The sequence below is a fragment of the Mycobacterium sp. 852002-10029_SCH5224772 genome (genome assembly GCF_001667315.1).
Taxonomy (GTDB): Bacteria; Actinomycetota; Actinomycetes; order Mycobacteriales; family Mycobacteriaceae; genus Mycobacterium.
In genome coordinates this window covers 56,968-113,571 of sequence record NZ_LZHT01000009.1, presented here as the reverse complement: position 1 = coordinate 113,571, position 56,604 = coordinate 56,968, and the positions used below count along the sequence as shown (strand labels likewise).

The following is a 56,604-nucleotide window of genomic DNA, read 5'->3' as shown; positions in this document are numbered from 1 at the left end:
ACTGCAGAAGCGCCAGATCGCTCTCATCGCTGTCGACGACGTCGGTCGGTGCGGCGCTCGATAACTCGGCCATTGTCACCACCGTGACGCCATGCTCGCGCAACACGTCCACGGCGACCGTGAATGGCTCCGACACGACCACGACGGTCGCCTCGATCATGGCGATGACCGCCAACGTGTCGTGCACCCAAGCCTGCAGATCGGTGCGCGGCGTCGGCTGATGCAGCATCGTCAAACACGCGCCGCGCAGCCACACCCCCTGCGCGATGGGCGCGACTTCCACCGGCGCGCCGGCCAGCACGCCGACCCGATCACCCGGGCCGACCCGCAACGCGGCCAATCCACCAGCTACCCGACGGGCCCTCTGATGAACCTCACCCCAGGTTGACCGGATTGGCGAACCGGGGTCTCCGGTCACCAGGCCATGCGTGCTCGATTCCGCGGCGCTGAGCATCGAATCAACGAATCTGCTCACGTCAGCTCCCATGTGTCAGACCAGGCCATGGGCCCGTTTTGGCCATCTCGGGACGTATGAGGTGACCCGGCCATGTTACGACCGGCCACGTGCGCGCCCCGGGAAGGCGCGCCGCCCGCCCGGGTGACGGCGGGGGCGCCGCTGGCCGATCCGCCCGCGACAAAAGCGCAACTGCGGATAGGCTGGTGTCAACAACGGGAGGATGGGCGCCATGTCCACACAGAATTGGTGCGACGCACCCCAGATTCACCCGTCGCAGATCCGGGTCGGCGACGTCATCGGCACGCGGCGGCCCACCGAATTGCGCCTTACCGTCAAGATGATCAGCGGTCCGCAGAGCGGTCCGCGGCAGTGGACATTCTTCAGCCGCGACGACAACGGCCAGCAGCGCACCAGCACGTTCGGCGAGGACGACGTAGTTCGCAGATACGCCTAAAGCGGCATGACCACGCAAGAGAACTCGGCCAACCGCCAAGGGCGGCAACGGATTTAGGCGCCCGGCGCGATCGCTATCGATTTCGTGTCGAGGTAGCTGTCGAGTCCTTCGGGCCCCAGTTCGCGGCCGTACCCGCTGGCCTTGACGCCGCCGAAGGGCGCGAAGGGATCCATGGTGTAACCCTGGTTGACGCCGACGGTGCCGGTGTGGATGCGGGTGGCCAGCGCCAGCGCGCGGTCGGTGTCGTTGCTCCACACCGACCCGGCCAGGCCGTAGTCGGAATCGTTGGCGATCGCCAGCGCCTGCTCGTCATCGCGGTAGGGGATGACGGTGATCACTGGCCCAAAAATCTCTTCCCGCGCGATGCGCATGGTGTTGTCGGCCGCCGCGAACAGCGTGGGCCGGACATACCAGCCGCGGTCGAGCCCGTCGGGCATGTCGGTGCCGCCGACGACGACGCGCGCCCCTTCGTCCTGACCGATCCGGATGTAGTCGCGAACGCGCTGCTGTTGGCGCCGGGACACCAACGGGCCGAGCTGGGTGTCGGGATCGCTGGGATCGCCGACGCGAAGGCCGATCATTTCGGCCGCGAGCGCGTCGACGTATTCGTCGTGGCGCCCTTGGGGCACCAGCACGCGGGTCAGCGCATTGCAGATCTGGCCGCTGTTGGACAGGCTCGCCGATCGCACCCCGGCGGCCACCTTGGCCGGCGACGCGTCGTCGAGCACCAGCGCGGCGGACTTGCCGCCGAGTTCCAGGCTGACCTTGGTGAGGTTGGCCGCGCAGGATGTGGCCACGGCGCGCCCGGCCGCGGTGGAACCGGTGAATGACACTTTGTCCACGCCACGGTGGGCGACAAGGTAGGCGCCCAGCGCACCGTCGCCCGGGAGCACGTTGACCACGCCGGGCGGCAGGCCGGCCTCGGTGATCATCTCACCTAAAAGCAGTGCGTCCAACGGGCTTTCGGGTGCGGGCTTGAGCACCACCGTGCAGCCGGCCAACAGCGCGGGCACGAGTTTGGTGACGATGAGGAACTGGGGCATGTTCCAGGGCACGATCGCCGCGACGACGCCGACGGGTTCCTTGCGGACGTGCACGTCGCTCCCGAAGAACCCGGGCCTGGTCTCCTGCCACGCGTGCCTTTCGGCCAGATCGCAGAACGCGCGCATCATGAATGCCGGCAGGCCCACCTGGGCGCGCTGGGCGAAGCTGATCGGGGCGCCGATCTCGGCCGTGATGGTGGTGGCCATCTCGGCGCGGCGTCGGTCGTAGATGTCGGCCAGGCGGCGGACCGCGGCGATCCGTTCTGCCGGCTCGCTGCGACCCCAGCGTTCGAAGGCTGCCCGCGCCGCGGCCACCGCCGCGTCGACGTCGTCGGATCCCGCCGCAGCGACCTCGGCGATGGGTTCCTCGGTGTGCGGCGAGATGACGTGCAGGACGCCGGCCCGCGGCCGTACCCCCTCGCTTCCGGCGGTTTGCACTGCGGGGTTGTGGTCCATCTGCGCCTCCCGAGGCCAGTATCAACTACTTGCTATTGATGGGTCGAGGATATACCGTCGGCCCTGACGGAGCTCTCAGGGATCGGTGAAACCGGTGCGCAGGTGGTTGTTTCGCGCAGGCAATGCTGCAGTGAGCGGCTGGACGCCGAAGGTTTTCCGAGATTGGACTGCTTAAGGAGCGATCATGGCCCGATTTCCCAAACCGCCGGAGGGCAGCTGGACTCAGCATTACCCCGAATTGGGCACCGAGCCGGTGTCCTACGAGGACTCGACCAGTCCCGAGATCTATGAGTTGGAACGCGACGCCATCTTCAAGCGGGCCTGGCTCAATGTCGGTCGCGTTGAACAGCTTCCACGCAAAGGTAGTTACCTCACCCGGGAGCTGAAGGTCGTCAACACCTCAATCATCCTGGTCCGCACGACATCTGGCGACATCAAGGCGTACCACAACGTGTGCCGGCATCGGGGCAACAAGTTGGTGTGGAACGACATGCCGCAGGAAGAAACGAGCGGAGTGTGCCGGCAGTTCACCTGCAAATACCACGGCTGGCGCTACGACCTGGACGGCAACCTCACCTTCGTGCAGCAGGAGGAGGAGTTCTTCGACCTCGACAAGAGCCGCTACGGGCTGGTGCCGGTGCACTGCGACGTGTGGGAAGGTTTCATCTTCGTCAACTTCGCCAAGAAGCCCGAACAGTCGCTGCGAGAGTTCCTCGGCCCCATGATCACCGGGCTGGAAGGCTTTCCCTTCGACAAGATGGTCTCGCGCTGGTGCTACCGCTCGGAAGTCAAGGCGAACTGGAAGCTCTACCTGGACGCGTTCCAGGAGTTCTATCACGCGCCCGTGTTGCACGCGAACCAGTCACCGACCGCGTACTCAAAGGCCGCGGCGGAGGCGGGTTTTGAAGCCCCGCACTACCGGCTGGACGGGCCACACCGGCTGGTCAGCACGTCGGGGGTACGGGCCTGGGAGATGGCAGACGAGATGCGCAAACCGATGGAGGACATCTGCCAGAGCGGACTGTTCGGGCCGTGGGACAAGCCCGACCTGGGCCCGATGCCCGCCGGGCTCAACCCCGCGAAATGCGATCCGTGGGGGCTGGATTCGTTCCAGCTGTTCCCCAACTTCGTCATCCTGTTCTGGGGCCAGGGCTGGTATCTGACCTACCACTACTGGCCGACGTCGTACAACAGCCACGTCTTCGAGGGCACGCTGTACTTCCCGGCGCCGCGCTCACCCCGCGAGCGGGTGGCCCAGGAACTGGCGGCGGTGTCGTTCAAGGAATACGGGCTGCAGGACGCCAACACGCTGGAGGCGACCCAGAGCATGATCGAATCCAAGGTGATCGACGAGTTCTTGCTCTGCGACCAGGAGATCCTGATCCGGCACCTCCACAAACAGACCGCGGCCTGGATCGACGACTATCGCCGGACAACCAAGCTGTCTGAGGCGGGGGTGTGAACGCGATGCCCACGATGCTGCCTGCCGAGTTCGCCGACCTCGAACCGTTCACCGACTGGTGCCTGCCCAGCGAGCCCGAGCGCTACGCCAAGAGGCTGGCCAGTTCCATGGTCGACATGAAGGCCTTCTACGACGCGATCACGCCGCGGGCCGAAGAAGCGCTGTCGTTCTGCGACAAGTTCTCTCTCGACGACCTGCCCGACGACGTTCAAAACCTGATGCTTCTCCTCTATTCCATGATCATGGTGTCGTTCCCGGTGGAGTGCTGGAAACAGCCCCGCGTCCCCGACTCGGGCGCTTCGACCCTGGACTGCGTGTCCGAGCCGGTTCCGTGACCGAAGTGACCGTCCTGCGGGCGGCGCGGTGGGCCGACGTCGTGACCGGCCAAATCCACGCGCCGGCGGTGATCGTGGTCGACGGCGAACGCATCACCGCGATCAATCCCGAAGGGCCACTACCGGATTCGGCAACCATCGTCGACCTCGGCGACGTGACGCTGCTGCCGGGTCTGATGGACATGGAACTCAATCTGCTCATCGGCGGGCCCGGCGGCCCAGAGGGTCTGCCGTCGCCCATGCACGGCGTGCAGGACGATCCCGCCTACCGCACGTTGCGCGGCGCGGTCAACGCGCGCACCACGCTGGACGCCGGGTTCACCACGGTGCGCAACCTCGGGCTGATGGTCAAGACCGGGGGGTATCTGCTCGACGTGGCGCTGCAGCGCGCCATCGATCAGGGTTGGCACATCGGGCCGCGCATCTATCCCGCCGGCCATGCCGTCACCCCATACGGCGGGCACCTGGACCCAACGGTCTTCCAGCGGTTGGCCCCCGGGGTGATGCCGCTGTCGGTGGCCGAAGGCATCGCCAATGGTGTGCCCGACGTGATCGCCTGCGTGCGCTACCAAATCCGGCACGGCGCCAAGCTGATCAAGGTGTCCGCCTCAGGCGGAGTGATGTCGCACAGCACCGCGCCCGGCGCGCAGCAGTACTCCGATGCCGAGTTCGCCGCGATCGCCGACGAAGCCCACCGGGCCGGCGTCCGCGTGGCCGCACACGCCGTCGGTGACACCGCGATACAGGCCTGCATCCGCGCCGGGATCGACTGCATCGAACACGGCTTCTTGGCCAGCGACGAGACTATTCAGATGATGGTCGACCACGGCACCTTCTTGGTCTCGACCACGTACTTGACCGACGCGATGGCCATCGACCGCATCGCACCGGAGCTCCGCAAGAAGGCGCTCGAGGTGTTCCCACGCGCAAAGTCCATGCTGCCCAAGGCGATTGACGCGGGTGTGCGGATCGCGTGCGGTACCGACGCGCCAGCCATCCCGCACGGCCGAAACGCCGAGGAACTGGGCGCGCTGGTGGAACGGGGAATGACGCCCGCGCAGGCAATCCGGGCGGCCACGGTGGTGGCCGCCGAGCTGATCGACGCCGACGACGAGTTGGGCAGGCTGGCGCCCGGCTATCTCGCGGACGTCATCGCTGTGCCGGGTAACCCCTTCGACGACATCGCCGCGACGCTTGACGTCCGCTTTGTCATGAAGAACGGGCAGATCTACAAAAGCCCCGCGGCCTGACGGAGGCGGTATGGAACTCACCGATAACATCCTGTGGCTGCTCAAGCAGGCCTTCTACTATTCGCTGACCACCATCAACGAGGCGATGCGGGAGTACGGCGTGAGCACCGCCCAGATCGGTGTGCTGCGCCAGCTGACCAACGAACCCGGGTTGTCCGGCGCCGAATTGGCCCGGCGCCTGCTGATCAGCCCGCAAGGCGTTCAGCTCGCCCTCACCGCCCTGGAACGCCGCGGCCTCGTGGAAAGAAAACAAGACCCGCAGCACGCGCGCATCCTGCGGGCCTACCTGACCGGCGACGGCCGCAAGGTCGCTGAAACGGTTGTCAGTGACGCGATCGCGGCGCACCAGGAGGTGTTCGGGGTGCTGACCGAGCAAGAGCAACGGACCCTGCGTGAACTGCTGGGACGGGTTGTGGAAAAGGGCACCGGCCACGAGTTGTTCGACGACCACGTCGACGGCTGACACCGCCTTCGCCGCGGCAGGTCAATATCTAGTACTTGAGACTAATCGCAAGTAGTTGATACTCTGGCGGAGATGGGAGAAAACCGCGTGGCAACGGACGCCGGTCCGGCAACGGTGACCGGCAAGGGTGCGGGCGCTGTCGGCATGGCCGATTTGCCGGATGGCTTTGTGCCGCTTCGGATCAAGCGCGTGGTCTCCGAGACCCGTGACGCAGTGTCGATCGTTCTCGATATTCCTGAGGGCTGCGCGGAACAGTTCAACTACCAGGCGGGACAGTTTCTGACGTTGCTGGTCAGCGTCGACGGACGCGAGCACCGACGCTGCTATTCGATGTCGTCTTCGCCCGCGGTCGGCGAAGACCTGCGCATCACGATCAAACGCGACCGCGACGGCGCCGTGTCGAACTGGCTCAACGACACCGCCGCACCCGGCGACGAGCTGTACGCCCTGCCGCCGCAGGGCCGTTTCGTCCTGAACGACACCGACCGGCATCTGGTCGCGTTCGCCGGCGGAAGCGGCATCACACCGGTGTTCTCGCTGTTACGTACCGCGCTGACGTCCGGCACGCGCAGCGCGCGACTGTTCTACGCCAACCGAAACCGTGACGCGGTGATCTTCGATGAGTCCCTGGAGGCGCTGGAACGGCAGCACGCCGACCGTTTCGTCCTGCACCACCATCTCGACGACCAAAGCGGCTTCGCCACCCAGGCGGACGTCGCCGCGTTCGTCCAGGACGCCGACGGCGCCGACTTTTACGTCTGCGGGCCCAATGAGTTCATGGACACCGTACGAACCGCCCTGTGCGCGGCGGGCGTGCCGGCCGACCGCCTGCACATTGAGCACTTCGACGTGACCGACGTGGCGGCCGCGGCGCCACCCGATACCGAGGTGGTCACCGATGAGGTCACCATCGTGCTGGGCGGGTCGACGACGACCGCGCGGTACGATCCGGGCAACACGTTGCTGCAGACGGCCCGCATGGCGGGCCTGCGGGCGCCGTCGTCGTGTGAATTCGGCTCGTGTGGAACGTGTATGGCGCGCCTGACGCAGGGTAGCGCCCGGATGATCAACAACGATGCGCTCGATCAGGATGAGGTCGACGAAGGCTGGGTGCTGACGTGTCAGGCGATGCCCACCAGTCCCACGGTGCGGGTGGTCTACGAGTGAGCGAAAAGGCGGTCGACGGTGGAGCGGCTTCGATGACCAGGGTGGCGGTGGTGACCGGTGGCGCCTCGGGCATGGGCGAGGCGACCTGCCACGAATTGGGCCGCCGCGGCCTGAAAGTGGCCGTCCTCGATGCCAATGAGCATGCGGCGCAACGGGTCACCGACGACTTGCGCGCCGAGGGTGTGACCGCACTCGGGGTGGGCGCCGACGTCACCGATCGGTCCGCCCTGGAGCAGGCCTTCGCGAAGGTGCGCAGTGAGCTGGGCCCGGTGACGGTTTTGGTGACCAGCGCGGGCATGTTCGACTTTTCGCCGTTCTTGGACATCACCGCCGAAACCTGGTCGCGGATCATCGACGTCAATCTCACCGGCACCTTTCATTGCTGCCAGGTAGCGCTGCCGGACATGGTGGCGGCGAACTGGGGGAGGATCGTGATGATCTCGTCGTCGAGCGCCCAGCGTGGCTCGCCGTTCGCCGCCCACTATGCGGCGTCCAAAGGTGGGGTGATCACCTTGACCAAGTCGTTGGCCCGGGAGTACGCGCAGCACGGGATCACGGTGAACAACATTCCGCCGTCGGGCATCGAGACCCCGATGCAGCACCAGGGCCAGGCCGCCGGGTACCTGCCCTCCAACGAGCAGATCGCCAGCAATATCCCGTTGGGCTACCTGGGTACCGGGGCCGATATCGCCGCGGCGGTGGGGTTTTTGTGTTCGGAAGAAGCAAGGTACATCACCGGTCAGGTCTTAGGTGTCAACGGCGGAGCGGTGATGTGATAGTGAGGATTCGATGACAAGAGCAGGCCGGCCCCCCGAGGGCTCCTGGACCGAGCACTACCCCGAGTTGGGAACCGGTCCAGTCTCTTTCAGAGATTCGACGTCTCCGGAGTTCTACGAACTCGAGCGTAAGGCGATCTTCAAGCGGGCCTGGCTCAACGTCGCCCGGGTCGAGGAACTGCCCCGTGTCGGCAGCTACCTGACCAAAGAGATCGAAGTCGTCGGGACTTCGGTGATCCTGGTCAAAGGCAAAGACGAGCAGATCCGCGCCTTTTACAACGTGTGTCGGCACCGCGGAAACAAGTTGGTGTGGAACGACTTTCCCGGTGAGGAGACCCGCGGGACGTGCCGGCAGTTCACCTGCAAGTACCACGGCTGGCGCTACGACCTGCAGGGCGCACTCAAATTCGTTCAGCAGGAATCGGAGTTCTTCGACCTCGATCGGGCTGAGTACGGGCTGCGGCCGGTGCACTGCGACGTGTGGAACGGCTTCATTTTCATCAACTTCGACACCGAGCCGCGCCAGAGTCTGCGCGAGTTCCTCGGTCCGATGATCACCGGACTCGACGACTATCCATTCGGGAAGCTGACCGAACGCTACGACTGGGTGGCCCACAACAACAGCAACTGGAAGATCTTCGCCGACGCCTTCCAGGAGTACTACCACGTACCCTCGCTGCACTCACAACAAGTGCCGGCGGAGGTGCGCGAGCCCAACGCCGGATTCACTTGTGGGCACTTCCAACTCGACGGCCCGCACCGGTTGGTCTCGACCGCCGGGCGGCGCCGCTGGCTGCTGCCGCCCGAATACATGTACCCGATCGAGCGCGCCACCCGCAGCGGCCTGGTGGGGCCGTGGCGGACCCCCGACATCGGCGAGCTGCCGGCCGGGCTCAACCCGGGTGGGATCGAGCCCTGGGGGATCAGCAACTTCCAGATCTTCCCGAACATCGAGATTTTGATCTATGGCGGGTGGTATCTGCTGTACCGGTACTGGCCCACCTCGCACAACACGCACCGGTTCGAGGCATACACCTACTTCCACCCGGCGAGCACCGTGCGGGAGCGCATCGAGCACGAAGTCGCCGCGGTGGTGCTCAAAGAGTTTGCGCTGCAAGACGCCGGGATGCTCGGCGGGACACAGGCGGCACTGGAATACGGCATCGTCGACGAGTTTCCCCTCAATGACCAAGAGATCCTGGTGCGCCACCTGCACAAGGTCGCGGTCGACTGGGTCGAAGCCTATCGCCGCGAACAGCATCCGGTGGGGGTGTGAGCATGCCGAGCCTGTTGCCCAGCGCGTTCGCCGAGCTGGAGGACTACGCCCAAACCTGGTGCCTGGCCACTGAAACCGAACGCTGGAATGCCCGGGTCGGCGCGTCGATGCCGGAGCTGCGCGACTTCTATGACGCGTTCTTCCCCCGCCTCGAAGAGGCGATCGACTACTGCGACAAGTTCCCGCTCGACAACCTGCCCGACGACGCACTCAACCTGTTGCACATGATCTATTCGCTGATCATGGTCGCCATGGCGGTGGAGATCATGCATCAACCGGCCCCGGTCGACGCCGCCGACGCGGTCATGACCCGGACCGGCTGGCCGGTGCCCTGATTCATCCCTTCTTCGAGAGGAGCGACCATGAGTGTGCTCACCATCACCAAACTCACCGAGTTCGTCGGCGCCGAAGTCGCGGGCCTGGAGCCTGCCGCGCTCGCGAGTGACGACTCGGTCGGTGCGGCGGTGTTGGATGCGTTGGAAGACAACGGAGTTCTGGTCTTCCGGGGCCTGCAGCTCGACCCGGCGGCCCAGGTCGGCTTCTGCCGGCGCCTCGGCGAGATCGATCACTCCTCCGACGGCCACCACCCGGTGCCCGGCATCTACCCGATCACCCTGGACAAGTCCAAGAACGCCTCGGCCGCCTATCTGAAGGCCACCTTCGACTGGCACATCGATGGCTGCACACCGCTGGGCGACGAATGTCCTCAGAAGGCCACGGTGCTCTCGGCGGTGCAGGTCGCCGAGTGGGGCGGTGAAACCGAGTTTGCCAACTCGTACGCCGCTTACGACGCCCTGACCGATGAAGAGAAGGACCGGTTCGGCGCCCTGCGTGTGGTGCACTCGCTGGAAGCCTCCCAGCGCCGCGTGTATCCGGATCCCTCGCCGGAACAGGTGCAGCGCTGGCGATCTCGGCGTACCCATGAGCATCCGCTGGTGTGGACGCACCGCAGCGGCCGCAAATCACTCGTGCTGGGCGCCTCCGCGGATTACGTCGTGGGCATGGATCTCGACGAGGGCCGGGCCCTTCTGGACGAGCTCCTGGCGCGCGCGACGGTGCCCGACAAGGTCTACAGCCACAGCTGGTCGGTCGGGGACACCGTCATCTGGGACAACCGCGGGGTGCTGCACCGTGCCGCCCCGTACGACCCGGACTCCCCACGGGAGATGCTGCGCACCACCGTGCTCGGCGACGAGCCGATCGAATGACAGCCGACCAGCATCCGCTCCGTCTGACACCATTGCCCGCCGACGAGTGGGACGAGCGCGCCCGGCACGCGCTGGCGTCCCTGATCCCGGCCGAGCGGGCGAACCCCGTTGGCGCGGGCAATGTTTTGTCGACCCTGGTCCGCCACCCCGATCTGACCGCGGCCTACCTGCCGTTCAATGCGTATTTGCTGACCCGGTCGACCTTGTCGCCCCGGATCCGGGAAGTCGCGCTGCTGCGCGCGGTGCACCGATGCGATTGCGGCTACCTGTGGTCGCACCACATCCCGATCGCGCTGCGAGCCGGCCTGACCGAATCCGACATCGACGACGTTCGATCAGGCCGCAGCGCCGACCGGACCGACCAGGCCGTCATCCAGGCCGTCGACGACCTCACCGGCACCAGCACCATCGGCCGTTCGACCTGGGATGAACTTCGCCGGCTCTTCACCGAACAGCAGTGCATGGACCTGACTTTCACCATCGGCGGCTACCTGCTGCTGGCCTTGGTCGTCAACACTTTCGGTGTCCAAGACGAGGGACGGTAGGCCAGGGGCGTCACCGGCGATTCGGCGTCCCCGGGTCACCGACCTCTGAGGTGACTGACTAGAGCGCCGGCACCTGCGCTATCGGGCACTGGCATGGTTGTGAGCGTATTCGGGCTAGTGGCCGGCGACCAACGTCAGCTCTGTCGCGACCGCGGCGCCACACGCCGCCGCCACGATCGAAAGTACGATCCAGTCAGCAAGTTTCGGTCGTGAGGGGGCCGCCGAGATCTGGCCGGCGCCGCCGCGCGCGGTGATCGCATCGCCCATCTCGTCGGCGCGCCGCAATGTCACGGTGACCACCGCGACGATCAGATCGATCACCTCTCCCGCCCGTCGCCTCAGCAGGGCCCTGCGGGACCGCGGCGTGTGTTTGGGCCGCAACCGGCGAGCCGCGTGGAGCACCCGGAATTCGTCGATCAGCATCGGGAAGGTGCGCAGTGCGAGCGCCAAGGCGACTGACCAGTCGTCGATCGGGATCCGCAATCGTCGCAGTCGGCGACCCAACGTGGCCACCGCGGGCGCGATTTCGGCGACATTGGTGGTCCATGACACCATCGCGCCGAGACCGAGCAACACGACCGACATCGCGGTGACGCGCAGGAAGTCCAACAGGCCGCCGAGGCCGACGGACGCGGTGCCCACGTGGATCACCGGACTCCCGCTCGCCAATGTCGCAGCGACACCGACGATGGCCAGCAAAATCCATAGCCAGCGCGGCACCGACGGCAGCACGCCTCGCGGAATATCTGCTACCCACACTCCCGCCAGCACCAGCGCGGCCGCCAGTCCGATCGCCACCCATCCTGGGAAAAACGCCAACAACACCGAAATGCCAAAAACGGTAATCAGTTTGGTGCCGGCCCACAGCTCGTGTAAGCGGGAGCTCCCGGGAACTGGTCGCAACAGCACGACGGGACGGCGGCGGGCGGCAGGGGGCTTCGGCGGCAAGTCCGTAGGTGACGTATTGCGCTGGGCCGCAGACGGTTCCAGTGAACCGTCGCGCAGGTGCACGATGCGCGGGCACAGCTCTTCCAGCCCGGCGAAGTCATGCGAAATGACCACTACGGTCAGACCGGTCTCGCGTCGCCGATCCGCGAGCAGCCGCACCAGACCGCGCTGGCTGGCGGCGTCCAGCCCCGCCAGTGGCTCGTCGAGGATCAATACCCGCGGCGACCGCGCTAGCAACCCGGCCAGGACCACGCGGCGCATCTGGCCGCCGCTGAGCTGGTCGATGCGCCGCTTCGCCAGCGCGGCGTCCAAGCCGACGACCGCCAGCGCCGCGGTCACCCGGGTGTGATCGTCAGGCGAAAAGCCGCCCGCAGAGGCCACTTCCAGGTCTACACGGCTGCGCATCAACTGCAGCCGGGCCGCCTGGAACTTGAGTGCGACCACGCCGACCTGCTCAGCGACGAGGCGCCCGTCAAGCAGACAGGCACCGGTGGTCGGCTTCGTCAATCCGGCCATGATCCACGCCAGCGTCGACTTTCCGGAGCCATTGCCGCCGTGGATGAGCAGCCCGTCGCCCTCATGCACCGTGAAGCTGACATCGCGGAGCGCGGTGTTCGCCCAGGGGGTGCCACTGGCGTATTCGTGGCCGACACCGACGAGTTCGAGCACCGGCGCGTGGGATTGGTGGTTTACCGGTACTGTCGCCGCCGGCGCGGGCGCGGTCTCGACCATAGCGGTGTTATCCAGCGAAGCGCTGAGATTGACCGTGCGGTCGGCGGATTCGGCCTCGTCGGTGTAGTGGGTGACATTCACCAGGGTCGTGCCGTAACGGTCGGTCAGACCGGACAGGAGGGCCAGCAGTGCGTCCCGGCCCTTCTGGTCGACCATGGCGGTGACCTCGTCGGCGATGATCAGCGACGGTTCCCGCGCCAGCGCGGCGGCCACCGACAGACGCTGCAGTTCACCGCCGGACAGGCCACCGGTGTCGCGTTCGGCGAGGCCGGCCAGCCCGACTTCGCGGAGTAGCCGGTCGACGTCCGTGGTCTTGCCGGGCGGCAGCCCCCAGACCACATCGTCGGCCACCCGCGTGCCCAGCACCTGGCTTTCCGAGTGCTGCATCACGATCGCGGTGCCACCGAGCTGACCGAGACCCACGGCGCCGGGGCGTTCGACAGTGCCCGATGTCGGTTCGCGGCCGGTCAAGATCAGCGTCAGCGTGGTTTTCCCCGAGCCGTTGGCGCCGGTGACCGCGACGTATTCGCCTGCCCGCACGTCCAGGCTGACCGCCCGCAGCGCGTCATGGTCGGCGTGCGGGTAGCGGAAGCGCACCTCGTCCAGCCGCACAGGCACCGGCGCAATCGGCCCGCGTTCGGTCAGCGCGTCCAGTTTGTGCACATCGGGAACGCCGCGCAGCCGCTGCAGCACCCGCGACAGGGCCCACCAACCGATCACCGAAGCGACGGTGATCGCGACGGCGGCGTATCCGAGGACGAGCCACTGCCAGTAATTCAAAGCTTCGGCGAAGAACCGCTTGAACTCCTGCGCCGGCGCCTGCAGGTACGGTACCCGCGCCATGATCGCCGCGACTCCGTCAACGGTTGCGGTGATCGCGCCGAACACCAGCCGCCGGAACCGCGCCAGGACGGTCAATGCGATGACCGCCGCAGCACCGACGACGACACCGGCGACAAAGGACACGGCGATCACGGTCGGCGTGCCGCGGTCGCGGCGTTTCACGATTCCAGCCAGGCCACCGACATAGGCGCAGAGCAGGACCGTCATGAAGCCGCTCAAGCCGACCACCAGGAAGCCGATCACGCCGGCGGCGACCGTAGCCGTGATCAGCACGCGAATCTGGTAGCGATAGGCGAGCAGACCCATCGGCACGGCGCCCAGCAATCCCAGCCCCCCGGCGTGCGGGAGGACGACGGCAATGATCGCGATCGCCGCGCACAGGGCGCCCATCACCGATGCCTGCGCCAGTTCACTGGGTCGTAGCGATGGAGCCCGTGGCGGCGCGATCGCCGTGGCGGCTGTCACGCCACGATTATGCCCGGGGTCAAATGCGCTCTCTTATCAAATTTTCAGGTAGCCCTTGTCGACGGGAATCAGCGCTGCGGCAACGGGCGGGAACGCACCAACGTCGGCCACCAGAACCACGGCCCGAGGATCCGCAGGATGGCCGGCACGACGAACGAACGCACGATCAGTGTGTCGAGCAGCAGGCCGATGCACACGGTGGAGCCCACCTGACCGATGGTTCGCAGATCGCTGGTGAGCATGGCCAGCATGGTGAACGCGAACACCAATCCGGCAGACGTCACCACGCCGCCGGTGCTTCCGAGTGCCCGGATGAGACCGGTGTGAATGCCGCCGTGCAACTCCTCTTTGACCCTGTTGATCAGCAGCAGGTTGTAGTCCGACCCGACCGCCACCAGGATGATGAACGTCAGCGGTAGGACCAGCCAATGCAGGTGCAGGCCCACGAGATGCTGCCAAAAGAGTATGGACAGCCCGAACGCGCCGGCGTAGGAGAACGCCACCGTACCGGGAATCACCAACGCCGCCACCAGACTTCGCGTGATGAACATCATGATCAAGAAAATCAGCACGAAGGCGGCGATCGCCGCGATCAGCAGGTCCGACATCGCGTATTGCTTGATGTCCTTGTCGTTGGACCCCGAACCGCCGATGTAGACCCGGGCGCCGGCCAGGGACGTCTCTTTGAGGATCGTCTTGATGGCGTCGGGGAACTGTTCGACATGCTCCACACCTTCGGGACCCATCGCGTCGCCCTCGTGGGTGACGATGAAGCGGGCCGCCTTGCCGTCCGGCGACATCATCAGCTTCATGCCCGTCTTGACGTCCTCGTTGTCGAACCCCTCGTGCGGGATGTAGAAGTAGTCATCGCTGCGGGACTTGTCGAAGTCGTTGCCGACATTGATCAGGTCGTCGAAAGTCTGGTCGGTTTGGATGGACTGCAGGTCCGCCGAGCCGTAACTGTTGATCAACTTCGACTGCAGTGCCTCGGTGTCGTCCGCGGTGGCGTTCAGCTGGGCGATGATCTGCGGGAAAGCCTTGTCCACCTCGGCGAGGGAGACCCTGGCCTGGGTGATGTCTTCGGCCAGGTGGTCGATGTGGTCGATCGTGTCCCACAACGATCGGAACGCCCAGCAGATGGGGATGTCGAAACAATGCTTTTCCCAATAGAAGTAGCTCTTGATCGGACGAAAGAAGTCGTCGAGGTTTGAGACTTCCTCGTTCATCTCCTTGCTGATTCTTTCCAGGTCCTCGACGGTGAGCACCGTCTGGTGCAGTTCGTCGGACACCTTTTGGAAGAACCCGATTTCTTTTCGCAAGACCGCGACGGAGTGCGCCTGAATCTCAGCCTGCGCATCGGTGTTGGAGTTCTGTTCCCTGTTGAACGGCAGTTGCTGGCCGTTGCCGCTGCCTTGCGTGGTGAACAGGTACGGGATGCTGGCGTGCTCGAGCGCGCGGCCCAACGGCCTGGTCATGCCCTGGACCATCGCCACCCCGTGCAACCGGATCAGCGCTTTGGCGACCCGGTCCAGCGAGATGAAGTCCGCCGAGTTGCGCATGTCGTGATCGGTCTCGACCATCAGCATCTCGGAGAACAATTTGCTCTTGGGGAAGTGCCGATCCGCCGCTTGGAAACCAAGATTCGCGGGGGCGCCGGCCGGCTGGTACTGGCGGTCGTCGTAGTTCTGCCGATAGGTGGGCACGAAGATCGCCCCGAGCATGACGACGGCGGAACTGGCCGCCAGGATCGGCACCGGCCAGCGCACCACGCTCGCCCCGATGCGCCGATACAGAAGTCCCTTGGTGCTGGTTCGCGGGTCGAACATCCCGAAAAGGCTCCCGACGGTCAAGACCGCCGGTCCCAGCGTCATCGCCGCCGCGATGGTGAACAGCATGGTGAGCGCGACGGCGGGGCCCATGGTGTGGAAGTAATTGAGGCGCGCGAACGTCAAGCAGTAACACGCGCCCGCAATCGTCAGCCCGGAGCCGATGATGATGGGCGCAACGCCCTTGTACGCGATGTAAAAACTGTCCTCCCGGGTTTCGCCGGCCTGCCGTGCCTCGTGATATCGGCCCATCAGGAAAATGCCGTAATCCGTTCCCGCTCCCAGGGTCAGCGCGATGACGATGTTCACGGCGAACGACGAGAGTTCGATGTACCCGTAATGCCCCAGGGTCGAGACAACGCCCTTCGCGACGAGCATCTCGATGAGGACTCCGAGCAAGGGCACCAACAGCGTGGAAGGGGTGCGGTACACCAGCAGCAGCATCACGACGATGAGGATGATCGTGACGATCGTGACGTTGTTCAGGCTCGCGTTGGCGATGGCCAGTGTGTCGGAGGCCAGCGGAGCCGCGCCGCTGACATAGACCTTGAGGCCCGGTGGTGGCGGGTCCTTCTTGATGATGTCGCGGACGGCGTCGACGGATTGGTTGGCTTGGATCTGGCCGATATCGCCGGCGAGACGAAGGAGCACATAAGTGCACTTGCCATCGACGCTTTGTGCCCCCGCCGCGGTGAACGGCTTGCCCCACAAATCCATGACGTATTGCACGTGCTTGGTGTCGCGCTCGAGGCGGCGCATCAGATCGTCGTAGTAGCGGTGGTCCTGATCCGCCAGCGGCCGGTTCGCCTCCAACACCACCATGGTCAAGTTGGTCGAGTCGGATTCGTGGAACTTTTCGCCGATGTGCAGCAGTGCCCGCTGGGAGGGGGCGTAGTGCGGGACCATCGGTCCGGCGAGTTCTTCTGCGACCCGTTCTACTTGGGGCATAAAGGTATTCGTCGTGACCGCGAGCAAACCCCAGAAGAAGATGATCGGTATCGCGAAAGTGCGGACCATCCTGGGTATGAAGGGACGCTTGACCCGGGGCTCGTCGCGGTGATGCTCGCTCATGCCGATTTCACTCTGCACTGGACGTCGGCGTCCTGATGGTCACCCGTCTGTTCATCGCGGACTACGCCATCCACCAGCATCCGGCAGCTCACCTGGCCGCCACGAACGTGCACCGAGATGCTGCCGGACGCCACCGTCAGTGTGGTGGTTTCCGTGTGGGTCCACGGCAGGGTCGTGACATCAACCTGATGCGGGTGGCCGTCGATGTCGATGTAGACGAGCTTCCCGCTTTGACCCGGGGAGCCGAACACCTCATAGGTGATGCGTTTGATGTTGAACTGCTCGGGTGCCTGGGGACCATTGACGGTGATGACCGGCTCCGGTTCGGAGAACTGATGCACCTTGTACATGCACAGCAGGCCCACACCGACCGCGATGACGGCGACCAACGGCATCCAGGTTCGCGCCAGGAGAGTCCTCCCGGCTGAACGAGGGCTCACTCGATCACCTCTGCCGAATCCGGTCCGCACATCGTGTTCTGCCCCCGCTACCGCCGCGGAGTCCACATGGATAGTAGACGGTCATGTATCCAATGGACATATGATCGTGCAAAGACCAGTGAGATCGCAACCTGAACGGGCGTCTGGTCAGGACAGCTTCTGCAGCCGCCGCCTCAGGCTTGCGCTGCGGCGAAGCTGAATAGCCAGGTTCGTCGAGGTCAGCATCGGGAGCACCCCGAGGAATGTCCGCTCGGAAGGGGTCGCTCCGTGCAGGTGGTACAGGCTGCCGAAGACGAAAAAGCAGCTCAACATGAACAGCGCGCCCGGGATACAGAGCGCCATCAGCGACCGACGATCAGCGACGACTTGCTTCGCGTAGTCCAGCTCATCCTGCGACATCGGTTCACGTTTGCGCACCTTGTGCAAAACCGCTTTGGCGCTCCCGATTTCTTCGCTGATTCCAGCGGTGGGTCGGCCCTCGAGGCGATTGACATAGAAGCCGGCGATGGCCGCCAAGAGCAATGCCAGCGCGAGGCTCAATACGGTCAGAAGACCGTACAGACTTGAACTCATTCTTCAGTCCTTGCTCCGCTGTCGGACGAGCGAAAACTCGTGGAGAACGCTACCTCAATCAGTGCGGCGTGGCGTCAGTGCTTTCCGGAGTCCCGGTCCTTGATCACGTCGCGGATGACCAGGCCCAGCAGGAAGAGCAGGGCGAGCGGTACGAGCAGCTTGAAGATGATCGACGCGTGGTTGTAGAGCAAGCCGTAGGCGATCGCTCCGATCAGCACCATGGCGAGCAGGATGCCGCGATTGATCTTGTCCGTACTCATTCGGCAATCCTCGCTTATCGATGGGCCTTGCGGTGCTTGCGATTTCGGCGCACAGCGAACCAAAGCAGCCCGGCCATCACCAGTGCGATGCCGAAGATGACCGACGTCACCTTCAGCCATGCCCAGTCATCGTGCTTCTCGTGCGCGACGGGAGAGGTGGTCACCGGTCCGTTGGCGGCCACGTTGACGCCGGCCAGCCTAGTGACGAACGCACTCGTCGTCGCGTACGGGTCGGGTCCGTGCGCGGTGGCCGACTGATTCATCAATTCGTCGACGCTGTCCGCAATGACCTTGGGGACCTGGTAGGCACCCACGTGGTAGCCGTGAGAGTCGATGACGACGATGACCCCACTGAATTGGGGATCGCGCCCCACCATGGCGGCGTGGACGGCATCCGCCGTGGTCACACCGCTGTTACCCGGCGCCACGGCCGCCACCCAGATCGGTGGTTGGGGGCTCCACGTCCACGGACCGGCGAGGATCTGCTGATTGAGCTCGTCGGCGTTCCGCAGCGGCGGCCGTGCCCCGGGGTCGGTCACCACATGCGTCTCGGCGTTGAACCTGGCGACCAGCTCGTCGGTGTAGGTGTCGGCCGAGGCGAGCGGAGCGAGCAGCATTGCCAGCGCCATGGTCAACGCGACGAGGACAAGGCCGAGCGGTCGGAATGTCACAGTTCTCCTGCTACGAGTCGTTGGGTCGATCCTGGCTGTTGCCCTCAGTGGGCCCCAGTCACATTCAGCGTGACCACACCGGCGATGATCAGACCGACGCCGACGACCTTGGTCAGCGATATCGACGAACCCAGGAACAGCACGGCGATCAACACGATGAGGGCTGTGCCGATGGCCGACCACAACGCGTAGGCGACGTCGGTCTGCATGCCGCGCGAAATCGACACCGCCAGCAGCGCGAAGGAGATGGCGTATCCGATCAGGCAAACCACGGTCGGCCACAGCCGGGAGAAACCCTCGGTGCTTTTGAGCAGGCTGGTCGCCACCACTTCCGCGAAGATCGCGCCGAGCAGGTACAGGTAGGTCAACATGCCCGACAACGCTAGCCGCCGGTAAGTCGAACCTGACAGACTGATCACCCCGGTGCCGGCGACCGTTCGGAAAGGAGTTGCGTGCGATGGCCTTTCCCGCTCACGCGTTGAGCCTCGACGTCACCGACGCGATCGGTGAGCGGGCAGCGCTGGCGGCGACCTATTACCCCGCGCGCACGAGCGCCGCCGCGGCAGTGCTCGTCTGCCTGCCGGGTGGCACCTACAGCCGCGAATACTGGGATCTCAACATCCCCGGCCACGACGGGTACAGCTTCGCCGACTTCGCCACCGAGAACGGCTACGCCGTCGTGACGGTCGACCCCCTGGGCACCGGTGAAAGCTCCCAACCGGCGCGCGATTTCGGTTTCACCGACATCGCCGCCGCGCTGGCCCGCGCCGTCGATACGCTGCCCGGCACCATCGGCATCCACGCTCCGCCGGTGGCCGTGGCGCATTCGCTGGGCGGGTACCTCGCCATCACTCAGCAAGCGCTGTTCAACAGTTACGCCGGCATGGCGATTCTCGGGTGCACCAACCAGCACGTCGCGCCGCTGAACTTGGATGCCGCGTTGATCGCGCGCGCGGCGACCCCGCAGGGCCGCGCCGAGCTCGCCCAGGAGATCCTCGCCGCGCTTCCGCAGCCGTATTTCGAGGGGCCACGCGAGCATCTACAGAGTTGGTTTCACCTCCCCGACGTTCCCGCCGATGTCGTCGCGGCCGACTCCGTCACCGCCAAGTCGGTCGTGCCGCGGGTGTTCGGCACGGCGATGATCCCGGGCATCGTGGCGGAATACGCGGCGCGGATCGACGTCCCGGTGCTCGTCGGTTTCGGCGTCGTCGACGTCTCACCCGATCCCCGCTCCGAGGCGGCCCTGTACCGCAGTAGCCCCGACATCACCACCGTGGTGTTGGCCGACAGCGCGCACTGCCACAACATGGCCACCAGCCGGCACCGGCTGTGGCGGCGGCTGTTCGACTGGACCGCGACCGTAACGTGTCGCTCGTGACGAACGGTCTCGACCGCCGACTGGCCCGTCACGCTCCGGTGGTGCTGAGCGTGTTTCGCCTCGTCTACGGTGTGCTCTTTGCCGCGTACGGGTCCAGGAGCGTCTTCGGTTGGCCCGTCCGCTCGCCCGTGATCGTCGAGTTCGGATCCTGGCCGGGCTGGTATGCCGGATTGATCGAGATCGTTGCGGGCCTGCTCGTGGCCGGCGGCTTGTTCACCCGCACCGCCGCGTTCATCGCCTCGGGACAGATGGCGGTCGCCTACTTCTGGATGCACCAACCTCAGGCACTGTGGCCGGTCGCCGACCCGCCTGCAGGCAACGGCGGATCGCTGTCGATCCTGTTCTGCTTCGCGTTCTTCCTGCTGGTCTTCACGGGCGGGGGCAGCTACTCGATCGACGCGCTGCGCGGGCGGAGGCTTCCCCTCGACCGGCGATAATGGCATTCTCTGATGCGGAGAAGCCGTTTCCGACAGCGGGCGGCTCCGGAGGAGGTCGACGATGAGCGCTGGACGGTGCGACGGGATGGTGGCTCTCGTCACCGGGAGCAGCCGCGGCCTGGGCAAGGCGATCGCCGCGCGGCTCGCCGACCGCGGAGCCACCGTGGCGCTGACCGCCCGCACGATGGACCCGGATCCCAAATACCAGGGCTCGCTGAGCCAGACCCGCGACGAGATCGTGGCTGCCGGCGGGAAAGCCATTGCGGTCCAAGCGGATCTGTCCCAATCCGAAGACCGGGAACGGCTTTTCGCCGAGGTGACCGGCGCCGTCGGCGCACCGGACATCCTGGTGAACAACGCCGCCGTGACCTTCCTGCGGCCCCTGGACGAGTTTCCCGAGCGGCGCGCCCGGCTGATGCTGGAGATGCACGTCCTCGGCCCACTGCACCTGTGCCAGTTGGCCATCCCCGCGATGCGCGAGCGCGGGCGCGGCTGGATCCTGAACCTCACCTCGGTGGGCGGCGACCTGCCGCCCGGGCCGCCGTTCGCCGAGTTCGACCGGACCGCGGGCTTCGGCATCTACGGGACGGCCAAGGCCGCGCTGAATCGGTTGACGAAAAGCCTTGCGGCCGAACTGTACGACGACGGGATCGCGGTGAACGCCGCCGCCCCGTCCAACCCCGTGGCCACCCCCGGCGCCGGCACCCTCGACCTGGCCAAGACCGACACCGAAGACATCGCGCTGATCACCGAAACCGCGCTGCGGTTGTGCACGGGTGATCCCAAGACCCTGACCGGGCGCATCGCACACACCCAACCCTTCCTCGCCGAAGTGGGCTGGACAGAACCGGCCCGCTGACTGGATGAGCAGAGCCGAGCTCGACCTGAGCGAGCTGCGCGCCCGCCTCGCCGGCGCGGGCGTCACCGACGTCGCTCCACTGGCCGGGGGCGCCTCCAGCCTGACCTTCGCGGGTGTCCTGGATGGCCGGCGCGTGGTGATCAAGGTCGCTCCACCGGGCGTCGAACCGGTCGCACATCGCGACGTGCTGCGCCAGGCCCGCATCCTCAAAGCGCTTGCCGCGAGCGATGTTCCGGTCCCGGGCGTGCTGCGGGAGGACCCCGGAGATCCGCCGGACACACCCCCGCTGTACGTCATGTCCCAGGTCGACGGCGACTGTGTCGAACCGTTATTCGACGGGTGCGTGCCTTTTGAGGGCGTGACTGATCGGTACCGAAACGCGTGCCGGGCCATGGCCGCACTGCACCGCCTTTCGCCAACCGCCCTCGGGCTGGGCGATGAACCGGTTGTCGATCCGGTCGCCGAAGTTCACCGCTGGTCCGACACGCTGCGCACGGTCGACCCGGCGCTGGCGCCCGGCTGGGCGAAGGTCCGCGACGCGCTATTGGATTGCGCACCCAACGCGATGGCGCCGCGCGTGGTGCACGGTGACTTCCGGCTGGGCAACCTGCTCGCCGCCGGGTCGCGGGTCAACGCGGTCATCGATTGGGAGATCTGGTCGATCGGCGATCCGCGTATCGATGTGGGCTGGTTCCTGATCAACTGCGACCCGGACACCTACCGCAGGGTTCCGGGGTCGGAGGCGATGGCGCCGCCGACCGCCGAGCTTGCCGCGCTTTACCAGCGCGAGTTGGGTTGCGAGGTCACCGATTTGGCCTGGTTCACCGCATTGGCGTGCTTCAAATCGGTGGCGACGTGGTCGCTGATCGTCAAGCACAATCGCCGAAGGCGTTCGCCGCGAGTCGAATTGGAAGCCATGGCAGCCACTCTGCCGGGGTTGCTGGCGCGCTGCCGGTCGATGCTGGACTGAGGGGATAGCGGGTCAGCCGCAGTGGGCCCCGAGGTTTTCGCAAACCATCCCGACGCCGCCGCCGCTGGTCGACAGCTCGTTTTCGTCATCGTCGATCGGATTGGTCAACGTGGCCGGAAATTGGACCAGCCATTCGTCGATCCCCGGCATGTCTGGCTGCTGGCCGGCGTCGGGAGACGCGAGCGCTACGCCAGCGCCGCCGGTCAAAGCCGCGAACATCATCGAACCCGCGACCAATAGGCGAGCACACCGGCGAAATATCATCGTCACCCTCTCCCGTAACCGAATACTGGAGATTGTCGAAACACTGATGCCGAGTCTACATCGCATAACAGTCACGAACGAGCAACAAGTTCGGTTTGCCGGCCAGCAAATTTCGCGCGTCTAACCGGACCCTGCTTACCGTTTCGTTCGTGAGGCCGGTTGCCGTCGTCGTTCGTCGTGCCGTGGCCATCGTCGTTTGCCTCGCCACGTCGGTGATCATGGCTCCCTCGGCGGGTTCCGAGCCCCAGTTGGGCACAGCCCCTCCCGATGCGGCGCCACCGGCCACAGGGACGGTGCCCTCGAATCCGCCCTCGATCCTCAACACCCCCGACGGCTGGACTCTGGGACTGGGCGCCAAGGACGAGGCGCAAGTTCCGGTGGCAGCGTTGACCACCGCGATCTCGTCACGCGAATACATGTCCAGCGGCATCTTCGTCGGCTCACTCCGAGGATCGGAAGAGCCCCACGGGGTCCTGGAAGTGGGCTACCAGATCGGCTGCGGAATCGATATGAGTACGTCCAACGGCGTGATCATGGAGGGCGGTGCCGGCATCATCCCCGGCGTCAGCCCCACGTTCGACGCCACCGGTACGCTGCCGCCGCTGCTGCCGTTCGTCTCGACGCCCATCAACGGCGTGATGAGCGTGGGACTCAAGCCCGGTCTGGTGATCGTGGTGCCGGTGATCAAGAAGCAGTTCAAGGGCGCCAATCCCTGGGTGATGATCAGCAACTTCCACGTCAAGATCGACGGATGCGTGGGCCAGTCGTTCATCCGCTCCTATGCGGTGCTGACCCGAGTGACCGACCTGTCCGACGTGGTGCTGTCCTACGTCGGCGTCACGAAATCGGTCTAGCCGCGCGGGATACCCGCCAGCTTGTCAGCGAACTTCGCCTCCGCCGCCGCGCGCAACCGCAGCAAATGCCCGGAGGGAAACAGGTCGGGCGCGGGCTCGCGGTCCTTCAGCAACAGCCGGGCCAGCGTCACCTTGTGCACCTCGGTCGGACCGTCGGCCAGCCCCAGCACGAACGACTCCACCAGGTACTGCACGAAGGGCATCTCGTGGGTGGTGCCCAGCGACCCGTGCAGCTGCAGGGCCCGCGAGGACACGTCGTGCAGCACCTTCTGCATCATCGCCTTCACCGCCGAGATATCGGCCCGGACGGCGCGATAGTCGTTGAATTGGTCGATCTTCCAAGCGGTTTGCAGGGTCAGCAGCCGAAACGCCTCGACCTCCATCCACGAGTCGGCGACCATCTCCTGCACGAGCTGTTTGTTGGCCAGCACCTCGCCCTGGGTGTAGCGCGACACCGCCCGCTCGCAGATCATGTCGAAGATCCGGCGGACCAGGCCGACGGTGCGCATCGCATGGTGGATGCGCCCGCCGCCCAGGCGGGTCTGCGCGACCACGAAGGCGCCACCGCGCGGGCCCAACATGTGATCGGCTGGCACCCGGACGTTTTCGTAGCGGACATAGCCCTCGCGCCCGCCCCCGGTCGGCTGATAGCCCAGCCCCACGTCGCGCAGCACGTTGATACCGGGGGTATCGCCGGGAACGACGAACATCGAGTAGCGCTCATACGGCGGCGCGTCGGGATCGGTTATCGCCATCACGATGATGAACGACGCCATGGAGGCAAACGACGAAAACCACTTCTCGCCGTTGATCACCCAGTGATCACCGTCTTGCACCGCGGCGGTACGAAAGACCTTCGGGTCGGCTCCGCCCTGCGGCTCGGTCATCGAGAAACACGAAATGATGCGGTTGTCCAACAGGGGCTCGAGGTAGCGTGCCTTGAGCTCGGGAGTGCCGTAGTGCGCCAGGATTTCGCTGTTGCCGGAGTCGGGAGCCTGGGAGCCGAAGACGATCGGCGCGCACTCCGAGCGGCCCAGGATCTCGTTGAGCAGTGCGAGTTTCACCTGCCCGTAACCCGGGCCGCCCAGGTGCGGGCCGAGGTGAGTGGCCCATAGTCCGCGCTTTTTCACGATCTGTTGCAGTGGCGGGATCAGCGCCTGTCGCACCGGGTCATTGAGGTCGTGGGATTCCTTGACGATCAGGTCGATCGGCTCGCACTCTTCGCGGACGAAGTCTTCGACCCAGTCCAGTTGTTGCGCCCATTCCGGGTCGGTGGAGAAGTCCCACGACATCTGCTATCCCCTCTTGCTCTGCGCCACCACGCCGGCGTCGGCGAGTTCGGCGATCGTTGTGGCGTCCAATCCAAGTTCGTCGAGCAACGCCCGCGTGTGATCGCCCGGCAGCGACGGCGATTCGGGCGTGGCCGGACGAGTTCGGGAGAAGCGCGGCACCGGTGCGGCCTGGGTGATGCCGTCGAGTTCGACAAAGGTCTGCCGCGCGACATGGTGCGGATGACGCGGCGCCTCGGTGAGCGAAAGCACCGGTGTCGCACAGCTTTCCGGTGTGCCCAGCATCTGTTCCCACTCGTCGCGGGGTTTCTCGGCGAAACGGGCGGCCAGTGTGGCTCGGTGCGCGGCCCAGGCGGCCGGCGCGTCATCGTCGTGGGGCACGGTGACGCCGAGGTGATCGCAGAGTTCGGCGTAGAACTTCGGTTCCATGGCGCCGACGGCGATGTGGCCGCCGTCCGCCGTGGCGTATACGCCGTAGAAGTGCGCGCCGCCGTCGAGCAGATTGTTTTCGCGTTCATCCCGCCAGGTGCCGGCGGGCACCATGCCGAAGTAGGGCGCCAGCAGCGCCGCCACGCCGTCGACCATCGCGACGTCGAGCACCTGGCCCACACCGGACTCGCGGGCCTCGAGGATCGCGCTGAGCAGACCGACCGCCAAAAGCATTCCGCCGCCGCCATAGTCGCCGATCAGATTCAGCGGTGGAACCGGTGATTCGGCGGTGCCGATGGCGTGCAGGGCGCCCGTGAGCGCCAGGTAGTTGATGTCGTGGCCGGCGTGACCGGCCAGCGGGCCGTCCTGCCCGTACCCGGTCATGCGGGCATAGACCAGGCGAGGATTGCGGTCGCGCAGCGCGTCCGGCCCGATACCCAGGCGTTCGGCCACCCCGGGTCGGTACACCTCGACGAACGCGTCGGCGTCGGCGGCCAGACGGTGCACCAGATCGCGGCCGCGGGGATCCTTCAGGTCGGCGGCGAGTGACCGCTGGCTGCGCCGGACCGTGTAGTCGATCGGCAGCGGGCCGTCGACGCCGGCCGGGGTGTCGATGCGGATGACGTCGGCGCCCAAGTCGCCCAGCAGCATTCCGCAAAACGGTGCCGGCCCTAGCCCGCCCATCATGACGATGCGGACACCGCTCAGCGGGCCGCTCACCGGGACCACTTCTCGCGCCGTTCGGCCGCCTCGTCGGTTGCGTGCGAAATCACCTGATTGCGGTTTTCCAGTTCCAGCGCCGATTCGAGGCTCGCGGCGTCGGTGTTGATCTGCAGGGCGCGCTTGGTCAACTGCGCGCCGAGCGGGGCGTGGCTTGCGATCAGCGAGGCCAATTCCACCGCGCGGTCGGCCAGCCGATCCGGTTCGACGACCTCGCTGACCAGCCCGCGCCGGTCGGCTTCGGCGGCCGACACGGTGCGGCCGGTGAGCATCCAGTCGGCGGCCACGCTGGTGCCGACGATGCGCGGCAGGTGATAGCTCATGCCCATCTCGGCGCCCGAGAGCCCAAGCAGGATGGCGGCGTTGCCGAAAGATGCGGCGGCCGAGCAGATTCGGATATCCGCGGCCAGGCACAGCGCGAGCCCCGCGCCGACGCAGGGCCCGTTGACGGCGGCGATGACCGGCTGCGGCAAGGCGCGCACCGCCTCGGCGAGGGCCGCCATCCTTTCCTGGAAGCGCATCCGGTCCAGCGCCGGCGCGCTGGCCTCCAGCATCGACGGCCCGAAGTCGCGCACGTCGATGCCCGCACAGAACCCGCGCCCGGCACCGGTCAGCACGACGGCGCGCACCGCGGTATCGCTGGCCAAATCACCCAGCAGTTGGCGCAGTTCGGTCTGCATCGCCTCGTTGATGGCGTTGAGCCGCTGCGGGCGATTCAGGCGTAGCACGGCGACCCCGTCGCAGGGCCGGTCGAGCTCCAGCGTGCTCGGCATGGTCACACCCGCTCGATGATCGTTGCCGTGCCCATCCCGCCGCCCGTGCACATGGTCACCAGTCCCGTTGTCAGATCGCGACGTTCGAGCTCGTCGAGAACGGTGCCGATCAGCATGGCGCCGGTGGCGCCGATGGGGTGCCCGAGGGCGATCGCGCCGCCGTTGACATTGACCACTTCGGGATCGATGTCGAGGTCGCGCATCGTCTTGAGCGGGACTGCGGCGAAAGCCTCGTTGATCTCCCAGAGGTCGATGTCGGCGACCGTCATGCCCGCGCGTTGCAGGCATCGCTGAGCGGCGGGGCCGGGTGCGGTGAGCATGATGATCGGTTCGCTGCCGATGGCCGCGGTGGCCCGGATCTGCGCCCGCGGGGTCACCTGATGGGTGTGCATCCAGTTGGAGGAGGCGAGCAGCACGGCGGCGGCGCCGTCGACCACGCCGGACGAATTGCCCGCGTGGTGTACGTGATCGACGCGGTCGATGCCGGGATAGCGCGCCAGGCATATCTCGTCGAACGTGCGCTGCTCGCCGTCGGCGCGCGCGGCTCCCATCGCCTCGAAGGCCGGCTTGAGCCGCGATAGCGTCTCGGCGGTGGTGCCCGGGCGGGGGTGCTCGTCGCGGTCGATCTTGCCCTCCGGCGTCGCCACGTCGACCACGGAACGATCGAAGCGCCGCTCCTCGAGGGCCGCCGCGGCGCGGCTCTGACTCTGGGCGGCGTAGGCGTCGACCACCTCGCGGGTGAACCCCTCCCGGGTGGCGATCAGATCGGCCGAAATGCCTTGTGGGACGGTAGGGTACGCCGCGCGCAGATCGGGGTTGTTGCCGTCGATCGTCGGCACTCCGGCCGTCACCCCCCACCGCGACATCGATTCGACGCCGCCGGCGATCACCAGGTCCTCACTGCCGGCGGCGATCCCCGACGCCGCAACGGTGACGGCCTGCTGGCCCGAGCCGCAGAACCGGCTCAACGTCATCCCGGGAACGGTCTCGGGCCAGCCGGCCAGCAGAACCGACAGGCGGGCGATGTCGTCGCCGTGGTCCCCGCTGAGGATGCCGTTGCCGGCGATCACGTCGTCAACGTCGACCGGATCGAAGCCGGTCCGCTCGGCCAGCGCGGTGAGACAGCGGGCGAGCAGGGCCTGTGGGTGAACGGCGTGCAGTCCGCCGTCGGGGCGGCCTCGCCCACGGGGCGTGCGTACCGCGTCGAGAATCCAGGCGTCGATGGCGGACTCCGATCGTCGTGGGCGGTTCCAGGTCACCAGCGATCGTAAATCGTCTCTCGGGTGTGGAGAACCACCTTCTCCAAATTGGCGAATCTGTTCTCGCGAGGTGTCGGTGTGCACGGCCGTCCGGCTGGCCACATGCGCCACGCCAGCCCCAGCGCCGGCGGCGCCTGATGTTTGCGGGCATTCGCCACGGTCCCTCCGGGACGCGATCGCTGGGGCCGGTGTTGCGCCTCGTGCTGCCGGGAGCGGAAAAGCCGCTACCCGCAGGCTCATTCGCGCCACCCCACGTCGGCGTGCATAACCGGGCGGTCAGCGGGTAGCCGGGCGCAATGACCAAGATCGGATATTTCCTGTCCTGCGAGCAATTCGGCCCGAAGGGACTGATCGACCAGGCCAAGCGCGCCGAGAACGCCGGTTTCGATGCGTTGTGGATCTCCGACCACTTCCGCCCCTGGAACGACGAGCAGGGCCAGAGCCCGTTCGTGTGGGAGTGATCGGCCCCGACATGGACGGGTTTTTCGCAACCTGGGAGCAGGGCGTGCTGCCCGAGCTGCGCGGCTAGGCTCAGTCGAAGTCGGTGCTGCTGGTGAGCTCTTCCCATTTCCCGATCTCGCCGGCGCGCGCGTCCGCGGCGTAGCGATAGAGAGCCAGCGCGTCGGGACCGAGCAGCAGAAACCCTGGCGGCTCAGGCGATTCGACGGCCGCGATGATCGCGTCGCCGGCCTTCGCGGGGTCTCCGGGCTGGGTGCCGTCCATGGTGTCGTTCTCCTTGCGACGCTGCCCGGCGGTCGCCGCGTAGTCGTCGATGACGGTGGCCGACTGGACCAGCGACCGCCCGGCGAAGTCGGTGCGGAAGGCGCCGGGCTCGACGACGGTCACCGAAATACCCAGCGGCGCAAGCTCCCCCCGAAGGGATCCGCTCATGCCTTCGATCGCGGCCTTGGCCGCCGAGTAGTAGCCCGATCCCACCGGGGTCAGCTGGGCGCCGATCGAGGAGATGTTCACGATCGCACCGCGGCGGCGGGCCCGCATGTCGGGCAGCACGGCCTTGATCATGGCGACGGTGCCGAAAAAGTGCGTCTCGAACAAGGCGCGCACGTCGGCGTCGTCGCCTTCCTCGACCGCGGCGCGATAACCGTAGCCGGCGTTGTTGACCAGCACGTCGATGTGGCTGAACCGTTCCCGAGCCTGTTGCACGGCCGCCGCGACCTGCGGGGGCTCGGTGACATCGAGGGTGGCGGCGAGCACCCGCTCGGGCGCCGACTCCGCCAGGTCGGCGACCGTGGCGGCATCACGCGCGGTGACGACGGCGTTGTGGCCGGCCCCGATGACGGCCTCGGCGAGCGAGCGACCGAGTCCGGTCGAGCATCCCGTGATGAGCCATGTGGACATGAGAATTCCGCCTCACTCCCCGAAACCCGGGCCGTCGAATCGGTCACGGGTGATGAACTCCGCGACCGGCCGGCGGCGCAGTTTCGTCAGCTGCCGCACCGGTTTACCGAGGGGAACGACGGCAGCGACCGCGTGCGACTCGGGGATTCCCAGCAGGCGGCGGACCTGATCTTCGGCCGCGATGGCCATCGTCGTGATGGTGCCGCCGTAGCCCTCGCGCCGCGCGGCGAGCAAGACGTTCCAAATCAGGGGATATACCGAAGCCCCGCCGGCGATTCCGACACGGTCCAGATCCTGATCGATGGCGGCGACGACGGTCAGATCGACCGACACGACGAGGACCACAGGCGCTTTCGTGATCGGTGCGACGAACGTCTCGGGGATCTCCGTCGCGTCGATGTCCTTTTGCGGCACCTCACTGGGATGGATTGAGTTCCAGGGGTTTTCACCTGCCTGCAGCTGGGCGAAGTAGCGACGGGCCGCGGGCACGCCGAGTTCGGCCAGCCTGCGCCGGACCGCCTCGTCGCGCACCACGGTGACGTGGGCACCCTGCCTGTTGCCTCCGCTGGGCGCGAACCGGGCGTTGTCGAAGATGCGCCCGAGCACCTCGTCGGGCAGCGGGTCGTCGGTGAATTCCCGTGCGGCGAAAGTCGTTCGCATCACGTCGTAGAGTTGCATGTCGGGCTGGCCCATCAACTCGCCGACGCGCACCGCTGAAGGCGGAAGGTGCGTTCGAACCCGGCCGGCTGCGTCGTCAGGGTCACTTCCACCGCCCCGCCGGGGGCGATGACATAGCGCTCCTCGACATCGGGTCCGTCGTGCCCCTCCTCCCAGCGGCCGACGGGCTGACGCCCGAGGTCCTCCCGGTCGTACAGGGCCGGGTCGAACGGAAACAGCACCGGGTCATACGGCGTGACGTCGCCGTCGGGGTGCCCGTCGACCAGGCGGCTGCATTCCACGAACCGGAAGTGCCCGATGTTGTGCGCGGCGCGATATCTCCGCTTCACCACCAGCGGGGATCGCCCGTCGTCCGGGAGGGAGACGTCCTTGCACACGATCGGGTCGAAGACGACGCCGGCGCCCGCTTCGGCCTCCCGGAAGACACCGAAATTTCTCGAAAAGCGTTCGGACAGCGCGAAACCCGATTCCTTGTCCAGGAAGACGGCGAGACCGATGGCCGTGGCGGCGAACGGGTGCGGTGAGCGTTTGACGCGCTTGTCGCCGAAGGCGCCGCGCAGCATCCGCGTCACCAGTGGGAAACCGCCGGCGCCGCCGACGACGTAGATGCCCGCGACCTCCGAGAGGTCCACCTCCTCGCGGCCGCGCGCCGGGTCGCGCAGGACCCGGTCGAGCAACTCCATCGTCTGATCGACCAGCGGCGCACACGCCGCGTAGACGTCGTCGATGGGGCAGGAGTACGGGGGCCGGTCGACGGGGGAGAGGTCCACCAGGAAGCGGCGCGTCTGGGGCCCGACGGCCTCCTTGCGGGCGGCGCATTCCTCGGCCAGCAAATCGCGTGTGGCGGAATCGATGTCGGGCACGCCCACGCCGGCCAGCACGAGGTCGACGATCGCCTCGTCGAAGTCGTCGCCACCGAGGCGCTGGATGCCCTCACTGACGACGACCTCGTTGGCGTGCCCGGTCATCTTCAGCAGCGAGGCGTCGAAGGTGCCCCCGCCCAGGTCGTAGATGAGGACGTGCTCGCGTTTGGCGGTGATGGTGGAGCGGTACCGGTGGGCGTATTCCAGGCTGGCCGCGGACGGCTCGTTGAGCAGGGCGACGACGCGGAAGCCCGCGGCCACGTAGGCGTCCAGGGTGAGCAGGCGCTGGGCGCTCGAGGCGTTGGCCGGCACGCTGATCGCGGCCTCGATCGGTTCGCCGGAGGCCAGGGTGGCGTTGGAGTGGCGCTGCAGGTCGGTTCTCAGCTGGGCCAAGAAGCCGGTGAGGAGATCGGCGAGGCGGTAGTCACGGCCGGCCAGGTTGACCTGGGTCTGCGGCCCGGCGTCGTTGAGCAGACGTTTGAACGAGCGCAGCACCGACCACCCGGAGTCGTGCCGGACGGCGGCGGCGTCGGCGCCGAAGCGCAACTCCCCGGCGGCATTGGCCGCGATGATCGACGGCCACGCGTCCACGCCGTCGAAGGAGACGACGGGATAGTTGCCCCGGTCGACGGCCGCAACGACGGTGTGGGTGGTGCCAAAGTCGATGCCGACTCTCATCGCGCAAGCTTAGGGCCGCGTCGCGGGCTTGGGCACGACCTTTTCGCCCGGCGCGTCCAGCGCCTGTTCGGAAAGCTTCGTTCAGTACAGCGCGCGCACGGCCTCGATCGTGTCGGCCTCGGCGGGCCTCTTGTCGTCGCGGTACCGCACGACGCGGGCGAACCGCAGCGCGACGCCGCCGGGGTAGCGCGATGACCTCTGCACGCCGTCCAGGGCCACCTCGACCACCTGTTCGGGGCGCACGCGCACGACGTGACCGTCCGTCCCGCCTATCGCCAGTTCGCTGAACCGGGCAGTCTGCCAGTCCAGCATGGCGTCGGTCATGCCCTTGAAAGTCTTTCCCACCATGATGAATTCGCCGGAGGCCTCCTCGCGCGCGCCCAGATGGATATTGGAGAGTTTGCCGCGGCGCCGTCCCGATCCCCACTCCACGGCGAGCACCACCAGGTCCAGCGTGTGCACGGGCTTGACCTTCAGCCAGCCCGCCCCGCGGCGACCCGCCTGATACGGCGCGTCCGGCGCCTTCGCCATCACGCCCTCGTGGCCGGCGGCCAGCGTCGCGTCCAGGAAGGCGCCCGCTTGTCCGGGGTCGGCGGTGAGCAGCCGGTCGACCCGCTGCGCGGGCGGCACCAGCGCGTCCAGGGCGGCCAGCCGGTCGGTGGTCGGCGCGTCCAGCAGGTCGACGCCGTCGCGGTGCAGGATGTCGAAGAAGAACACCGAAAGCCGCTGCGCGGCAACGGCTGCGGCGACGTCAACCGAGCGGCCGAACCGGGAGGCGGTGACCTGGAAGCGGTGGGGCCGGTGATCCGGCCGCAGCGCGATCGCCTCGCCGTCGGCGATGAGGCCGTCCACGGGCAGTGCCAGCGTCGCCTCCACGACTTCGGGCAGCCGGGCGGTGACATCGTCGAGGCTTCGGGTGTAGACGGTGACCTCGTCGCCGGCGCGGTGAATCTGCACGCGCGCCCCGTCCAGCTTGGCTTCGAAAAGTGTTGGGCCGCCGTGGCGTTCGATCGCGTCGGCCACACTCGTCGCGCTCTGCGCCAGCATCGGGCCGACCGGCCGGCCGACCCGCAGGGTGAAGGCGTCCAGAGCGGCCACGGAACCCGACAAGGGGCCGGACAAGGCGGCCGCCGCCACCGCGGGCAGGTCCCCGCCCAGCATCGCGGCGCGCTGCACCGCGGCGGCGGGGATCCCGGCGGCCTTGGCCACGGCGTCGGACATGATCCCGGCCAGCGCGCCCTGGCGCAGTTCGCCGCCGAGCAACCGCAGCAGAAAGGTCTGCTCGGTTTCGGTGGCGGCGGCGAACAACGTGGCCAGCAGCGCGGCGCGGCGAGCCTGAGCGCCTTTGCCGGACACGGCGCGGATCTCGGAGAAGGTGGCGTCGACGCCGGCGACGGTCAGCGTGGCGTCCGAGGCCGGCGGCGGGCGGGAGCGCAACGCCGCCCACCCGACACCGATTTGACGTTGCCGCAGCTCGCCGGAAAGCCAGGACACGATGATCGTGACCAGGGCGGCATCGGGTGCGGCCCGCGCCAGCAGGTCGGCGATGTGGGCGACTTTCCGCAGCCGCGAGGACGTGCTTCCGACGTCGGCTGACGCCGTTGCCACGTCGAGGAGGAGCACGGTTGCCAGCTTGGCATGGCTCGGTGACAGGCGTCCGGAGCCGACACGCTAGCGTGCCTACGTAACGTTACAGATTGCATGGATTCTGACAAGCTACAAATGGGAGGTCCGGATGGAGATCAACGGCAAGAAGGTCGTCGTTATCGGCGGCGCGTCGGGAATGGGTCGTGCCAGCGCCGAGCTGCTGCACGAACGCGGCGCGGATGTCGCGGTGCTCGACCGCGAAGGCTCCGACGGTAAGACGGTTGCCGAGGGCATCGGCGGGACCTTCTACCCCGTCGACGTCACCGACTTCACCGGTACCGAGGAGACCCTGCAGGCCGCGGTCGACAAACTCGGCGGGCTGCATGTCGTGATCACCACCGCCGGTGGCGGTATCGCCAAGCGGACGCTGACCAAGTCCGGGCCGCACGACCTCGAATCCTTCCAGTCCGTGATCGACCTCAACCTGATCGCCACCTTCAACATCAGCCGGCTGGCCGCCGCGCACATGGCGAAGAACGAGCCCGAAGACCCCGACACCGGGGAGCGCGGCGTCATCATCAACACCGCGTCGATCGCGGCCTTCGAGGGCCAAATCGGGCAGGTCGCCTACACCGCCGCCAAGGCGGGGATCGCCGGCATGTGCCTGACCATGGCCCGCGACCTGGGCTCGGTGGGTATCAGGGTGCTGGGGATCGCGCCCAGCCTCTTCGCGACGGGTCTGACCCAGGGCATCCCCGACGAATTCGCAGCGGCGCTGACCAAGGACGCGGCCTTCCCGAAGCGGCTGGGCCGCCCCGAGGAGTACGCCAAGCTGGTCGCCGCCATCGTGGACAACCCGATGCTCAACGGCCAATGCCTGCGACTGGACGCCGGGCAGCGGTTCGCGCCCAAGTAGACGCCCCCCGCCAGCGCCCTCCCCGCATTAAGTACACTCTTTAGGCAGCCGCCCCGCTTCCCCTCGAAGCGGGGCAGGCACCCAGCTTCTGGGGCGATCACACCTGGCTGGCATGCGGCGCGAGGAGGGCCCTCATGGGTATCGCAATAACCGACGACCATCGTGAACTCGCCGAGGTGGCTCGCGGGTTCTTGACCGCGCAGAAGGCGCGCTGGGCGGCGCGATCGCTGCTCGATGCCACCGACGAGCCCCGGCCCGGATTCTGGCAGAACATGGTCGAGTTGGGCTGGCTCGGCCTGCACGTCGACGAAGAGTACGGCGGCTCGGGCTTCGGGCTGCCCGAACTCGTGGTGGTGATCGAAGAACTCGGTCGCGCAGTGGCGCCGGGACCGTTCGTGCCGACCGTGATCGCTTCCGCGGTGATCGCCAAAGACGGTGCGGCCGAACAGAAGTCGCGGCTGCTACCCGGGCTGGTCGACGGAACCGTCACCGCGGGCATCGGCCTGGACAGCCAGGTGCGGATCGACAACGGTGTCGCCGACGGCGAGGCCGGAATCGTGTTGGGTGCCGGGCTTGCCGAGCTGCTGCTGATCGCCGCGGGCGACGACGTGCTGGTGCTCGAGCGCGACCGCGAGGGCGTCTCGGTCGAGGTGCCGGAAAACTTCGACCCGACACGGCGATCCGGACGTGTTCGGCTGCAGAACGTGTCGGTGTCCGACGACGACGTCTTGCCGGGGGCGCGGCAATCGGCACTCGCCCGGGCCCGCACCTTGCTGGCCGCCGAGGCGGTGGGCGGTGCGTCGGACTGCGTCGACGCGGCCGTCGACTACGCCAAGGTGCGTCAGCAATTCGGGCGCACCATCGCCACATTCCAAGCGGTCAAGCATCACTGCGCGAACATGCTCGTCGGCGCGGAGTCCGGGATCGCCGCCGTCTGGGACGCCGCACGCGCGGCCGGCGAGGACACCTCAAAGGACGAGGCGCAATTCCGGCTGATCGCCGCGGTGGCCGCGGCGCTGGCGTTTCCGGCCTACGTCCGCAACGCCGAACTCAACATTCAGGTGCACGGCGGCATCGGCTTCACCTGGGAACACGACGCGCATCTGCACCTGCGCCGTGCGGTGGTGACGACGGCGCTGTTCGGCGGTGACGCGCCGGCCGCCGATGTCTTCGAGCGCACCGCCGCCGGCGCCGTCCGCGAAAACAGCCTCGACCTGCCGCCCGAAGCCGAGGAACTGCGCACCAGCGTCCGCGCCGACGCCACCGAGATCGCCGCCCTGGACAAGGACGCCCAGCGCGACAAGCTGATCGAGACCGGCTACGTGATGCCGCACTGGCCCAAGCCCTGGGGGCGTGCGGCCGACGCCGTCGAACAGCTGGTGATCGAGGAGGAGTTCCGGGCCGCCGGTATCAAGCGGCCCGACTACGGAATCACCGGCTGGGTCATCCTGACCCTCATCCAGCACGGAACGCCTTGGCAGATCGAACGATTCGTCGAGAAGGCACTGCGTAAGGACGAGATCTGGTGCCAGCTGTTCTCCGAGCCCGACGCCGGCTCGGACGCGGCGTCCATCAAGACGCGTGCCACCCGGGTGGACGGTGGCTGGAAGATCAACGGCCAGAAGGTGTGGACCAGCGGTGCACACTACTGCGCGCGTGGCCTGGCCACCGTGCGCACCGACCCCGACGCCCCCAAGCACGCCGGCATCACCACGGTGATCGTCGACATGAAGGCGCCCGAGGTCGAGGTGCGGCCGCTGCGGCAGATCACCGGCGGTTCGGACTTCAACGAGGTCTTCTTCAACGACCTGTTCGTGCCCGACGAAGACGTCGTCGGAACGCCCAACTCCGGCTGGACGGTCGCCCGCGCAACGCTGGGCAACGAGCGGGTCAGCATCGGCGGCAGCGGGTCGTTCTACGAAGGCCTGGCCGCGCAACTGGTGCAGCTGACCCTGCAACGACCGGATCGATTGGCGGGCGGGCACGTTCGGGTCGGGACCTATCTCGCCGGTGAGACCGCACTGCGCCTGCTGAACCTGCGGCGCGCCGCGCGCAGCGTCGAGGGAGCGGGCCCCGGCCCCGAGGGCAACGTCACCAAGCTGAGGCTGGCCGAGCACATGGTGGAAGGCGGCGCGATCATGACGGCGCTGCTGGGCCCCGAGGTCGCACTGCTGGACGGCCCCGGCGCCCTGGCGGGCCGGCTGATGATGGGGGCGCGCGGCATGGCGATCGCCGGTGGCACCTCGGAGGTGACGCGCAATCAGATCGCCGAGCGGATCCTCGGCATGCCGCGTGACCCGCTGATCAACTAGTTCGGGACCCGCGCCGATCAGGCCGGCGCGAACTGCGCGGCACCGGCGCTGCCCCGCCGCGGGCGGAGTGCGACCGGCATCCCGCACGTCACCGAATCAGGTTCGCAGTCAACGATATTGGCCGCCACCCGCAGGCCGCTCTGTTCGGCGAGTTCGACGATGGCGATGACGTAGGGGGTGGGGATCTCCGGGTTGTACGGGTGGTGGTTGACGGTGTAGGTGAACACCGTGCCCCGCCCGGAAACCTCTCGCGCGACCAGCGAGCCCCCGCACTCGCGGCATTCGCCGCTGGCCGGATGCACCCAGCGCGCGCACTTGTCGCAGTACTCGATGAGCAGCGGCCCGTCTGACACGACGAATACAGTACACTCAATTGGATTCGGCGCGACGACGGTGTGGTCTGACGGGCGGTGTGCATGACGCATTTCGAAAAAGACGCGATCTTGTCCGGCATCGGGATCTCACGGATCGGCCGTCGCACCGGGATTCCGGGCCTGGAGCTGACGATGGAGGCGGTGCGCGGCGCCATCGAGGACGCGGGACTGACCGCGGCCGACATCGACGGCATCGCCACGCTGGGTGACACACCCGCCGCAGACGTCAACGCCCAACTGCGCATCGACGCCGCGGATTGCGGGTCCGGGTTCGGCACCGGCGGACTGCTGTCGCCGGTGATGTCGGCATGTCGAGCGGTCGCCGAACGCCGAGCCCGGCATGTGGTGGTGTACCGGACGATTCAGATGCTCGGCGGCACCGTCCCCGTCAAGCAGGAAGACAACGCTCCCGCGCCACCGCTGGCGCGGATGTTCGAGACACCCGAAGGCGAGCCGAGGCCCGCCGTCGGCGCGATGGACGACGTCAACGATCTCGTTGCGGCCCATGCGTATTCCGCCGCGAACTGGCTGGCGCTCAACTGCCGTCGCCACATGGAGTTGTACGGGACCACCAAAGAGCAGCTGGGGTGGGTGGCGCTGAACGGCAGGCGCAACGCCGCGTTGAATTCCCGTGCGGTGTACCGCGACCCGATGACGATGGCCGACTACCTGGGCGCGCGGCTGGTATCCACGCCGCTGGGGCTGCTGGACTGCGACGTCCCGATCGACGGCTCGATCGCGGTGGTGGTGTCCCATGCGCAGTACGCCGCCGACTGTCCGCACCGGGCGGTGAAGGTGGAGGCGATCGGCGGGTCCGACGGCGCCGGCGGCTGGTTTCACCGCGACGACTACCCGAAGATGGCGATGTCGGATGCCGCGGCGCAGATGTGGTCGCGGACCCAGTTGCGGCCGGCCGATCTCGACGTTGCCCAGTTGTACGACGGATTCACGTATCTCACGCTGGCGTGGCTGGAAGCCCTCGGGGTGTGCGGCGACGGCGAGGCCGGGCCCTTCGTCGACGGCGGCGAGCGAATCGCGCGCGACGGGAAGCTGCCGCTGAACACCTACGGCGGGCAGCTCTCGGCGGGGCGCATGCACGGCTACTGGGCGTTGCACGAAGGGTGCCTGCAGTTGCGGGGCGACGCGGGAGAGCGGCAGGTTTCGCGCCGCCCGGAGGTCGGCGTGGTTTCCGTCGGCGGTGGGCCCGTCGCGGGGTGCATGCTGCTCACCTGTTGAGCCAGCAGGTGATTGAGCTCGAATGAGTGAGGAGCCGAAAGCCGGCCACCCGGACAAACTGGCGTCGATACTCGCCCGGGACATCGAGGCGGACATCGTCCGCCGCGGCTGGGCCGTCGGCGAATCGCTGGGATCCGAACTCGCCCTGCAACAGCGCTTCGGCGTGAGCCGATCGGTGCTGCGCGAGGCCGTTCGCTTGGTCGAGCACCACCAGGTGGCCCGGATGCGCCGCGGCCGGGGCGGTGGCCTGTATATCTGTGAGCCCGACGCCGGGCCCGCCACCCGCGCCGTCGTCATCTATCTCGAATACCTGGGCACGACGCTGGGCGATCTGCTCAACGCGCGCCTGGTGCTCGAGCCGTTGGCGGCCTCGCTGGCCGCCGAGCGCATCGACGAAGCCGGCATCGCGCGGCTGCGGGCGGTGTTGCACGCCGAGGAACAGTGGAAGCCGGGCTTGCCGGCCCCACGCGACGAATTCCACATCGCGCTGGCTGAGCAATCGAAAAACCCGGTGCTGCAATTGTTTATCGATGTCCTGATGCGGCTCACCACGCGCTACGCCTTGGCGTCGCGAACGGATTCGGCGACCGAGGCCATCGAGGCGGTCGACCACCTGCACGCGCACCACTCCAAGATCGTCGCGGCGGTCACGGCCGGTGATTCGGCGCGCGCCAAGACGCTGTCCGAGCGACACGTGGAGGCGGTGACGGGCTGGCTGCAGCAGCATCATCCCGGCGACAAGAGCCGGCGCACGCGGCGGCGCCGGCTCGATGTCGATGCCCCGCGGGGCAAACTGGCCGAGATGCTGGCCGTCACCATCGGCGACGACATCGCCGCCAGTGGCTGGCACGTGGGGGCGGTCTTCGGCACCGAGACGGCCCTGCTGGAGCGCTACCGAGTGAGCCGCGCGGTGTTGCGCGAGGCGGTGCGCCTGCTCGAATACCACTCGATCGCCCACATGCGCCGCGGACCCGGCGGCGGACTCGTCATCGCCCAACCCGCGGCCCAGGCCAGCATCGACACGATCGCCCTGTACCTCCAGTACCGCGACCCGAGCCGCGAAGACTTGCGGTGCGTCCGCGACGCCATCGAGATCGACAATGTCACCAAGGTCGTCAAGCGGCTCGGCGAGCCCGACGTGGCGGCATTCCTTGCCGCGCGTCGGCCCGGATTGCCGGAAAACGCGCAACACACGCCCGACGACGTGCGGCAGGCCATCGCCGAGGAGTTCGATTTCCACGTCGGGTTGGCGCAGCTGGCCGGCAACGCGCTGCTGGATCTGTTCCTGCGGATCATCGTCGAGCTGTTCCGCCGGCACTGGTCGAGTACGGGTCAGGCGCTACCGACCTGGTCGGACGTGCTGGCCGTCCACCACGCTCACCTGCGGATTGTCGAGGCGGTCGAGGCCGCCGACGAGAGCGTCGCCTGCTATCGCCTCCGCCGTCACCTTGATGCCGCCGCCTCCTGGTGGCTCTAGCCGCGCGAATCGGAGTGTCCCGCCCGCCCCGTGTGCCCAAATGTGATCTGTTGCGCCGCATAAGGAAGGCCCGTCCGGGGTACTGGTAGGGGGGATAGGCGACAGCCGATCCAGCAGGGGGTTGGCGTAAGTGATCGAAAGCGAGAGCGCTGAAGTGACGGCGGATACCGAAACCAGACAATACGGTTTCGTCCACTCCGCACTGATTTATCACTCTCAGCAGGAGTTTTTGGACTTGGTGGGCCGCTTCGTCGGCGATGGTGTGGCGTCAGGCGAGGCGGTCTTGCTCGCGGTGCCGCCCGAGACGCTGGCCCTGTTGCACGGCGAGCTGTACGCCGGCGGCGCGGTGCCCGCCGATGTGCACATAACGGACATCACCGAAGTCGCCCGGAACCCGAGCCGGTTCATGGCGATGCAGGGCGCGTTCATCGACCAGCACCCGGATCGGCGGGTGCGCATCGTCAGCCAACTCGCCTGGCCCGGCCGCACCGACGAGGAGTTCGTCGCCTGCATCGAGCACGAAGCGCTGGTCAACACGGCGATGGACGGGTACCCGGCGACAAGCCTGTGCCTCTACGACGCGAGCGTGATCGACGACGAGGTGCTGGTGGACGTGCGCGCGACACACCCGCTGCTGTGGAAACGCGGTGCGCTGCAGCGCAGCCCGGACTACGCGCCGCATGAAGTCCTGCAGCGGTGCAACCAACCGTTGGCCGCTGGTCCCGGTGCCGTCACGTACATGGTCAGGAAGTCGGCGGACCTCCGGCCCGCGCGCTCTTTCGCCGTCGACTATGCGGGCTGGATGGGGCTCTCCGAGGAGACCATTGAGGATCTGCAGTTGGTCGCCACCGAGTTGGCCAGCAACAGCCTGATGTACACCGGGGGCGCCTGCCGGTTGGCCTTCTGGAAGGACGACGGGCATCTGGTGTGCGAGGCACGGGATACGGGACAGTTCGACGACCCGCTGGTGGGCCGCCTTGACCCGGGCCCGTGCGGCCCCGCTAGCCGCGGCCTGTATTTGGTCAATGCCATTTCGGACCTGGTGCGCACGCACACCACCAGGACCGGCACGACGATTCAGGCGTATCTGCGGTTCGAGCCGGCGGTCAGTCCGGCGGGGTGACAAGCGACCCGCCGCGAGGGGATCCGGCGGGTCGCTTGTGGTATTCGGTTACGGGAGCACCCCGCCGATAATTCCGCCGACGTCGCCGATCACGCCGCCCACCACGCCGCCGACGGTGCCACCAAGAGTGCCGCCGCTGGCGGGCGCGTCGGCCGGGGTCATCGTGCATCCCGTGGGCAGGAGCAATACCGCGGCAAGTCCCGTGGCTGCGGTGGCGGTTTTAAGGGTTTTCTTCGCCTTCAATGAATTCATAATCGCGCCTTTCATTCCGGACTTATACCCTGCGTGTGCAACGCGCTGTAATGCGGATGTTATAACGACTATTCAACACATGTAAAGTCCTATTTGGAAATTTCTCTGGAATACGCTTGAGCCAGCACGGGCAGTCAATTCACTTCCGCAGCAACATCATTGAGAGCAGACTGTAAGAAGACTTCGCGCTTGTGACGTCGCTAAACCCTAAACGTCTAAGCTCAAGCCTCGCGCCTATTAAATACCATTAATACGACGCAATACCGTAAACTAGACTGCGAGAAACGCGGTCTCGATTCGATCCGTTATTCGGATCGACCGGATATTTCAGGCGCCTTACTGAGAACCACCTCACGCGGCGGTCCCCGCAGGTTACCTTTCGTGATGCGTCAGAGCAGGCAGTCAACGACTCCCTCGCAGCCCGTCGTGCTGGTGGTCGGGGCGCATCCCGTTAGTCCGAGCAGAGCCGCGGCCAGCCCGATGGCCGCTGCAACAGCTTTGAGGGTGCTCCGAGTCCCCGTTGACTTCATGATCGTGCCTTTCGATGAGGGGTAGTGTTCAACAGTCGTCTAATGACTGTTACCGGGCTTCGTACCCCCTGTCAACCGCCACCAAACCAAACTTTTCGTATTATTTTCTATATGTTTTTGTACGGTCCGTTTGGGCGGCTCAGCGGGTTGCAGGCGCGGCGCGCAGGGGTCTAATGTCAAGGCCCATGCGTCTTCTCGCGCGTTTTGTAGTAGCCAGCACCCGCAGCGGGGTCTGATCCTGACCGACCCCCCGCTGTGGGTCGGAAGCTACTGCCGTCGGTCGCACCAGCTGACCAGAGAAGACCGGCACCATGACTTTTCCCGAGCGAAATCAGCTCCAACATCTCGACCCGGCCAACGTGTGGTTTTGCGATCGTTTCGGCGTCTCGTTGCCCCGCGGGCTGCGGGAGCAGGCCGACGCCATGACCTGGGAGACCTTCGTCGCGACTTACGGGCGCAGCACCGGGCCGCTGCGGCTAGGGCAATGGGAGTGCGCCGACGCGGTGCGACTAGGCCCGCAGGCCCGCAACTTCCAGGCGGTGATCGCCCTGGGCGACCGCATCGGCACCGCGACCGCGGCCGCGGGCGGGCCGATCGCGGCCCTGACCGCGATGCTGCACGAGCGCGGGATCACCGTCGAGATCGTGGGCTTCCATCAGATGCGATCGCCAACCGGCACAGCCACTTTCGTTCGCGGTAGCAACGGGTCCCGCGCCGAGTGGGCGATGGGCCTCTCGGACGATCCGACGCAGTCGGCGCTGCGCGCGGTCGTCACCTGCGCCAACCGGCTGATCGTTGCCGAGTGATGCCGGGCGTAGCTTTCACCGGACCACTCTCGCCAACCCAGAGGTGAGTTTCGTTTGTGCTAGCGCCGCTGGTAGCACAAACGAAACTCGGCTTCTACCGCGACGGCGGCGAAGGTGACACGCCGTCGAGGACGCTCAGAGCGGACGCAGCACGATCGGCATGCCGTCCATCGGAATCGGCATGCCGCCGTAGTCCCACCGCGGCTGGTAGCCGGGCCGGGCCAGCTCGATGCGGTAGCGGCGCAGCAGCCGGTGCACCACGGTCTTGACTTCCAGCTGACCGAACACCATGCCGATGCACTTGTGCGCACCACCGCCGAACGGCGCGAACGCGTACCGGTGATTCTTGTGCTCCGAGCGCGGTTCGGCGAACCGCTCCGGGTCGAATTTATCTGGCTCCGTCCACAATTCGGGCAGCCGGTGGTTCATGCCGGGCCAGATGGTGATGTTGGTTCCGGCCGGAATGTAGTGGCCCAGCAGCTCGGTGTCGCGCACCGCCATCCGCATGTTGAACGGCAGCGGCGTCACCATGCGCAACGATTCGTTCATGATCAGTTCGAGCGTTTCCAGCTTCTCCAGCGACTCGATGTCCAGCGGCCCGTCGCCGAGCCGGGCCGACTCCTCGCGCGCCCGCTCCTGCCACTCGGGGTTGGCGGCCATGTTGTAGACCATCGTGGTCGTCGTCGAGGTGGAGGTGTCGTGGGCGGCCATCATCAAAAAGATCATGTGGTTGACGATGTCCTCGTCGGTGAAGCTGTTGCCGTCGTCGTCCTCGGTGTGGCACAGCACCGTGAGCATGTCGGTGCCGGTCGCGGTGCGGCGCTCCTTGACCCGCTCATTGAAGTAGTCCTCGAGCAGCTGGCGGGCGCGCAGGCCGCGCCACCACTTGAACGGCGGAATCGGCTGCCGGATGATCGCGCCGCCCGCGCGCGTTGTCGTCGTGAACGCCTGGTTGACCTTGGTGACCAAGTCGTGGTCGGACCCCGGCTCGTGCCCCATGAACACCAAGGACGCGACGTCGAGGGTGAGTTCCTTCATCGCCGGGTGGAACAGGAACCGCGCATCGTTGGTCGGCCAGTTGGCGACGATGTCGGTCGCCACGCGATCGATGTGCTCGACGTAGCCGGTCAGGCGGCTACGGGTGAACGCCTCCTGCATGATGCGCCGGTGGTACATGTGCTCGTCGAAGTCCAGCATCATCAGGCCGCGGTTGAAGAACGGCCCGATCACCGGGTGCCAGCCCTTCTGCGAGAAGTCCTTGTTGCGGTTGGAGAAGACGGCCTGGGTGGCGTCGGGCCCCAGCGCCGTGACGGCCGGCATGATCGGCGAATCCAGGTAGATCAGCGGACCCTTGTTCCGGTAGAGATACAACGCGTAGTCCGGGCCGCCGCGGAACAGTTCGATGATGTGCCCGAGGATCGGGAGCCCGGCGTCGCCCATCACAGGCTTCAGTTCGCTGCCGGCGGGTGGTTCTGCCAGGACTTTCGTCTCCCATTCGTGGGCGAGCAGGCGCTTCTCGACCGCCCCCATGCCCGGGATGGTGTTCAGCGTCGGGGTGAACCGGCGCCGCGCCTGGTCCAGCAGGTACTGCGGGGTGCTGATGGTGGCGGTCATAGACGCTCCTTTGCGTGCCCTCTCAGGTGACAGCAGTCACTGATTTATAACCTTCGCTGAAAAACTTGACGGCTGTCAAGTTTGCTTTTTGCGTGGCGTGGTGCAAGGTCAGGGAGTGACCAGCGACCCCGCCAATCCGGAGCCGGGCGCACGACGGCGTGGCGACAAGCAACGCCAGGCGATCTTGCAGGCGGTGCGCGAACTGCTGCAGGAAAAGCCGTTCGCCGAATTGTCGGTCAGCACCATCAGCCTGAGGGCCGGCGTCGCCCGGTCGGGCTTCTACTTCTATTTCGACTCCAAGTACGCGGTGCTGGCACAGCTGATGGCCGAGGCCACCGAAGAGCTCGAAGAACTCACGCAGTATTTCGCGCCACGCCAGCCCGGCGAGTCACCCGAACAGTTCGCCAAGCGGATGGTGGGCAGCGCGGCGGCCGTCTACGAGCACAACGATCCCGTGGTGACCGCCTGCAACGAGGCCCGCCACACCGACGTCGAGATCCGCGATCTGCTCGACCAGCAGTTCGACGTGGTGCTGGCGCAGATCGTCGCCATCGTCGAGGCCGAGATGAAGGCGGGTACCGCCCGTCCGATCAGCGACGACCTTCCGACGCTGATCCGCACCCTGACCGGGACCACCGCGCTGGTGTTGACCGGCGACCCGGTCCTGACCGGATCCGACAGCGATCGGGACCGGCGGGTGCGCGTGCTCGAGCAGTTGTGGCTGCACGCGCTCTGGGCCGGCCGTCCCTAGGGCCGGGCTGGCGGTACCGGCGGTATCGTCACCGCCATGGCGAAGAAGGCATCCGGGCGGTATTACGCGGGAAAGCGGTGCTTTGTCACCGGCGCGGCCAGCGGCATCGGCCGCGCCACGGCGTTGCGGCTCGCCGCGCACGGCGCCGAGCTCTATCTGACCGACCGCGACTCCGACGGTCTGGAACTGACCGTGGCCGACGCACGCGCCCTGGGCGCGCAGGTCCCCGAGCATCGGTCGCTGGATATCGCCGATTACGACCAGGTGGCAGCGTTCGCCGCCGACATCCACGCCGCGCATCCGGCCATGGATCTGGTGCTCAACATCGCCGGCGTATCGGCCTGGGGCACCGTCGACCGGCTGAGCCACGAGCAGTGGAGCAAGATGATCGCCATCAATTTGATGGGTCCGATCCACGTCATCGAGACCTTCGTGCCGCCGATGGTGGCCGCCAAGCGGGGCGGCCATCTGGTCAACGTGTCCTCGGCGGCCGGGCTGGTCGCCCTGCCCTGGCATGCCGCCTACAGCGCCAGCAAGTACGGGTTGCGCGGCGTCTCGGAGGTGCTGCGCTTCGACCTGGCCCGGCACCGCATCGGGGTGTCGGTCGTGGTGCCGGGCGCGGTGAACACCCCGCTGGTAGGCACCGTGGAGATCGCCGGTGTGGACCGCGAGGACCCCAGCGTCGCCCGGTGGATACGGCGATTCGCCGGCCACGCCGTGTCGCCGGAGAAGGCCGCCGAGAAGATCCTGGCCGGGGTGGCAAAGAACCGGTACCTGATCTACACGTCGGCCGATATCCGGGCGCTGTACGCCTTCAAAAGGCTTGCGTGGTGGCCCTATAGCGTCGCGATGCGCCAGGTGAATGTGATCTTCACCCGCGCGCTGCGGCCCGGCCCGCCTGGGCCGCCGACCCCGGCGCCGTCAGTCCGGCATGACGAGCTCGAGCCGCACCCCGAGCAGGCGGACCGGCCGGTCGAGCTCGAATAAATCCAGGACGCGCAGGGCCGCGGCGACGATCGCGTCGCGATCGGTGGTGGGAGCATCGAGTTTGCGAATCTTGGTGCGGGTGTAAAAGGTTGCGGTTCGTACGGTGACCGCCACCCGGGTCACCACGCGCGCTTCGGCCAGCACGTCGTTCAGCGCTTGTTCGGCCAAATCCGTTACGGCCGTGTTCATCTCGGCGCGATTGGTGAGGTCGCGGGGAAAGGTGACGACGTGGCTGCGCGAGCGTGGCACCCATGGCTCGGCGCTGACGTGGCTGTCGCCGCCGCCCTTGGCCAGCAGCAGTAGCCACAGCCCGGTGCGCGCGCCGAACGCGGCCGTCAACAACTCCGCGTCGCTGTGGGCCAGCTGTCGCACCGTCGTAATCTCAAGATCCGCAAGCTTTTTCGCGGTCTTGGGCCCCACGCCCCACAGCGCGTCGACGGGACGGTCGGCCATCAATGGCATCCAGTTCGCATCGGTGAGCACGAAAATGCCGCCTGGCTTGGCGAAACCGGTGGCGACCTTGGCGCGCTGCTTGTTGTCGCTGATCCCGACCGAGCAGGACAACCCGGTTTCCGAGGAGATGACGCTGCGGATCTGCTGCGCCGCCTCGGTGGGGTCCACCGCGGCGACGGCGACGTAGGCCTCGTCCCAGCCCCACACCTCCACCGGGTGGCCCAGGTCCCGCAGCGCCCCCATCACCTGCTCGGACGCCGCGTCGTAGGCGGCAGGGTCGGAGGGGAGGAAGGTCGCCTCGGGGCAGCGGCGGGCGGCGGCGCGTAGCGGCATGCCCGCCCGCACACCGAACTCCCGGGCCTCATAGGAGGCGCAGGTGACGACCTTGCGCGGTTCGCTCGGATCGCCGCTGCCGCCGACGATCACGGGCAGCCCGGCCAGTTCGGGTCGGCGGCGCAACTCGACCGAGGCCAGGAACTGGTCGAGGTCCACGTGCAGGACCCAGTCCGGCGCCGCCGCGGGCATACCGGGGTTCATCGCCCACAGAGCTTGCGCGCCAGGCTTTCCCACGCATCGCCCAATGTCTGCAAGGTGTGACCGCGGTCGTGCAGTTGATGCTCGACGTAGTCGGTGTCGAGCAAGGCCAGCAGGGCGTCGGCCTGCGCATCGAGGTCACCGGTGGTGTTCGCCGAGGCCAGCAGCACGCGCACGTGCCGGTACAGGACGGCGGCCGCCGGGCCGTAACGACTCCGCGGGTCGCGGTTGGCCGCCGAGAGCAGCGCGTGGTGGGTGTGGGCGAAGCGCATCCGTTCCCGCCCGAAGGCCACCAGCCGATCCAGCGGCGGGGCATCGGGCCCCAGCGGCGGCGGCCCGAACAGGAACGCCTCCTGACTGGCCCGTTCGTCCTCGTCCAGCAGCACCATCATCAGGCGGGCCCGGCTGCCGAAGCGGCGGAACACGGTGCCCTTGCCGACGCCGGCCGCCGCGGCGACGTCGTCCATGGTGACGGCATCGGCCCCGCGCTCGGCGACCAGGCGGTGCGCCGCATCCAGCAGCAGCGCCCGGTTACGAACGGCGTCGCCGCGCTCCTGTGCGGGCAGTCGCGGGACGCACATGGGCAGATCATCCAACCGCTCGACGTCGCTCATCCCTGCACTTTAACGCTGCCGGAATAAATCGGACCACAGTCCGATTAGCACATGGGAGGATGTGTAGCAACGACCGAAGGGAAACCGCGCGAGTGACAATCAACATCTTGGCGTTAGTGGGAAGCCTGCGGGCGGCGTCGATCAACCGTCAGATCGCCGAGTTGGCGAGGGCGGTCGCCCCCGACGGCGTGACCGTCACGGTCTTCGAGGGGCTCGGCGAGCTGCCGTTCTATAACGAGGAGATCGACTACGCGATGAACGCCGACGCGCCGCCGCTGGCTGCGGTGGCCGCGCTGCGCGCCGCGGCGACCGACGCCGATGCCGCCTTGGTGGTCACTCCCGAGTACAACGGCAGCTACCCCGCGGTCGTCAAGAACGCGATCGACTGGCTGTCGCGCCCGTTCGGTGACGGCGCACTGATGGGCAAGCCATTGGCCGTCATCGGGGGATCGTTCGGCCGGTACGGCGGGGTGTGGGCGCACGACGACACGCGCAAGTCCTTCGGCATTGCCGGTGCGCGGGTGGTCGAGTCGATCAAGCTGTCCGTGCCGTTCACAACGCTGGAAGGCAGGCCGCCCGCCGAGCATGCCGAGCTGTCGGCGAACGTGCGCGATGTGGTGGGCAAGCTCGCCGCCGAAGCCGGCTGATTGGCGGAAGTCGACAAGCCGCGCGGGAGGCGACCAGCGGGGTTGTCACCAACGAATAGCAGAAGCCGCCAGCGTCGTCTGGCGGCTTTGCTAGCTGCGGGCGGGCCGCCGCGGTCAGCGGCGCAAAACCGGCCTTGTCGGTGGCCGCTGCTATACCGATACATAGCGGCGCCTTCGCCTCGGCGTGTGATCTGCGACACGCCGGGGCGGGTTGCTGAATTTGTTGGACACAGGCCTTACGACCAGGGAATTTCAGAAATGTTATTCAGAACATCTTGTATCTCGACATCTCGTCAGCCACTAGGTGTAGTGTTTCGATGCACCGGCGGATCCCAGGATCGCCAAGCCAGCCAGGCTCGGTGAACCCCCCGAAATCGGCGCGATGTGGTCGAAGACAGGTCTTCGACGCTGATCGCCTCGCAACGGGAATCCGGGGACTTACCGGATCGCTGAACCTAGCAAAGACGCAGTCCAAAAGTAGTTGCCAGTCCATTGGGTCCCCCTCTTCCGCAAAGGAGCGGCATTCTATGAGCATCACCGTGTACACCAAGCCGGCATGCGTGCAGTGCAGCGCCACCTACAAGGCGCTGGACAAGCAGGGCATCGTCTACGACAAGGTCGACATCACGCTGGATTCCGAGGCGCGTGACTACGTGATGGCGCTGGGCTATCTGCAGGCTCCCGTCGTGGTGGCGGGCAACGAGCACTGGTCGGGTTTTCGCCCCGATCGCATCAAGGCGCTCGCCGCGGTGGAACTCAGCGCGTAAAGCAAGACGTTAGGTAAGGAGGTTGCGACGCCATGGACACCACGGGGCGCAACCTGGTCTATTTCTCCTCCGTGTCGGAGAACACCCACCGCTTCGTGGAGAAGCTGGGGATTCCCGCCACGCGGATACCGCTGCACGGCCGTATCGAGGTGGCCCAGCCGTACGTGCTGGTGCTGCCGACCTACGGCGGCGGCCGGGCCACTCCTGACCTCGACGCCGGGGGCTATGTCCCCAAACAGGTCATCGCCTTTTTGAACAATGAGCACAACCGTTCGTTGATCCGCGGCGTCATCGCCGCGGGCAACAACAACTTCGGCGCCGAATTCGCCTACGCGGGCGACGTGATCTCGCGCAAGTGCGCCGTCCCGTACCTCTACCGCTTCGAACTCATGGGAACCCAGGACGACGTGGATGCCGTCCGTGCGGGCTTAGCCAATTTCTGGAAGGAACAGACGTGTCAACAACCGTCGCTGCAGAGCCTGTAATCACCGGCGCCCACGGGCTGCCCGATGAGACGGATTACCACGCGCTGAACGCGATGCTGAATCTGTACGACGCGGACGGCAAGATTCAGTTCGACCGGGATGTGCTCGCCGCGCGTCAGTACTTCCTGCAGCACGTCAACCAGAACACCGTCTTCTTCCACAATCAGGACGAGAAACTCGACTACCTGATCCGCGAGAACTATTACGAGCGTGAGGTTCTCGACCAGTACTCGCGCAACTTCGTCAAGGACCTGCTGGACCGCGCCTACGCCAAGAAATTCCGTTTCCCGACGTTTTTGGGCGCGTTCAAGTACTACACCTCCTACACGCTGAAGACCTTCGACGGGAAGCGCTACCTGGAGCGCTTCGAGGACCGCGTGGTCATGGTGGCGCTGACCCTGGCCGCCGGTGACGTCGGACTGGCGGAAAAGCTGGTCGACGAGATCATCGACGGCCGATTTCAGCCGGCCACCCCCACCTTTTTGAACTCGGGCAAGGCGCAGCGCGGCGAGCCGGTCAGCTGCTTTTTGCTGCGCATCGAGGACAACATGGAGTCCATCGGGCGCTCGATCAACTCCGCGCTGCAGCTGTCCAAGCGCGGCGGGGGAGTTGCATTGCTGCTGACCAACATTCGTGAGCACGGTGCCCCGATCAAAAACATCGAGAACCAGTCCTCGGGTGTCATCCCGATCATGAAGCTGCTCGAGGACTCCTTCTCCTACGCCAATCAGCTCGGTGCGCGCCAGGGCGCCGGTGCGGTGTATCTGCACGCGCATCACCCCGACATCTACCGCTTCCTGGACACCAAGCGGGAGAACGCCGACGAGAAGATCCGGATTAAGACGCTGAGCCTGGGCGTGGTGATCCCGGACATCACCTTCGAGCTGGCCAAGAAGAACGAGGACATGTACCTGTTCTCGCCGTATGACGTGGAACGCGTCTACGGTGTGCCGTTCGCCGACATCTCGGTGACCGAGAAGTACTACGAGATGGTCGACGACGCGCGCATCCGCAAGACCAAGATCAAGGCGCGCGAGTTCTTCCAGACACTGGCCGAGCTGCAATTCGAGTCGGGCTACCCGTACATCATGTACGAGGACACGGTGAACCGGGCCAACCCGATCGAGGGCAAGATCACCCACTCGAACCTGTGCTCGGAGATCCTGCAGGTGTCGACGCCCTCGCTGTTCAACGATGACTTGTCCTATGCCAAAGTGGGCAAAGACATTTCGTGCAATCTGGGATCGCTGAACATCGCCAAGGCGATGGACTCACCCGACTTCGCCCAGACGATCGAGGTGGCGATCCGCGCGCTGACCGCGGTGAGCGACCAGACGCACATCACCTCGGTGCCGTCAATCGAGCAGGGCAACAACGATTCCCACGCGATCGGCCTCGGGCAGATGAACCTGCACGGATACCTGGCGCGCGAGAGCATCTTCTACGGCTCCGAAGAGGGCGTCGACTTCACCAACATCTACTTCTACACGGTGCTCTATCACGCGCTGCGGGCCTCCAACCGCATCGCGATCGAACGGGGCACGCACTTCAAGGGTTTCGAGAAGTCCAAGTACGCCTCAGGTGAGTTCTTCGACAAGTACACCGATCAGGCGTGGGAGCCGGCGACCGACAAGGTGCGTCAGCTGTTCGCGGACGCGGAGATCCGCATCCCGACGCAAGACGACTGGAAACGGCTGAAGGAATCGGTGCAGGCGCACGGCATCTACAACCAGAACCTGCAGGCGGTGCCGCCGACGGGGTCGATCTCCTACATCAACCACTCGACGTCATCGATCCACCCGATCGTGTCCAAGGTCGAGATCCGCAAAGAAGGCAAGATCGGCCGGGTCTACTACCCGGCGCCCTACATGACCAACGACAACCTGGAGTACTACCAGGACGCCTACGAAATCGGCTACGAGAAGATCATCGACACCTACGCCGCGGCCACCCAGCACGTCGACCAGGGGCTGTCGCTGACGCTGTTCTTCAAGGACACCGCGACCACCCGCGAGGTGAACAAGGCGCAGATCTACGCCTGGCGCAAGGGAATCAAGACGCTGTACTACATCCGGCTGCGTCAGATGGCGTTGGAGGGAACAGAGGTCGAGGGCTGCGTGTCCTGCATGCTGTAGGACACGCGGGCTTCGCATCGCCGAGGCTGATCACGGGATAACGCCTCCCCGCGGGTACCTGCTGCCCGAGTCATACGGCCGGTGCGGCTCGATGTTTCTCGTCGTCCCGATGGTTTCGTCGTCGTACCAGAAGCGGCGTGGGCCTTGGTTGTCCGCGCTCTGCGGACAAGCGCCGCGCTATCTAGGTAGACCGGCGGTAGCGGTATCCCTAACTTTGCAGCAGACGGAGCACGATCGCCAAAGCTGCGTGTCGGCATTCGACCCGGCGCGTTGTGGCGGCGGCAAGACCATCATCACGGTCGCCGACGCGGGCTAGCCGAACGCGAGTCGAAATCCAGTACCGCCCGCACGAATTGTTGTGGGTCGTAGTCGACCGCCTGGTGCCCTTGACCGCGCAACGCGGCAACCGTCGCGCCCGGTACCAAGTCGGCTACGGCCGCGGCGGCCGCCCGGAAATTCGCCCGGCTCTGGGTGCCGAACAACATACGTACCGGGACGGTGATCTCGGCTAGCCGCTGGGTGGCGCGGTAGGCGCGGGCCGCCGCGAGTTCGCGGCCGGCGGTGTGCCCGATCGAGTCGACCAGATACGGAAACTCGCGATCGACAAGGTCTTTGATGGCCGGCCGGGGGAGGTGCAGGGTTTCGCAGTAGAACGTTTTGAGTATTTCGCGCGGGTCCGACATCGTGGTGATGCGTGCGAGGCCCTCCGGTGACCCGACGTCAAGGCCTGGCGACGGTATTGGCGGCTCGTACAGCATGATCCGGAGGAACGCGGGTGTGATCAGGGCTGCTTCGAGGACCGCCAGCGCCCCGTAGGAATGCCCGACGGCATAAACGCTTCCGCCGACGGCCTGAGCAACGGCCGCCACATCCTCGGCTTCCCGGCTCAGGCTATAGGGCTCGGCCTCGATGGTGCTCAGACCCCGACCGCGGCGGTCCATCGCGTGGACGGTGTAGCGCTGTGCCAGCACCGGCGTCACCGAGGACCAGCGAGCACGCGTGCCGGTGCTGCCATGCACCAGCAGCAACGGCGGACCGACAGCAACGGATTCATAGCCGATGCAGGTCCCGTCGGGAGAAATCACGGTTGGCACGCTGATTGCAACGCCGCCCCGGGCCCGTTCCCGGTTGACAAACGCGTCATGTTACCCACAGAAACTGCCATGCCCCGAATCCGTTGACTGCGAACCATTCTGGTAGCAGCCGCACACCACTCACAACGCGCCATCCGCTCCACAGAAAAGGACGCCTCTGGCCATCAACGGCATTGGCGGCGCGGAATGGTTGTTCTTTTCCGCGAGCGTGACGACTCGATGGAAGGTACCGAATGAGACTTGGACTTCGCATGCCCCAGAGATTGGGAGTCGACCTGCAACACGATCTGGTCGAAGCGGCACGGGCAGCCGAAGCGGCCGGATATTCCAGTGTGTGGACGTACGAGCGACTGCTCTTCCCGCAGACGCCCGTGGAGCCCTATGCCGGATCCAACGTGCCATGGCCGGAACACTCGCGACAGGCCGCCGACCCGTTGGCCGTCCTCACCGCCGCGGCGGTCGCGACCGAAAGCGTCCGCCTCGGTACCTCCGTCCTCGTCGCGGCACTGCACACGCCGGTCCAGCTCGCCAAGGCGCTCGCCACGATCGATCAGATCAGCGGCGGCCGCGTGATCGCGGGCCTGGGCACCGGTTGGGCCACCGACGAACTGCAGGCCACCGGCGCCACCCGAGCCGATCGCGGCCGCTTCCTCGACGAGACGCTCGATGTCTTCGATGCGGTGTGGGGCCCCGACCCGGTGAGCTTCCGGGGACCGCGGGTGGTCGTCGACAACGCCGCAGTCCTGCCCAAGCCGGTGGCGAAAATCCCCGTCATGCTGGGTGGCGGCGGCCACAACCTGGGCCGTGGCACCAGTTCGAAAGCGTTGCAGCGGATCGCCAAACGCGCCGACGGCTGGCTGCCGCTGCTTGCCACGCCGGGCCCGGCGGGAGCGGCGCAATTGCGGGCCGACTGGGACCGCATCCGGGGCATGGCTGGCGAATACGGGCGTGACACGAGCCGGATGGAGATGATCGTGGTCGGCAACGTCACCTTCACCCACCGGCCGGCCGGACCGGACCGATCCGCGTTCGTCGGCACGGTGGACCAGGTTCTCGACGATGTCCGGACCGCCGCGGAGGCGGGCGCCGACGAACTCATCCTGGATCTCAATCTGCAGGACGGGTTCACCAGCACTGCGCAAATGCTGGAGACGGCGGAGCAGATCCGCGAACGGGCCACGGCCTCATGATCGACGGATTGCGCATCCGGACCGACACCACGGATCCGGAAGACGTGCGCACCTAGATCGGGTCTGTCTACTGTCCCCACCGCCTCACCGTCCGGGGCCGCGTGTCGGCGTTTCGCGCGCGGCATGCCGAGGGCGGGGGCAGCGGGCTCGGCGTTTACTCCCTGTCGTACGGTTCGGCGACCACGGTGCTCGAGTCGTCGACATTCGACGACTTCGTCGTGGTGTCCCAGCAGGTCAGCGGACGATTCGTGGCCAGGGCGGACAAACGGGGAGCGGGTCGTGTTGCCCGGTGGTTTCGTCGTGCTGGAAGCCCACACGGCATTTGGGCTGCGGTGGGAGCAAACTGCAACATTTTCCATGTGTGCATTCCGCGTACCGAATTCGAAGCGACGGTTGCCAAGTTCACCGGTGCGATAAGCCGACGCCGGACCTACGGCAGTCATCTGTAGAGGATGGGACAACCGTGGCGGCTGGCGCATACCGCTAGGGATTTGGCAATCTCGGCTGGTTCGCGGCCGACTACCGGCGGGAATTCGGCCGCTTGCCGAGGGAAGTGCTGCGCGGGCCGTAGCGACGCGGCCGACAAGGGCATCGCAACGCCGCGCCACGGGAACGCGCAGTCTGCCCAGGTCAGAAGCGGCGACGGGGTAAAGTGCGTGACGTGGTGAGAATGCCTCGACCTGCGAGACCCCACCCGGCTGCCAAGCCGGGGCCAAAGGTCGACGCCCGCAGCGAACGCTGGCGCGAGCACCGCAAGAAAGTGCGCAGCGACATCGTCGACGCGGCGTTCCGCGCCATCGACCGTCTGGGACCCGAGCTGTCGGTGCGCGAAATCGCCGAAGAGGCCGGCACCGCCAAACCGAAGATCTACCGGCATTTTCACGACAAGTCCGACCTGTTCCAGGCGATCGGGGAGCGGCTGCGCGACATGTTGTGGACGGCGATCTTCCCGTCCATCGACCTGAAGACCGACTCGGCCCGCGAGGTGATCCGGCGCGCCGTCGAGGAGTACGTCAACCTGGTCGACAAGCACCCTAACGTGCTGCGGGTCTTCATTCAGGGCCGCACCGCGGCGAGCCCACAGATCCTCAACGAGGGCCGAGGCATCACCTTGGCCGTGGCCGACATGTTCGACAACGAGCTGCGCGAGATGGAGTTGAACCACGCGGCTGTCGAGTTGGCCGGGAACGCGGCGTTCGGCTGTGCCGCCTCGGCCACCGAGTGGTGGTTGGGTCCCGACCCCGACAGCCCCCTTCGCATGCCGCGAGAGCAATTCGTCGCCCACCTCACGACCATCATGATGGGGGTCATCGTCGGCACCGCCGAAGCGCTCGGCATCCGCATGGACCCCGACCAGCCGATCCACAGCGTGGTCCCGGCCAACCGCGCCGCGGGCTGAGGACCTTTGGCACGTTGACATCGTTGCGGTGATCGTCAACACTCGTCCGAACCGATACCCTGGGTACTGGGTATTTGCGCCAGTGGGGTGGCAACGGCCGAAGATGCCGGCGAGCGCGACCTGAGACTGGCCCGACGAGAAAGACCGATCGACCGTGACCGACGTCGTGACACACACCGAGACACTCCCGGCGGCCAAGGCCGCCAAGCCCGTCCACACCCGGGCCGTCATCATCGGGACCGGGTTCTCCGGCCTGGGGATGGCCATCGCGCTGCAGAAGCAGGGCGTCGGGTTCGTCATCCTGGAAAAGGCCGACGACATCGGCGGCACCTGGCGGGACAACAGCTACCCCGGGTGCGCCTGCGACATCCCGTCGCACCTGTATTCGTTTTCGTTCGAGCCCAAGCCGGACTGGAAGAACCCCTTCTCCTATCAGCCCGAGATCTGGGACTACCTCAAGGGCGTCACCGAGAAATACGGGCTGCGTCGTTACATGGAGTTCAACTCGTTGGTGGATCGGGCCCACTGGGACGATGACGAGCACCGCTGGCACGTGTTCACCGCCGACGGGCGCGAATACGTCGCGCAGTTCCTGATCTCGGGAGCCGGCGCGCTGCATATCCCGTCCATGCCCGACATCGAGGGACGCGACGAATTCGCCGGTGCCGCTTTCCATTCCGCGCAGTGGGACCACAGTGTCGACTTGACCGGCAAGCGGGTGGCCGTGATCGGGACGGGTGCCAGCGCGATCCAGATCGTGCCGGAGATCGTCGAGCAGGTTGCCGAACTCCAGCTCTACCAACGCACCCCGCCGTGGGTGGTGCCGCGCTCCAACCCCGACATCCCGCCGGCGGTGCGCCGGGCCATGCAAACCGTGCCCGGCCTGCGCGCGCTGGTGCGCCTGGTCATCTACTGGGGCCAGGAGGCGCTGGCCTTCGGCATGACCAAGCGCCCCAACCTGCTGAAGTTCATCGAGGCCTACTGCAAATACAACATTCGCCGATCGGTGAAGGATCGGGAGCTGCGCCGCAAGCTGATCCCGAACTACCGCGTCGGGTGCAAGCGAATCCTGAACTCCTCCACCTATTACGGCGCGGTGGCCGACCCGAAGACCGAGCTGGTCACCGACCACATCGCCCGGATCACGGCCGACGGCATCGACACCGTCGACGGCACGCACCGGCAGGCCGATGTGATCGTGTACGCCACCGGCTTTCACGTCACCGACTCCTACACCTACGTCCAGATCAAGGGGCTGCACGGCGAGGATCTGGTGGACCGCTGGAACCGCGAGGGCATCGGCGCCCACCGCGGGATCACCGTCGCCGACGTGCCCAACCTGTTCTTCCTGCTGGGCCCCAACACCGGGCTGGGACACAACTCGGTGGTGTTCATGATCGAATCCCAGATCCGATACGTCGCCGACGCGATCGCCACCTGCGACAAGCTGGGCGCGCAGGCGCTGGCTCCGACTCGCGCCGCCCAGGACGCATTCAACGACGAGCTGCAGCGCAGGCTGGGCCCGTCGGTGTGGAACAGCGGCGGCTGCAGCAGCTGGTATCTGGACGAGCACGGCAAGAACACCGTGCTGTGGGGCGGCTACACCTGGGAGTACTGGCGGGCGACCCGCTCGGTCAAGCCCGCGGAATACCAGTTTTACGGCGTCAGTACGGGCAGGCACGCGGCCGCCGTGCAAAGTTGAACCAATTCATTTGGGGGATTTGGCCGCCGCCCGGCGTTACAGTTGCAGGGAAATGAGCGTCTATCAGACCGTTGTGGTCGGCACCGAT

General features: G+C 66.6%; 56 protein-coding genes and 2 pseudogenes (2 of these 58 cut by a window edge). 34 read left to right on the top strand and 24 right to left on the bottom strand.

The window, feature by feature from the left end; translation table 11 throughout:
* A protein-coding gene (locus A5775_RS02410; RefSeq protein ID WP_067246828.1) for a fatty acyl-AMP ligase crosses the window boundary here: on the bottom strand, nt 1-475 show its 5' end (the start). 1,160 nt of this gene lie to the left of the window's left edge; only the first 475 of its 1,635 coding nucleotides appear in the window; its start codon is at nt 473-475; the stop codon falls past the left edge of the window.
* Nucleotides 476-686: 211 nt separating this feature from the next.
* Here A5775_RS02410 and A5775_RS02405 point away from each other — a divergent pair, with 211 nt between their 5' ends.
* On the top strand, nt 687-911 hold the full coding sequence (locus A5775_RS02405; RefSeq protein ID WP_067247239.1) for a hypothetical protein: 225 nt from the start codon (nt 687-689) through the stop codon (nt 909-911).
* A gap of 53 nt (nt 912-964) precedes the next feature.
* Here the strand turns inward: A5775_RS02405 and A5775_RS02400 are convergent, their stop codons facing one another.
* On the bottom strand, nt 965-2,410 hold the full coding sequence (locus A5775_RS02400; RefSeq protein ID WP_067246825.1) for an aldehyde dehydrogenase: 1,446 nt from the start codon (nt 2,408-2,410) through the stop codon (nt 965-967).
* A gap of 184 nt (nt 2,411-2,594) precedes the next feature.
* Between A5775_RS02400 and A5775_RS02395 the strand changes: the two genes are divergently transcribed.
* From A5775_RS02395 to A5775_RS02350, 10 genes are all read left to right on the top strand, one after another.
* Nucleotides 2,595-3,872: an aromatic ring-hydroxylating dioxygenase subunit alpha gene (locus A5775_RS02395; protein WP_067246822.1), complete on the top strand. Its 1,278-nt coding sequence runs from the start codon at nt 2,595-2,597 to the stop codon at nt 3,870-3,872.
* Entirely contained in the window at nt 3,869-4,207 is a 339-nt protein-coding gene (locus tag A5775_RS02390) for a hypothetical protein (RefSeq protein ID WP_197512307.1), read from the top strand. The genes A5775_RS02395 and A5775_RS02390 overlap by 4 nt, the downstream gene beginning before the upstream one ends.
* Complete coding sequence (locus A5775_RS02385) at nt 4,204-5,457, top strand: amidohydrolase family protein (protein ID WP_067246819.1); 1,254 nt, start codon at nt 4,204-4,206, stop codon at nt 5,455-5,457. The genes A5775_RS02390 and A5775_RS02385 overlap by 4 nt, the downstream gene beginning before the upstream one ends.
* 10 nt (nt 5,458-5,467) lie before the next feature.
* A complete protein-coding gene (locus A5775_RS02380; protein ID WP_067246815.1) occupies nt 5,468-5,920 on the top strand; it encodes a MarR family winged helix-turn-helix transcriptional regulator in 453 nt (150 codons plus the stop codon).
* Nucleotides 5,921-5,992: 72 nt separating this feature from the next.
* Entirely contained in the window at nt 5,993-7,087 is a 1,095-nt protein-coding gene (locus A5775_RS02375; RefSeq protein ID WP_082952848.1) for a ferredoxin--NADP reductase, read from the top strand.
* 32 nt (nt 7,088-7,119) lie between these two features.
* The gene (locus tag A5775_RS02370; protein ID WP_067246812.1) at nt 7,120-7,863 is read left to right on the top strand and encodes an SDR family NAD(P)-dependent oxidoreductase; all 744 of its coding nucleotides are present in this window, start codon (nt 7,120-7,122) and stop codon (nt 7,861-7,863) included.
* Nucleotides 7,864-7,876: 13 nt separating this feature from the next.
* Complete coding sequence (locus A5775_RS02365) at nt 7,877-9,139, top strand: aromatic ring-hydroxylating dioxygenase subunit alpha (protein ID WP_067246809.1); 1,263 nt, start codon at nt 7,877-7,879, stop codon at nt 9,137-9,139.
* A 2-nt stretch (nt 9,140-9,141) separates the two neighbouring features.
* A complete protein-coding gene (locus A5775_RS02360; RefSeq protein ID WP_156660545.1) occupies nt 9,142-9,474 on the top strand; it encodes a hypothetical protein in 333 nt (110 codons plus the stop codon).
* A gap of 27 nt (nt 9,475-9,501) precedes the next feature.
* Nucleotides 9,502-10,347 carry a TauD/TfdA family dioxygenase gene (locus tag A5775_RS02355; RefSeq protein ID WP_067246802.1) on the top strand — a complete coding sequence of 282 codons (846 nt, stop codon included), beginning with the start codon at nt 9,502-9,504 and terminating at the stop codon, nt 10,345-10,347.
* Nucleotides 10,344-10,892: a carboxymuconolactone decarboxylase family protein gene (locus A5775_RS02350; protein ID WP_067246801.1), complete on the top strand. Its 549-nt coding sequence runs from the start codon at nt 10,344-10,346 to the stop codon at nt 10,890-10,892. Before A5775_RS02355 ends, A5775_RS02350 begins: the two co-directional genes overlap by 4 nt.
* A 114-nt stretch (nt 10,893-11,006) precedes the next feature.
* Here A5775_RS02350 and A5775_RS26175 read toward each other — a convergent pair whose 3' ends face one another.
* From A5775_RS26175 to A5775_RS02315, 7 genes and pseudogenes are all read right to left on the bottom strand, one after another.
* Nucleotides 11,007-13,805 carry an ATP-binding cassette domain-containing protein gene (locus tag A5775_RS26175; protein WP_156660544.1) on the bottom strand — a complete coding sequence of 933 codons (2,799 nt, stop codon included), beginning with the start codon at nt 13,803-13,805 and terminating at the stop codon, nt 11,007-11,009.
* 143 nt (nt 13,806-13,948) lie between these two features.
* Nucleotides 13,949-16,777: an RND family transporter gene (locus A5775_RS02340; RefSeq protein WP_067246794.1), complete on the bottom strand. Its 2,829-nt coding sequence runs from the start codon at nt 16,775-16,777 to the stop codon at nt 13,949-13,951.
* Complete coding sequence (locus A5775_RS02335) at nt 16,774-17,172, bottom strand: MmpS family transport accessory protein (protein WP_067246791.1); 399 nt, start codon at nt 17,170-17,172, stop codon at nt 16,774-16,776. Before A5775_RS02335 ends, A5775_RS02340 begins: the two co-directional genes overlap by 4 nt.
* Before the next feature lie 192 nt (nt 17,173-17,364).
* Nucleotides 17,365-17,790 (bottom strand): hypothetical protein, encoded by a 426-nt coding sequence (locus tag A5775_RS02330; RefSeq protein ID WP_067246789.1) that lies wholly within the window; start codon nt 17,788-17,790, stop codon nt 17,365-17,367.
* 74 nt (nt 17,791-17,864) lie between these two features.
* A complete protein-coding gene (locus tag A5775_RS02325; protein WP_067246785.1) occupies nt 17,865-18,050 on the bottom strand; it encodes a hypothetical protein in 186 nt (61 codons plus the stop codon).
* 26 nt (nt 18,051-18,076) lie between these two features.
* Nucleotides 18,077-18,721, bottom strand: a pseudogene (locus tag A5775_RS02320) (hypothetical protein); the annotation flags it as partial.
* A 44-nt stretch (nt 18,722-18,765) separates the two neighbouring features.
* The gene (locus A5775_RS02315; RefSeq protein ID WP_082952858.1) at nt 18,766-19,089 is read right to left on the bottom strand and encodes a multidrug efflux SMR transporter; all 324 of its coding nucleotides are present in this window, start codon (nt 19,087-19,089) and stop codon (nt 18,766-18,768) included.
* 89 nt (nt 19,090-19,178) lie between these two features.
* Here A5775_RS02315 and A5775_RS02310 point away from each other — a divergent pair, with 89 nt between their 5' ends.
* The 4 genes from A5775_RS02310 (at nt 19,179) to A5775_RS02295 (ending at nt 22,365) form a co-directional block, all read left to right on the top strand.
* Nucleotides 19,179-20,099: an alpha/beta hydrolase gene (locus A5775_RS02310; protein WP_067246779.1), complete on the top strand. Its 921-nt coding sequence runs from the start codon at nt 19,179-19,181 to the stop codon at nt 20,097-20,099.
* Nucleotides 20,096-20,536 carry a DoxX family protein gene (locus tag A5775_RS02305; protein ID WP_067247229.1) on the top strand — a complete coding sequence of 147 codons (441 nt, stop codon included), beginning with the start codon at nt 20,096-20,098 and terminating at the stop codon, nt 20,534-20,536. Before A5775_RS02310 ends, A5775_RS02305 begins: the two co-directional genes overlap by 4 nt.
* A 61-nt stretch (nt 20,537-20,597) precedes the next feature.
* Nucleotides 20,598-21,395 (top strand): SDR family NAD(P)-dependent oxidoreductase, encoded by a 798-nt coding sequence (locus tag A5775_RS02300; protein ID WP_067246777.1) that lies wholly within the window; start codon nt 20,598-20,600, stop codon nt 21,393-21,395.
* A 4-nt stretch (nt 21,396-21,399) separates the two neighbouring features.
* Nucleotides 21,400-22,365, top strand: a complete 966-nt coding sequence (locus A5775_RS02295) for a phosphotransferase family protein (protein ID WP_067246775.1) — start codon at nt 21,400-21,402, stop codon at nt 22,363-22,365.
* 12 nt (nt 22,366-22,377) lie between these two features.
* Here A5775_RS02295 and A5775_RS02290 read toward each other — a convergent pair whose 3' ends face one another.
* Nucleotides 22,378-22,572 carry a hypothetical protein gene (locus tag A5775_RS02290; RefSeq protein WP_231995099.1) on the bottom strand — a complete coding sequence of 65 codons (195 nt, stop codon included), beginning with the start codon at nt 22,570-22,572 and terminating at the stop codon, nt 22,378-22,380.
* Between the two features lie 275 nt (nt 22,573-22,847).
* Here A5775_RS02290 and A5775_RS02285 point away from each other — a divergent pair, with 275 nt between their 5' ends.
* On the top strand, nt 22,848-23,483 hold the full coding sequence (locus tag A5775_RS02285) for an MspA family porin (RefSeq protein WP_197512318.1): 636 nt from the start codon (nt 22,848-22,850) through the stop codon (nt 23,481-23,483).
* On the opposite strand, the gene A5775_RS02280 is transcribed toward A5775_RS02285, so the two are convergent.
* The 4 genes from A5775_RS02280 to A5775_RS02265 are packed head-to-tail and all read right to left on the bottom strand — an operon-like array spanning nt 23,480 to nt 27,905.
* Nucleotides 23,480-24,775, bottom strand: a complete 1,296-nt coding sequence (locus tag A5775_RS02280; RefSeq protein WP_067246766.1) for an acyl-CoA dehydrogenase family protein — start codon at nt 24,773-24,775, stop codon at nt 23,480-23,482. The genes A5775_RS02285 and A5775_RS02280 overlap by 4 nt on opposite strands.
* A gap of 3 nt (nt 24,776-24,778) precedes the next feature.
* Complete coding sequence (locus A5775_RS02275) at nt 24,779-25,921, bottom strand: CaiB/BaiF CoA-transferase family protein (protein ID WP_067247225.1); 1,143 nt, start codon at nt 25,919-25,921, stop codon at nt 24,779-24,781.
* On the bottom strand, nt 25,918-26,700 hold the full coding sequence (locus A5775_RS02270; protein WP_197512306.1) for an enoyl-CoA hydratase/isomerase family protein: 783 nt from the start codon (nt 26,698-26,700) through the stop codon (nt 25,918-25,920). Before A5775_RS02270 ends, A5775_RS02275 begins: the two co-directional genes overlap by 4 nt.
* Nucleotides 26,697-27,905, bottom strand: a complete 1,209-nt coding sequence (locus A5775_RS02265; RefSeq protein WP_255362095.1) for an acetyl-CoA C-acetyltransferase — start codon at nt 27,903-27,905, stop codon at nt 26,697-26,699. The genes A5775_RS02270 and A5775_RS02265 overlap by 4 nt, the downstream gene beginning before the upstream one ends.
* A gap of 344 nt (nt 27,906-28,249) precedes the next feature.
* Here A5775_RS02265 and A5775_RS25255 point away from each other — a divergent pair.
* Nucleotides 28,250-28,408, top strand: a pseudogene (locus A5775_RS25255) (LLM class flavin-dependent oxidoreductase); the annotation flags it as partial.
* A 76-nt stretch (nt 28,409-28,484) separates the two neighbouring features.
* On the opposite strand, the gene A5775_RS02260 reads toward A5775_RS25255, so the two are convergent.
* The 4 genes from A5775_RS02260 to A5775_RS02245 all read right to left on the bottom strand — a co-directional run bounded on the left by A5775_RS02260 (nt 28,485) and on the right by A5775_RS02245 (nt 33,154).
* The gene (locus A5775_RS02260; RefSeq protein WP_067246761.1) at nt 28,485-29,312 is read right to left on the bottom strand and encodes an oxidoreductase; all 828 of its coding nucleotides are present in this window, start codon (nt 29,310-29,312) and stop codon (nt 28,485-28,487) included.
* A 12-nt stretch (nt 29,313-29,324) separates the two neighbouring features.
* Nucleotides 29,325-29,990: a nitroreductase family protein gene (locus A5775_RS02255; protein ID WP_197512316.1), complete on the bottom strand. Its 666-nt coding sequence runs from the start codon at nt 29,988-29,990 to the stop codon at nt 29,325-29,327.
* A 14-nt stretch (nt 29,991-30,004) separates the two neighbouring features.
* Entirely contained in the window at nt 30,005-31,531 is a 1,527-nt protein-coding gene (locus A5775_RS02250; RefSeq protein WP_067246755.1) for an Hsp70 family protein, read from the bottom strand.
* Between the two features lie 81 nt (nt 31,532-31,612).
* Nucleotides 31,613-33,154, bottom strand: a complete 1,542-nt coding sequence (locus tag A5775_RS02245; RefSeq protein WP_067246751.1) for an ATP-dependent DNA ligase — start codon at nt 33,152-33,154, stop codon at nt 31,613-31,615.
* A gap of 112 nt (nt 33,155-33,266) precedes the next feature.
* On the opposite strand from A5775_RS02245, the gene A5775_RS02240 reads away from it, so the two are divergent.
* Together A5775_RS02240 and A5775_RS02235 are read left to right on the top strand one after the other, a co-directional pair.
* Complete coding sequence (locus A5775_RS02240) at nt 33,267-34,034, top strand: SDR family NAD(P)-dependent oxidoreductase (protein WP_067246748.1); 768 nt, start codon at nt 33,267-33,269, stop codon at nt 34,032-34,034.
* A gap of 134 nt (nt 34,035-34,168) precedes the next feature.
* Entirely contained in the window at nt 34,169-36,346 is a 2,178-nt protein-coding gene (locus tag A5775_RS02235) for an acyl-CoA dehydrogenase (RefSeq protein WP_067246745.1), read from the top strand.
* Between the two features lie 17 nt (nt 36,347-36,363).
* On the opposite strand, the gene A5775_RS02230 is transcribed toward A5775_RS02235, so the two are convergent.
* Nucleotides 36,364-36,699, bottom strand: coding sequence for a Zn-ribbon domain-containing OB-fold protein (locus A5775_RS02230; RefSeq protein ID WP_067246742.1), 336 nt, complete (start codon nt 36,697-36,699; stop codon nt 36,364-36,366).
* 63 nt (nt 36,700-36,762) lie between these two features.
* Here A5775_RS02230 and A5775_RS02225 point away from each other — a divergent pair, with 63 nt between their 5' ends.
* The 3 genes from A5775_RS02225 (at nt 36,763) to A5775_RS02215 (ending at nt 40,556) form a co-directional block, all read left to right on the top strand.
* Nucleotides 36,763-37,956: a thiolase family protein gene (locus A5775_RS02225; protein WP_067246740.1), complete on the top strand. Its 1,194-nt coding sequence runs from the start codon at nt 36,763-36,765 to the stop codon at nt 37,954-37,956.
* Between the two features lie 22 nt (nt 37,957-37,978).
* Nucleotides 37,979-39,433, top strand: a complete 1,455-nt coding sequence (locus A5775_RS02220) for a FadR/GntR family transcriptional regulator (protein ID WP_067246737.1) — start codon at nt 37,979-37,981, stop codon at nt 39,431-39,433.
* 130 nt (nt 39,434-39,563) lie between these two features.
* A complete protein-coding gene (locus A5775_RS02215) occupies nt 39,564-40,556 on the top strand; it encodes a sensor histidine kinase (RefSeq protein WP_067246734.1) in 993 nt (330 codons plus the stop codon).
* Between the two features lie 48 nt (nt 40,557-40,604).
* On the opposite strand, the gene A5775_RS02210 is transcribed toward A5775_RS02215, so the two are convergent.
* Nucleotides 40,605-40,808, bottom strand: coding sequence for a hypothetical protein (locus A5775_RS02210; protein ID WP_067247216.1), 204 nt, complete (start codon nt 40,806-40,808; stop codon nt 40,605-40,607).
* Nucleotides 40,809-41,649: 841 nt separating this feature from the next.
* On the opposite strand from A5775_RS02210, the gene A5775_RS02205 reads away from it, so the two are divergent.
* Entirely contained in the window at nt 41,650-42,144 is a 495-nt protein-coding gene (locus A5775_RS02205; RefSeq protein WP_067246731.1) for a homocitrate synthase, read from the top strand.
* A gap of 135 nt (nt 42,145-42,279) precedes the next feature.
* On the opposite strand, the gene A5775_RS02200 is transcribed toward A5775_RS02205, so the two are convergent.
* Nucleotides 42,280-43,758: a cytochrome P450 gene (locus A5775_RS02200; RefSeq protein ID WP_067246727.1), complete on the bottom strand. Its 1,479-nt coding sequence runs from the start codon at nt 43,756-43,758 to the stop codon at nt 42,280-42,282.
* A gap of 115 nt (nt 43,759-43,873) precedes the next feature.
* Here A5775_RS02200 and A5775_RS02195 point away from each other — a divergent pair, with 115 nt between their 5' ends.
* Together A5775_RS02195 and A5775_RS02190 are read left to right on the top strand one after the other, a co-directional pair.
* Nucleotides 43,874-44,509 carry a TetR/AcrR family transcriptional regulator gene (locus A5775_RS02195; protein ID WP_067246724.1) on the top strand — a complete coding sequence of 212 codons (636 nt, stop codon included), beginning with the start codon at nt 43,874-43,876 and terminating at the stop codon, nt 44,507-44,509.
* Between the two features lie 36 nt (nt 44,510-44,545).
* Nucleotides 44,546-45,496 (top strand): SDR family oxidoreductase, encoded by a 951-nt coding sequence (locus A5775_RS02190; protein ID WP_067246721.1) that lies wholly within the window; start codon nt 44,546-44,548, stop codon nt 45,494-45,496.
* Here A5775_RS02190 and A5775_RS02185 read toward each other — a convergent pair.
* Together A5775_RS02185 and A5775_RS02180 are read right to left on the bottom strand one after the other, a co-directional pair.
* Nucleotides 45,431-46,474 (bottom strand): DNA polymerase IV, encoded by a 1,044-nt coding sequence (locus A5775_RS02185; protein WP_067246719.1) that lies wholly within the window; start codon nt 46,472-46,474, stop codon nt 45,431-45,433. The genes A5775_RS02190 and A5775_RS02185 overlap by 66 nt on opposite strands.
* Nucleotides 46,475-46,482: 8 nt before the next feature.
* Nucleotides 46,483-47,097 (bottom strand): TetR/AcrR family transcriptional regulator, encoded by a 615-nt coding sequence (locus A5775_RS02180; protein ID WP_067246716.1) that lies wholly within the window; start codon nt 47,095-47,097, stop codon nt 46,483-46,485.
* Nucleotides 47,098-47,189: 92 nt separating this feature from the next.
* Here A5775_RS02180 and A5775_RS02175 point away from each other — a divergent pair, with 92 nt between their 5' ends.
* The 4 genes from A5775_RS02175 to nrdE all read left to right on the top strand — a co-directional run bounded on the left by A5775_RS02175 (nt 47,190) and on the right by nrdE (nt 51,131).
* The gene (locus A5775_RS02175; protein WP_369827760.1) at nt 47,190-47,744 is read left to right on the top strand and encodes an NAD(P)H-dependent oxidoreductase; all 555 of its coding nucleotides are present in this window, start codon (nt 47,190-47,192) and stop codon (nt 47,742-47,744) included.
* 527 nt (nt 47,745-48,271) lie between these two features.
* Nucleotides 48,272-48,511, top strand: a complete 240-nt coding sequence (locus tag A5775_RS02170) for a redoxin NrdH (protein WP_067246709.1) — start codon at nt 48,272-48,274, stop codon at nt 48,509-48,511.
* 32 nt (nt 48,512-48,543) lie between these two features.
* Nucleotides 48,544-48,996, top strand: a complete 453-nt coding sequence (nrdI, locus tag A5775_RS02165; RefSeq protein ID WP_067246706.1) for a class Ib ribonucleoside-diphosphate reductase assembly flavoprotein NrdI — start codon at nt 48,544-48,546, stop codon at nt 48,994-48,996.
* Nucleotides 48,966-51,131 (top strand): class 1b ribonucleoside-diphosphate reductase subunit alpha, encoded by a 2,166-nt coding sequence (gene nrdE / locus A5775_RS02160; protein ID WP_082952847.1) that lies wholly within the window; start codon nt 48,966-48,968, stop codon nt 51,129-51,131. Before nrdI ends, nrdE begins: the two co-directional genes overlap by 31 nt.
* Nucleotides 51,132-51,424: 293 nt before the next feature.
* Here the strand turns inward: nrdE and A5775_RS02155 are convergent, their stop codons facing one another.
* Nucleotides 51,425-52,216: an alpha/beta fold hydrolase gene (locus tag A5775_RS02155; RefSeq protein WP_231995098.1), complete on the bottom strand. Its 792-nt coding sequence runs from the start codon at nt 52,214-52,216 to the stop codon at nt 51,425-51,427.
* 260 nt (nt 52,217-52,476) lie between these two features.
* Here A5775_RS02155 and A5775_RS02150 point away from each other — a divergent pair, with 260 nt between their 5' ends.
* The 5 genes from A5775_RS02150 to A5775_RS02130 form a co-directional block, all read left to right on the top strand.
* A complete protein-coding gene (locus A5775_RS02150; protein WP_231995097.1) occupies nt 52,477-53,415 on the top strand; it encodes a TIGR03619 family F420-dependent LLM class oxidoreductase in 939 nt (312 codons plus the stop codon).
* A 56-nt stretch (nt 53,416-53,471) separates the two neighbouring features.
* The gene (locus A5775_RS26170) at nt 53,472-53,864 is read left to right on the top strand and encodes a hypothetical protein (RefSeq protein WP_082952845.1); all 393 of its coding nucleotides are present in this window, start codon (nt 53,472-53,474) and stop codon (nt 53,862-53,864) included.
* A gap of 221 nt (nt 53,865-54,085) precedes the next feature.
* Entirely contained in the window at nt 54,086-54,814 is a 729-nt protein-coding gene (locus A5775_RS02140) for a TetR/AcrR family transcriptional regulator (RefSeq protein ID WP_067246688.1), read from the top strand.
* Between the two features lie 154 nt (nt 54,815-54,968).
* The gene (locus tag A5775_RS02135; protein WP_067246685.1) at nt 54,969-56,516 is read left to right on the top strand and encodes an NAD(P)/FAD-dependent oxidoreductase; all 1,548 of its coding nucleotides are present in this window, start codon (nt 54,969-54,971) and stop codon (nt 56,514-56,516) included.
* A gap of 52 nt (nt 56,517-56,568) precedes the next feature.
* Nucleotides 56,569-56,604, top strand: the 5' portion of a protein-coding gene (locus tag A5775_RS02130) for a universal stress protein (RefSeq protein WP_067246682.1). The gene runs 423 nt beyond the window's last position; only the first 36 of its 459 coding nucleotides appear in the window; its start codon is at nt 56,569-56,571; the stop codon falls past the right edge of the window.

Excerpts from the sequence above, each read along its gene's own strand:
- A5775_RS02340 (WP_067246794.1), bottom strand. The coding sequence starts at position 16,777 with ATGAGCGAGCATCACCGCGACGAGCCCCGGGTCAAGCGTCCCTTCATA.
- A5775_RS02170 (WP_067246709.1), top strand. The coding sequence starts at position 48,272 with ATGAGCATCACCGTGTACACCAAGCCGGCATGCGTGCAGTGCAGCGCC.
- A5775_RS02200 (WP_067246727.1), bottom strand. The coding sequence starts at position 43,758 with ATGACCGCCACCATCAGCACCCCGCAGTACCTGCTGGACCAGGCGCGG.
- A5775_RS02150 (WP_231995097.1), top strand. The coding sequence starts at position 52,477 with ATGCCCCAGAGATTGGGAGTCGACCTGCAACACGATCTGGTCGAAGCG.
- A5775_RS02380 (WP_067246815.1), top strand. The coding sequence starts at position 5,468 with ATGGAACTCACCGATAACATCCTGTGGCTGCTCAAGCAGGCCTTCTAC.
- A5775_RS02280 (WP_067246766.1), bottom strand. The coding sequence starts at position 24,775 with ATGTCGTGGGACTTCTCCACCGACCCGGAATGGGCGCAACAACTGGAC.
- A5775_RS02400 (WP_067246825.1), bottom strand. The coding sequence starts at position 2,410 with ATGGACCACAACCCCGCAGTGCAAACCGCCGGAAGCGAGGGGGTACGG.
- A5775_RS02335 (WP_067246791.1), bottom strand. The coding sequence starts at position 17,172 with ATGCCGTTGGTCGCCGTCATCGCGGTCGGTGTGGGCCTGCTGTGCATG.
- A5775_RS02235 (WP_067246745.1), top strand. The coding sequence starts at position 34,169 with ATGGGTATCGCAATAACCGACGACCATCGTGAACTCGCCGAGGTGGCT.
- A5775_RS02140 (WP_067246688.1), top strand. The coding sequence starts at position 54,086 with ATGCCTCGACCTGCGAGACCCCACCCGGCTGCCAAGCCGGGGCCAAAG.
- A5775_RS02185 (WP_067246719.1), bottom strand. The coding sequence starts at position 46,474 with ATGCCCGCGGCGGCGCCGGACTGGGTCCTGCACGTGGACCTCGACCAG.
- A5775_RS02355 (WP_067246802.1), top strand. The coding sequence starts at position 9,502 with ATGAGTGTGCTCACCATCACCAAACTCACCGAGTTCGTCGGCGCCGAA.
- A5775_RS02370 (WP_067246812.1), top strand. The coding sequence starts at position 7,120 with ATGACCAGGGTGGCGGTGGTGACCGGTGGCGCCTCGGGCATGGGCGAG.
- A5775_RS02330 (WP_067246789.1), bottom strand. The coding sequence starts at position 17,790 with ATGAGTTCAAGTCTGTACGGTCTTCTGACCGTATTGAGCCTCGCGCTG.
- A5775_RS02360 (WP_156660545.1), top strand. The coding sequence starts at position 9,142 with ATGCCGAGCCTGTTGCCCAGCGCGTTCGCCGAGCTGGAGGACTACGCC.
- A5775_RS02295 (WP_067246775.1), top strand. The coding sequence starts at position 21,400 with ATGAGCAGAGCCGAGCTCGACCTGAGCGAGCTGCGCGCCCGCCTCGCC.
- A5775_RS02325 (WP_067246785.1), bottom strand. The coding sequence starts at position 18,050 with ATGAGTACGGACAAGATCAATCGCGGCATCCTGCTCGCCATGGTGCTG.
- A5775_RS02180 (WP_067246716.1), bottom strand. The coding sequence starts at position 47,097 with ATGAGCGACGTCGAGCGGTTGGATGATCTGCCCATGTGCGTCCCGCGA.
- A5775_RS02210 (WP_067247216.1), bottom strand. The coding sequence starts at position 40,808 with ATGAATTCATTGAAGGCGAAGAAAACCCTTAAAACCGCCACCGCAGCC.
- A5775_RS02375 (WP_082952848.1), top strand. The coding sequence starts at position 5,993 with ATGGGAGAAAACCGCGTGGCAACGGACGCCGGTCCGGCAACGGTGACC.
- A5775_RS26175 (WP_156660544.1), bottom strand. The coding sequence starts at position 13,805 with ATGGGCGCCCTGTGCGCGGCGATCGCGATCATTGCCGTCGTCCTCCCG.
- A5775_RS02240 (WP_067246748.1), top strand. The coding sequence starts at position 33,267 with ATGGAGATCAACGGCAAGAAGGTCGTCGTTATCGGCGGCGCGTCGGGA.
- A5775_RS02285 (WP_197512318.1), top strand. The coding sequence starts at position 22,848 with ATGGCTCCCTCGGCGGGTTCCGAGCCCCAGTTGGGCACAGCCCCTCCC.
- A5775_RS02190 (WP_067246721.1), top strand. The coding sequence starts at position 44,546 with ATGGCGAAGAAGGCATCCGGGCGGTATTACGCGGGAAAGCGGTGCTTT.
- A5775_RS02205 (WP_067246731.1), top strand. The coding sequence starts at position 41,650 with ATGACTTTTCCCGAGCGAAATCAGCTCCAACATCTCGACCCGGCCAAC.
- A5775_RS02255 (WP_197512316.1), bottom strand. The coding sequence starts at position 29,990 with ATGCAACTCTACGACGTGATGCGAACGACTTTCGCCGCACGGGAATTC.
- A5775_RS02395 (WP_067246822.1), top strand. The coding sequence starts at position 2,595 with ATGGCCCGATTTCCCAAACCGCCGGAGGGCAGCTGGACTCAGCATTAC.
- A5775_RS02405 (WP_067247239.1), top strand. The coding sequence starts at position 687 with ATGTCCACACAGAATTGGTGCGACGCACCCCAGATTCACCCGTCGCAG.
- A5775_RS02365 (WP_067246809.1), top strand. The coding sequence starts at position 7,877 with ATGACAAGAGCAGGCCGGCCCCCCGAGGGCTCCTGGACCGAGCACTAC.
- nrdI (WP_067246706.1), top strand. The coding sequence starts at position 48,544 with ATGGACACCACGGGGCGCAACCTGGTCTATTTCTCCTCCGTGTCGGAG.
- A5775_RS02350 (WP_067246801.1), top strand. The coding sequence starts at position 10,344 with ATGACAGCCGACCAGCATCCGCTCCGTCTGACACCATTGCCCGCCGAC.
- A5775_RS02310 (WP_067246779.1), top strand. The coding sequence starts at position 19,179 with ATGGCCTTTCCCGCTCACGCGTTGAGCCTCGACGTCACCGACGCGATC.
- A5775_RS02225 (WP_067246740.1), top strand. The coding sequence starts at position 36,763 with ATGACGCATTTCGAAAAAGACGCGATCTTGTCCGGCATCGGGATCTCA.
- A5775_RS02220 (WP_067246737.1), top strand. The coding sequence starts at position 37,979 with ATGAGTGAGGAGCCGAAAGCCGGCCACCCGGACAAACTGGCGTCGATA.
- A5775_RS02300 (WP_067246777.1), top strand. The coding sequence starts at position 20,598 with ATGAGCGCTGGACGGTGCGACGGGATGGTGGCTCTCGTCACCGGGAGC.
- A5775_RS02260 (WP_067246761.1), bottom strand. The coding sequence starts at position 29,312 with ATGTCCACATGGCTCATCACGGGATGCTCGACCGGACTCGGTCGCTCG.
- A5775_RS02250 (WP_067246755.1), bottom strand. The coding sequence starts at position 31,531 with ATGAGAGTCGGCATCGACTTTGGCACCACCCACACCGTCGTTGCGGCC.